47 protein-coding genes (2 of these 47 only partly in view) are annotated in these 57,671 nt (G+C 72.9%); 12 read left to right on the forward strand and 35 right to left on the reverse strand.

The window, feature by feature from the left end; all coding sequences use genetic code 11:
- The 12 genes from JD78_RS06070 to JD78_RS06125 all read right to left on the reverse strand — a co-directional run.
- On the reverse strand, positions 1 to 212 hold the 5' portion of the coding sequence (locus JD78_RS06070) for an ABC transporter permease (RefSeq protein WP_153360929.1). The gene continues 868 nt to the left of window position 1, outside the view; the window shows 212 of its 1,080 coding nt (coding positions 1–212); its start codon is at positions 210 to 212; its stop codon lies beyond the left edge, outside the window.
- Entirely contained in the window at positions 209 to 1,708 is a 1,500-nt protein-coding gene (locus tag JD78_RS06075) for a sugar ABC transporter ATP-binding protein (protein ID WP_166521029.1), read from the reverse strand. The genes JD78_RS06070 and JD78_RS06075 overlap by 4 nt, the downstream gene beginning before the upstream one ends.
- Positions 1,709 to 1,779: 71 nt before the next feature.
- Positions 1,780 to 2,961 carry a sugar ABC transporter substrate-binding protein gene (locus tag JD78_RS06080; RefSeq protein WP_153360931.1) on the reverse strand — a complete coding sequence of 394 codons (1,182 nt, stop codon included), beginning with the start codon at positions 2,959 to 2,961 and terminating at the stop codon, positions 1,780 to 1,782.
- Positions 2,962 to 3,741: 780 nt separating this feature from the next.
- Positions 3,742 to 5,055: an aminomethyltransferase family protein gene (locus tag JD78_RS06085; RefSeq protein ID WP_208103998.1), complete on the reverse strand. Its 1,314-nt coding sequence runs from the start codon at positions 5,053 to 5,055 to the stop codon at positions 3,742 to 3,744.
- 415 nt (positions 5,056 to 5,470) lie between these two features.
- Complete coding sequence (gene folP / locus JD78_RS06090) at positions 5,471 to 6,358, reverse strand: dihydropteroate synthase (protein WP_228395211.1); 888 nt, start codon at positions 6,356 to 6,358, stop codon at positions 5,471 to 5,473.
- Positions 6,355 to 7,698, reverse strand: coding sequence for a bifunctional folylpolyglutamate synthase/dihydrofolate synthase (locus JD78_RS06095; RefSeq protein ID WP_153360933.1), 1,344 nt, complete (start codon positions 7,696 to 7,698; stop codon positions 6,355 to 6,357). The genes folP and JD78_RS06095 overlap by 4 nt, the downstream gene beginning before the upstream one ends.
- 187 nt (positions 7,699 to 7,885) lie before the next feature.
- Positions 7,886 to 8,749, reverse strand: a complete 864-nt coding sequence (gene folD, locus JD78_RS06100; RefSeq protein ID WP_153360934.1) for a bifunctional methylenetetrahydrofolate dehydrogenase/methenyltetrahydrofolate cyclohydrolase FolD — start codon at positions 8,747 to 8,749, stop codon at positions 7,886 to 7,888.
- 10 nt (positions 8,750 to 8,759) lie between these two features.
- Complete coding sequence (gene purU / locus JD78_RS06105; protein WP_153360935.1) at positions 8,760 to 9,686, reverse strand: formyltetrahydrofolate deformylase; 927 nt, start codon at positions 9,684 to 9,686, stop codon at positions 8,760 to 8,762.
- Between the two features lie 108 nt (positions 9,687 to 9,794).
- On the reverse strand, positions 9,795 to 10,658 hold the full coding sequence (locus JD78_RS06110) for a methylenetetrahydrofolate reductase (protein ID WP_153360936.1): 864 nt from the start codon (positions 10,656 to 10,658) through the stop codon (positions 9,795 to 9,797).
- Positions 10,659 to 10,908: 250 nt separating this feature from the next.
- Complete coding sequence (locus JD78_RS06115) at positions 10,909 to 12,297, reverse strand: aminomethyl transferase family protein (protein WP_228395212.1); 1,389 nt, start codon at positions 12,295 to 12,297, stop codon at positions 10,909 to 10,911.
- Positions 12,298 to 12,365: 68 nt separating this feature from the next.
- Positions 12,366 to 13,280: an ABC transporter substrate-binding protein gene (locus tag JD78_RS06120; RefSeq protein WP_153360937.1), complete on the reverse strand. Its 915-nt coding sequence runs from the start codon at positions 13,278 to 13,280 to the stop codon at positions 12,366 to 12,368.
- Positions 13,277 to 14,329, reverse strand: a complete 1,053-nt coding sequence (locus JD78_RS06125) for an amidohydrolase family protein (RefSeq protein WP_208103999.1) — start codon at positions 14,327 to 14,329, stop codon at positions 13,277 to 13,279. Before JD78_RS06125 ends, JD78_RS06120 begins: the two co-directional genes overlap by 4 nt.
- A 322-nt stretch (positions 14,330 to 14,651) precedes the next feature.
- Here JD78_RS06125 and JD78_RS06130 point away from each other — a divergent pair, with 322 nt between their 5' ends.
- The 3 genes from JD78_RS06130 (at position 14,652) to JD78_RS06140 (ending at position 19,109) form a co-directional block, all read left to right on the forward strand.
- Positions 14,652 to 16,286: an FAD-binding oxidoreductase gene (locus JD78_RS06130; RefSeq protein ID WP_166521030.1), complete on the forward strand. Its 1,635-nt coding sequence runs from the start codon at positions 14,652 to 14,654 to the stop codon at positions 16,284 to 16,286.
- Between the two features lie 498 nt (positions 16,287 to 16,784).
- Positions 16,785 to 17,387 carry a TetR/AcrR family transcriptional regulator gene (locus JD78_RS22520; RefSeq protein ID WP_153360940.1) on the forward strand — a complete coding sequence of 201 codons (603 nt, stop codon included), beginning with the start codon at positions 16,785 to 16,787 and terminating at the stop codon, positions 17,385 to 17,387.
- 555 nt (positions 17,388 to 17,942) lie between these two features.
- Positions 17,943 to 19,109, forward strand: coding sequence for an alcohol dehydrogenase catalytic domain-containing protein (locus JD78_RS06140; RefSeq protein ID WP_166521031.1), 1,167 nt, complete (start codon positions 17,943 to 17,945; stop codon positions 19,107 to 19,109).
- 719 nt (positions 19,110 to 19,828) lie between these two features.
- On the opposite strand, the gene JD78_RS06145 is transcribed toward JD78_RS06140, so the two are convergent.
- The 5 genes from JD78_RS06145 to JD78_RS06165 form a co-directional block, all read right to left on the reverse strand.
- Positions 19,829 to 20,296, reverse strand: a complete 468-nt coding sequence (locus tag JD78_RS06145; protein WP_208104000.1) for a cupin domain-containing protein — start codon at positions 20,294 to 20,296, stop codon at positions 19,829 to 19,831.
- Positions 20,297 to 20,381: 85 nt separating this feature from the next.
- A complete protein-coding gene (locus JD78_RS06150; RefSeq protein WP_153360942.1) occupies positions 20,382 to 21,056 on the reverse strand; it encodes a 4-carboxy-4-hydroxy-2-oxoadipate aldolase/oxaloacetate decarboxylase in 675 nt (224 codons plus the stop codon).
- Between the two features lie 267 nt (positions 21,057 to 21,323).
- Positions 21,324 to 22,265 (reverse strand): LysR family transcriptional regulator, encoded by a 942-nt coding sequence (locus JD78_RS06155; RefSeq protein ID WP_153360943.1) that lies wholly within the window; start codon positions 22,263 to 22,265, stop codon positions 21,324 to 21,326.
- 231 nt (positions 22,266 to 22,496) lie between these two features.
- Entirely contained in the window at positions 22,497 to 24,134 is a 1,638-nt protein-coding gene (locus JD78_RS06160; protein ID WP_153360944.1) for a methyl-accepting chemotaxis protein, read from the reverse strand.
- A gap of 543 nt (positions 24,135 to 24,677) precedes the next feature.
- On the reverse strand, positions 24,678 to 25,805 hold the full coding sequence (locus tag JD78_RS06165) for an AI-2E family transporter (RefSeq protein WP_153360945.1): 1,128 nt from the start codon (positions 25,803 to 25,805) through the stop codon (positions 24,678 to 24,680).
- A 559-nt stretch (positions 25,806 to 26,364) separates the two neighbouring features.
- Between JD78_RS06165 and JD78_RS06170 the strand changes: the two genes are divergently transcribed.
- Entirely contained in the window at positions 26,365 to 27,006 is a 642-nt protein-coding gene (locus JD78_RS06170; RefSeq protein WP_153360946.1) for a hypothetical protein, read from the forward strand.
- A 125-nt stretch (positions 27,007 to 27,131) separates the two neighbouring features.
- Here JD78_RS06170 and JD78_RS06175 read toward each other — a convergent pair whose 3' ends face one another.
- The 5 genes from JD78_RS06175 to JD78_RS06195 all read right to left on the reverse strand — a co-directional run bounded on the left by JD78_RS06175 (position 27,132) and on the right by JD78_RS06195 (position 32,153).
- Complete coding sequence (locus JD78_RS06175; protein ID WP_153360947.1) at positions 27,132 to 27,899, reverse strand: YoaK family protein; 768 nt, start codon at positions 27,897 to 27,899, stop codon at positions 27,132 to 27,134.
- Entirely contained in the window at positions 27,896 to 29,413 is a 1,518-nt protein-coding gene (locus JD78_RS06180; protein ID WP_166521032.1) for a gamma-glutamyltransferase family protein, read from the reverse strand. Before JD78_RS06180 ends, JD78_RS06175 begins: the two co-directional genes overlap by 4 nt.
- 109 nt (positions 29,414 to 29,522) lie before the next feature.
- A complete protein-coding gene (locus JD78_RS06185) occupies positions 29,523 to 30,338 on the reverse strand; it encodes an amino acid ABC transporter ATP-binding protein (protein ID WP_438861317.1) in 816 nt (271 codons plus the stop codon).
- Entirely contained in the window at positions 30,331 to 31,248 is a 918-nt protein-coding gene (locus JD78_RS06190) for an amino acid ABC transporter permease (protein WP_153360949.1), read from the reverse strand. Before JD78_RS06190 ends, JD78_RS06185 begins: the two co-directional genes overlap by 8 nt.
- Positions 31,249 to 31,253: 5 nt before the next feature.
- Positions 31,254 to 32,153: an ABC transporter substrate-binding protein gene (locus tag JD78_RS06195; RefSeq protein WP_153360950.1), complete on the reverse strand. Its 900-nt coding sequence runs from the start codon at positions 32,151 to 32,153 to the stop codon at positions 31,254 to 31,256.
- A 262-nt stretch (positions 32,154 to 32,415) separates the two neighbouring features.
- Between JD78_RS06195 and JD78_RS06200 the strand changes: the two genes are divergently transcribed.
- Positions 32,416 to 33,060 carry a FadR/GntR family transcriptional regulator gene (locus JD78_RS06200; protein ID WP_208104001.1) on the forward strand — a complete coding sequence of 215 codons (645 nt, stop codon included), beginning with the start codon at positions 32,416 to 32,418 and terminating at the stop codon, positions 33,058 to 33,060.
- 58 nt (positions 33,061 to 33,118) lie between these two features.
- On the opposite strand, the gene JD78_RS06205 is transcribed toward JD78_RS06200, so the two are convergent.
- Positions 33,119 to 35,017, reverse strand: a complete 1,899-nt coding sequence (locus JD78_RS06205; protein ID WP_153360952.1) for an FAD-binding monooxygenase — start codon at positions 35,015 to 35,017, stop codon at positions 33,119 to 33,121.
- A gap of 219 nt (positions 35,018 to 35,236) precedes the next feature.
- Between JD78_RS06205 and JD78_RS06210 the strand changes: the two genes are divergently transcribed.
- From JD78_RS06210 to JD78_RS06235, 6 genes are all read left to right on the forward strand, one after another.
- Positions 35,237 to 35,929, forward strand: coding sequence for an IclR family transcriptional regulator (locus JD78_RS06210; protein ID WP_153360953.1), 693 nt, complete (start codon positions 35,237 to 35,239; stop codon positions 35,927 to 35,929).
- A 69-nt stretch (positions 35,930 to 35,998) separates the two neighbouring features.
- Positions 35,999 to 36,637: a TetR/AcrR family transcriptional regulator gene (locus JD78_RS06215; protein ID WP_153360954.1), complete on the forward strand. Its 639-nt coding sequence runs from the start codon at positions 35,999 to 36,001 to the stop codon at positions 36,635 to 36,637.
- 156 nt (positions 36,638 to 36,793) lie between these two features.
- A complete protein-coding gene (locus JD78_RS06220; RefSeq protein WP_153360983.1) occupies positions 36,794 to 37,795 on the forward strand; it encodes a phosphotransferase enzyme family protein in 1,002 nt (333 codons plus the stop codon).
- Between the two features lie 61 nt (positions 37,796 to 37,856).
- Positions 37,857 to 39,185, forward strand: a complete 1,329-nt coding sequence (locus JD78_RS06225) for an aspartate aminotransferase family protein (protein ID WP_153360955.1) — start codon at positions 37,857 to 37,859, stop codon at positions 39,183 to 39,185.
- Between the two features lie 158 nt (positions 39,186 to 39,343).
- Positions 39,344 to 40,822, forward strand: coding sequence for an APC family permease (locus JD78_RS06230; protein WP_153360956.1), 1,479 nt, complete (start codon positions 39,344 to 39,346; stop codon positions 40,820 to 40,822).
- Positions 40,823 to 40,931: 109 nt separating this feature from the next.
- Positions 40,932 to 41,702, forward strand: coding sequence for an SDR family NAD(P)-dependent oxidoreductase (locus JD78_RS06235; RefSeq protein ID WP_194290486.1), 771 nt, complete (start codon positions 40,932 to 40,934; stop codon positions 41,700 to 41,702).
- A gap of 103 nt (positions 41,703 to 41,805) precedes the next feature.
- Here the strand turns inward: JD78_RS06235 and JD78_RS06240 are convergent, their stop codons facing one another.
- The 12 genes from JD78_RS06240 to JD78_RS06295 all read right to left on the reverse strand — a co-directional run bounded on the left by JD78_RS06240 (position 41,806) and on the right by JD78_RS06295 (position 57,079).
- Positions 41,806 to 42,930 carry an NDMA-dependent alcohol dehydrogenase gene (locus JD78_RS06240; protein ID WP_153360957.1) on the reverse strand — a complete coding sequence of 375 codons (1,125 nt, stop codon included), beginning with the start codon at positions 42,928 to 42,930 and terminating at the stop codon, positions 41,806 to 41,808.
- A 49-nt stretch (positions 42,931 to 42,979) separates the two neighbouring features.
- Positions 42,980 to 44,428, reverse strand: a complete 1,449-nt coding sequence (locus JD78_RS06245) for an aldehyde dehydrogenase family protein (RefSeq protein WP_153360958.1) — start codon at positions 44,426 to 44,428, stop codon at positions 42,980 to 42,982.
- A 123-nt stretch (positions 44,429 to 44,551) separates the two neighbouring features.
- On the reverse strand, positions 44,552 to 45,625 hold the full coding sequence (locus tag JD78_RS06250; RefSeq protein WP_153360959.1) for an ABC transporter permease: 1,074 nt from the start codon (positions 45,623 to 45,625) through the stop codon (positions 44,552 to 44,554).
- Entirely contained in the window at positions 45,622 to 47,124 is a 1,503-nt protein-coding gene (locus JD78_RS06255) for a sugar ABC transporter ATP-binding protein (protein ID WP_153360960.1), read from the reverse strand. Before JD78_RS06255 ends, JD78_RS06250 begins: the two co-directional genes overlap by 4 nt.
- A gap of 62 nt (positions 47,125 to 47,186) precedes the next feature.
- On the reverse strand, positions 47,187 to 48,194 hold the full coding sequence (locus JD78_RS06260; protein ID WP_153360961.1) for a sugar ABC transporter substrate-binding protein: 1,008 nt from the start codon (positions 48,192 to 48,194) through the stop codon (positions 47,187 to 47,189).
- Positions 48,195 to 48,225: 31 nt separating this feature from the next.
- Complete coding sequence (locus tag JD78_RS06265; protein ID WP_228395213.1) at positions 48,226 to 49,875, reverse strand: amidohydrolase; 1,650 nt, start codon at positions 49,873 to 49,875, stop codon at positions 48,226 to 48,228.
- A 163-nt stretch (positions 49,876 to 50,038) separates the two neighbouring features.
- Complete coding sequence (locus JD78_RS06270; RefSeq protein ID WP_208104003.1) at positions 50,039 to 51,706, reverse strand: amidohydrolase; 1,668 nt, start codon at positions 51,704 to 51,706, stop codon at positions 50,039 to 50,041.
- 175 nt (positions 51,707 to 51,881) lie between these two features.
- Positions 51,882 to 52,889: an AraC-like ligand-binding domain-containing protein gene (locus tag JD78_RS22525; RefSeq protein ID WP_153360964.1), complete on the reverse strand. Its 1,008-nt coding sequence runs from the start codon at positions 52,887 to 52,889 to the stop codon at positions 51,882 to 51,884.
- A 139-nt stretch (positions 52,890 to 53,028) separates the two neighbouring features.
- Positions 53,029 to 54,228, reverse strand: coding sequence for a cytochrome P450 (locus JD78_RS06280; RefSeq protein ID WP_153360965.1), 1,200 nt, complete (start codon positions 54,226 to 54,228; stop codon positions 53,029 to 53,031).
- A 17-nt stretch (positions 54,229 to 54,245) separates the two neighbouring features.
- The gene (locus JD78_RS06285; RefSeq protein ID WP_208104004.1) at positions 54,246 to 55,481 is read right to left on the reverse strand and encodes an NAD(P)/FAD-dependent oxidoreductase; all 1,236 of its coding nucleotides are present in this window, start codon (positions 55,479 to 55,481) and stop codon (positions 54,246 to 54,248) included.
- Positions 55,482 to 55,491: 10 nt separating this feature from the next.
- Positions 55,492 to 55,818, reverse strand: coding sequence for a 2Fe-2S iron-sulfur cluster-binding protein (locus JD78_RS06290; protein WP_153360966.1), 327 nt, complete (start codon positions 55,816 to 55,818; stop codon positions 55,492 to 55,494).
- A gap of 70 nt (positions 55,819 to 55,888) precedes the next feature.
- Positions 55,889 to 57,079 (reverse strand): cytochrome P450, encoded by a 1,191-nt coding sequence (locus tag JD78_RS06295; protein ID WP_153360967.1) that lies wholly within the window; start codon positions 57,077 to 57,079, stop codon positions 55,889 to 55,891.
- Positions 57,080 to 57,191: 112 nt separating this feature from the next.
- On the opposite strand from JD78_RS06295, the gene JD78_RS06300 reads away from it, so the two are divergent.
- Positions 57,192 to 57,671, forward strand: the start of a protein-coding gene (locus tag JD78_RS06300; RefSeq protein ID WP_153360968.1) for a LysR family transcriptional regulator. 483 nt of this gene lie beyond the right edge of the window; 480 of the gene's 963 nt are visible here — the first part of the coding sequence; its start codon is at positions 57,192 to 57,194; its stop codon lies off the right edge, out of view.

A 57,671-nucleotide genomic window follows, 5' to 3' on the forward strand; every position in this document is an offset into this window, starting at 1 on the left:
GTGACCAGCGGGATCATCACCCCGATCGCCGCGATGACGGTGATCGCCTGGGCGTCCAGGAGAGTGCGCCACACCCCCTCCTGCAAGAAGGTCTGCGGCGTCACGAGCGAGAACACCACGAAGATGAACACGAAGATGTAGATCGCGCTGATGTTCCGGAACGACAGCAACCGGAGCCGCTTCTGGTTGGTCGTCACCTCGCTGCTGCTCATGGGTGCTCCCCGTCTCTCATCGCCGGCGGCACGGTCGCCCGCGCCAGTCCGTAGCCCTGGAGCACCAGCTCCGACTCGGTCAACTGCTCGCCCGACAACTCGGCGACGATCTGCCCCTCGCGCATGACCAGCACGCGGTCGCACAGCCGGACCAGTTCCTTGGCGTCCGACGAGCACACCAGCACGGCCGTGCCGCGGGCCGCCGCCTGGTCGATCTCGGCGTACAGGGCCTGCTTGGCACCGATGTCGACGCCCTGCGTCGGTTCCTCCAGCAGCAGCACCCGCGGGTCGTTGCGCAGCCACTTGGCGAACACGATCTTCTGCTGGTTGCCGCCGCTGAACCGGGCGAACGCCTGCTCGGGTCGCGCCGGCCGGACGTCGTACCGATCGACCAGGGCGCGGGCGAGCCGCTGCTCCGCGGCGGAGCGGAGCGCGCCCCCGGGTCCCGTCAGGCTCCCCAGCTCGGGCAGGGTCATGTTCTCGCGCGCGTTCATCGCGCGGATCCCGCCGTAGCGAGCCCGGTCGCCGGCCACGAACGCCAGGCCGCGGCGGACGCTCTCCCGCGGGGTGCGGTCGGGATAGGACGTGCCCGACAGCCAGTAGTGGTCGGCGTCCGCCCTGGTGCCGCCGAACACGAGGGAGGGCAGCAGATCGCGACCCGATCCGAGGACCCCCGCGACACCGACGACCTCGCCCGCGCGCAGCTGGAGGTCGATGCCTCGCACGCCGGGCGCTCGCAGGCCGGCGATGTCGAGCACGATGTCGCCGGCGGGGGATCTGTCGACCGGGCTCTCCTCCTCGTGCGCGGCCGCCCCTGTCACCAGCTCGACGAGTGCGTCGTGGTCCAGCGAGACCGCGGCGACGTCGGAGACCTTGCGGCCGTCTCGGAGCACCACGACGCGGTCGGCGATGCCGAGGACCTCGTCCAGGCGGTGGGAGATGAAGACGACGCCCGCGCCCGCGTCGGCGACCCGGCGCACGGCGTTGACGAGGATCTCGACCTCGGTGGCGTGCAGGGCTTCGGTGGGCTCGTCGAGGATGAGCACGTTCCTCGCGTGCGTCCAGCCGTCCAGGGCGCGCGCGATCGCGATGATCGACCGCTGCGCCGGTGCGAGTCTGCTGATCGGCAGGTCGACGTCGAAGGCTTCCCCGAAGCGGGAGATGAGCTCGCGCGCCCGTTCCCGCTCATGACGCCGGCGCGTGGGCGCCAACCCACCCGGTGCACCGACCCCGAGGTTCTCGACCGCGGTGAACTCCGAGACGAGTCCCAGGTCCTGGTGGATGATGTGGAGTTCGGTCGCTTCGTCTCCTCCGCCGGCGAAGGAGACGGTGCCCTCGTCGGCGGTGTGGACACCGGCGAGGATCTTGACGAGCGTCGACTTCCCGGAGCCGTTGTGGCCGACGATCGCCACGATCTCGCCGCTGCGCACGTCGAGGGAGACGTCGTCGAGTGCGCGCAGTCCCGGGAAGTCCTTGACGATCCCGGTGGCTCGCATCAGCGGGTCCCCGCCCGCCTGGCCGGCGCCCCGGGCGGGCGCCGACGCAGGCGGCGTGGTCTCGACCATTCCTACTTCCCCCAGAGCGCGGCGAAGTCGTCCGCCATGCCGGGGTACGCGACGAACCCGTTCGGGTACTCGTCGGCGGTCGCGGGTGTGATCACCCGCGAGATCGCCTTGACCCAGGGAAGCCAGTCGCCGTACTCCACCTCGAGGCCCTGGTGCCGGCGCAGGCCCTCGTCGAGCATGAACCAGCTGTACTGGTTGTAGTCGACGGCGAGCCCCGCAGCCTGCAGGCCGGAGCCGATCTGTTCGATGTTCGGCGGCAGGGACGACTGACCCATGCCGGGCACGTCGAGGCCGGCCAGGTCCTGCTTGGCCTTCAACCCGATCTGCATCTGATCGGCCGAGGTGATGAAGAAGTCGGTCTCCGGGTGCGCCTGGAGGTCGCTCACGATCGCGTCCCCGGCGGTGGTGTCCATCGTCGCGACGGGGATGTCGACGACGCGGAGGGTGCAGTCGGGGCAGGTGTCCTCCAGGTAGGCCTCGGCGGCTTCGAGCTGCACCTGGGAGAACGAGAACTCGGGCACCCTGTAGAACACGAACTCGGTGCTGGTGCCGCACGTGAAGGTGATCGCTGCGGCGGCGAGCACCTCGCCGTTGACGAGGGAAGCGCCCCTGCCGGAGTGCGAGTCGAGCAGGCCGAACTGCTCAGCGTTGCTGTTGCCCGCGTACACGACGGTGGTGCCGGCCTCCTCGAGCGCTTCCAGGTGGTTCTGGAAGAACGTCGCGTCCACCGCCGGCGAGATGAGGATGTCCGGCGCGCTCTCCACGACCGAGCCGACCGCCGTGTTCACGCTCTGGGCGTCCAGGCCGGCATCGATCCGCTGGAGCTGCACCCCGGCGGTCTCAGCGGCCTGCTCGATGCCCGCGTAGATGATCGACCCGACGGCCGACCCGTTGTCGAGGACGGCCACGGTCGTGGACGGGTCGACCGGCTCGGGAAGCGGTTCCGTCTGCGGCAGCCCGGTCGACGCCTCCTCGAAGTAGGCGATGCGCTCGCTCGCTGTCTCGTAGTCGATGCCCTCGAGCGGCTCAGCGGCGCACTCGCCGTCCGCGTCCCGGTAGACGACATCTCCCGAACTGCCCTCGCTGCCGGCATCCCCGCCGTCCGAGCTGCATCCGGCGACGCCGAGCGTCGCCGCGGTCAGCGCGGCGAGGAGCGTGACGCGCGATCTGGCGTTCGTGCCCATGCGGTATCCCTTCTCATGGCAGCCGCCTGGGAGAAGGCAGGCGACGTTGCCTGGGTGGTGCGGACGGCGGAGCCTGAGGCGTCACTACAGCCTGCTCGGAATCCAGATACCGATTTGACTCCGTGTGCGGAGGAGTATCCTGAGTGGGTTCGGGCGTGTCAAGGGTCACAACCGTGGACGTTGCGCCCGGAACGTGATGGTCTGCATCGATCACTGCGAGGTGGTCCTGCGTACGGCTGGACGAGCCGCACGGGCGCGACGCGTCCTCGATCGCGGCACGGGGGCGCCCGCCACCGGAGTTCGGGGCGACCGCCCACGGCCCGGCCGGGCGGGACGCAGCCGGCGGCATCGTCGACCCGCATGCCGGCGAGGCCGGGCTCCCGGCGGTCGCCACTCCGTTCGGTGCCGACGTCGTCCCGTGGCACATGCCCTGCCCGTGCCGGCTGTGGCGGTCCCTGTCCGGCCCGGTGCGGCGGTTCGCCGCCCTGGTGGACGTCGCGATGCTCGCGCTCCACGCGCGCCAGGCGTCGACCACCCGTCCAGCCGGGAGGCTCTGGCCCGGTCCCTGGCGCCCCTCACCGCAGCGGCTCGAGGTCCGCCGAGCGCCGAGGCCGTCCCGGGTGACGGGACCGGTGCCCAGGGGGCCGCCGAGTTCATCGGGCGGGCCCGGCTCCACCCGTCGTCGACCGGCCGGAGCTCCGGCGGAGCAGTGTTCGCGCGCCTCGGGGCCGAACGGCCGTCCCCCGGCTCGAGCGCCGGGGGACGGCCGCTGGCGTCGGGCTACCGCTGGTCGCGCTTGATCACCTTGTCGAAGTACGGCGCGGGAGCCACGGTGACCCGGATCTCTCGGACCTGGTGGGCGTCGACGGTCCTCCGCTGGCTGTCGGGCTCTCCCCACAGCAGGGTCAGCTCGGTTCCCGGCTCGGCGAGGCTCGTGTCCACCAGCGCCTCGGAGATGACGTGCCCGGCGTTGGCCGAGTAGGCGGACCACTGGGAGACCCCGATGTTCCGGTCACCGTCGAGCACCGCGTCGGACTCGAACGTGGCGTACATCGGGGTGGGCAGGGTCAGGAAGCGGCCGGGCTCGTCGCCGAAGAGCGACGACGTGATGGTGGCGCTCACGTCGTCGTCGTTCCAGACCAGGGTCACCTTCCGGCGGCTCTGGTTGGCGGCCTTCTCCCGCAGGGCGTCGCGGCCGACGAAGTCGCGGTTCCAGTCGACCAGCCCGCCGTAGCCCACCTCGATCGGATCGACGTAGTAGTCGCGGATGTCGTCGGAGACCAGGCTGCCGCCCAGCGACCCGATCGTCTCGAGGAAGTAGGCGTTCAGCCACTCCCGGTAGGCCTTCATCTCGGTGCCGTGGTAGATCGCCGGCAGCGGCATGGGCATCCACCCGGACTCCTGCGCGGTGGTCGAGTACGCCAGGGCCCCGACCTTGCGCAGGCCGTACTGCTCGCCGGCCTTCTCCAGCGCCTCACGCACCGCCTGCTGGTCGTCCCACGGTCCGTAGATCTCGAAGCCCGGGGTGCCGGCCATCCCGTGGCGCAGTGCGCGGACGGTCTTCCCGGCGATGGTCATCTCGCCGACCGAGAAGAACTTGACCTCGGGCACCGAGCCGCCCGCGACCTCGCTGACGAGCGCCAGCGCCTGCGGACCCTGCACCTGGATGCGGAAGACGTCGCGCGGGTGGGGCTGGACCGACCAGTTGTCGTCCTTCTCCGCGGTGACGTCGAAGGGGGTGTCCTGTGCGTTGAACAGCAGCCAGTCGCTGGCGAAGGGTGCGCCCACGACCCGGAAGAACTCCTCGTCCTCGCGGAAGAGGATCGCGTCGGCGATCATGTTGCCGTCGTGGCCGGCCAGGACGATCTGCTTGGCCTTCTTGGCGGGGAAGGGGTCGAACTTGTTGATCGCGAACTGGGAGAGGAAGGGGATCACCTCCCGACCGCGCAGGTGGAGTTCGGTCATGTGGTAGCTCTGCTCGAGCAGTGCGACGCCCTCCTTCCACGCCCGCGCCTCGTCGCGCCAGTTGGTGAACTCCGCCGGGATCCCGGGGAAGACGTACGGGCCCAGGTCGGAGCTGCGGAGCAGCTTCACCGGACCTCCCGCCTGGTCCATGAGGGACTGGAGCGACAGTGGGGTTCCGCCAGTGTGAGTCATGAGAATCCTCCCCGGGCCACGTCGTCGTGGGCCCGATACGTGTGCCAGCCGCTGGAGTCCCGCCTGCCGTGACGGCTGTGACTGAAACCACAGATGCTGAACGGTATTGAAAATCTGATCGGTATGTCAAGGGTCATGGCGACGGCAGCGGGACGCAGTCCGCCCATCCGGTCGCGGCTGCAGTCCCACCCCTGCTGGCACCCCGCAGACGTCTCGCGCAGGTCGGCGCCCCGTCGCCCCTGACAGGCCGGCCGGTAGGGCCAGCACCACCCTCCAGCCCCCGGCGACGCGCGTCGTCGACGCGCTGGAGGAGCCCCACGCCGACAGCAGCGGGGCGGTCGTCGCACGTCGCTCAGTCGTACGGCACGTGGTCCACCTCCTCGCGGTCGCCGACAGCCGCGACGACCCGTACCGCGTCGGCCGAGCCGGCGACCTCGTGCACGCGAACGCCCCAGGCGCCCGCCCGGGCGGCCAGTACCGAGGTGGCCAGCGTGGCGGCGTCGCGACGCTGGGCGGGTGGCGCGACCCCGTCCTGCCCGGCGAGCACGGCGCCGAGGAAGCGCTTGCGGGAGGCCCCGACCAGGATCGGGAGGCCGAGAGCGGTGAGCTGGTCGAGGTTCCGCAGCAGGGTCAGGTCGTGCGGCGGCAGCTTGCCGAAGCCGAGGCCCGGGTCGAGGACGATCTGCTCGTCGGCGACGCCGGCCGACACGGCGTCGTCCACCCGCTGCACCAGCTCCCGCCGGACGTCGGCGACGACGTCGTCATAGCGCGCCGAGGAGTACATGTCCGCGCTGTGCCCCCGCCAGTGCGTGAGGACCCAGCCCACGCCGGTCCCGGCCACGACCGCAGCCATGTCCGGGTCGGCGAGGCCGCCGCTGACGTCGTTGACCAGGACGGCGCCGGCGTCGACGGCCGCGGCCGCGACCCGCGCCCGCGTGGTGTCGACGCTGACCGCGATCCCGGCGCGAGCCAGCTCGGCGATCACGGGGACGACGCGAGCGAGCTCCTCCTCGGCGTCGACGCGCGTCGCGCCGGGCCGGGTGGACTCCCCGCCCACGTCGACGTAGTCCGCCCCGGCTGCGGTCATCCGGTGGCCGTGGGCGATCGCCCGCGCGTGGTCGTCGTAGCGGCCACCGTCGGAGAACGAGTCGGGGGTCACGTTCAGGATGCCCATCACCAGGCACCGGTCCTGCCGAGGCACCGGTGGGGCAGGGGTGGCGGAGACGGTGGTCGACGTCATCGGAGTCCCTCGTCCAGCAGACTGCGTGCTTCTCCGGCCGTGACGACGCTGCCGGTCACCAGCACGGCAGCAGGACCGTCGTGATCGACGGCCCGCTCCCCGGCCCGGGCGAGCGCGCGAGGCAGGGCCCGCTCGACGACCACCCGGTCGGGACCCAGTTCCTCGGCGGCCAGGCGGCCCAGGTCCTCGGCTGCCATCCCGCGTGGGGAGGTGTTCTCGGTGACGATCACCTCCGCGGCTGTTCCGCGGAGGGCGCGCAGCATCCCCCGGACGTCCTTGTCCGCCAGGGCAGCGATCACCACGATCAGGTGCGGCGGGGGAGACAGCTCCCGGACGGCCGCTGCCGTCACCGCCATGCCCGCGGGGTTGTGCGAGGCGTCGACCCACACGTGCGGGGCCGTGCGAACCCGTTCCAGACGCCCCGGCGAGCGGACGGCTGCGAGCGCCGCACGCACGGTTCCGGTGTCCAGCTGCTGACCTCGGGAGGACAGGAACGCCTCAGCTGCGACGAGGGCGACAGCGGTGTTGCCCGCCTGGTGGCGGCCGAGGAGCGGCAGCCGCAGCCCCCGGTGCACGCCCTGCTGGACCCGGACGTCGAGCTCCTGCCCATCGGGGTCGGGGGTGCGCCGCACGACGCGCTCATCGACGCCGGCGTGCACCACGGTGGCGCCGATCGACGCCGCCCGTTCGAGCAGCACGGGCATCGCCGCGGCGGGCTGTTCGGCGAGCACGGCCACCGCCCCGGGTTTGATGATGCCCGCCTTCTCCGCCGCGATCGCGGCCTCGTCGGGCCCCAGGTGCTCGGTGTGGTCGAGCGAGATCGGGGTGACGACGGCGACCCGACCATCTGCGACGTTCGTCGCGTCCCACGCGCCACCCATGCCGACCTCGAGCACCACGACGTCCAGGCCGTCCTCGGCGAAGGCCTGGAAGGCCATGGCGGTGATCGCCTCGAAGAACGACAGCGGCGTGGTGCTGGAGCCGTCCACGTCGCCGAAGGCCGGCTCCAACCGGCGATGGACGTCGACGAACCGGCCGGCGTCGATCGGCCGGCCGGCCAGCACGATCCGCTCGCGGACGGACTGCAGGTGAGGGCTGGTGTAGCGCCCCACGCGCAGTCCACCGGCGCGGAGCAGGTCGTCGATGATCCGCGCAGTGCTCGTCTTGCCGTTCGTCCCGGTCACGTGGATCACCGGCACCTCGTCCTGGGGATCCCCGACAGCGCGCATGACGGCGCGCATCCGCTCCAGCGACGGCTCGAGCCGGCTCTCGGGCCACCGCCGCAGGAGCGCGCGCTCGACGTCGGGTGCGGACTGGGGGCGGGGTGACGGGACGGTCATCGCCTGACCGGCTCTGCGTGTGGACGCACGCCGTGGGGGGCGCGTGGACCGGATGCGCCGAGGAGGGGTGCCGCGCGCCAGCCGCGCTCGTCGAGGTGCCACGCCGTCAGGACGCGGTGGGGTGACGGGAACCGGAGCGCCTCGCCGGTGTCCAGGTCGTCGAAGCGGGCCCACGGTCGGGCGGTGGTCATCGCCGTCCGGTGCTCTGCTGGACCCTGGCGGCGGTGAGGGTGTTGGCCAGCAGCATGGCGATCGTCATCGGGCCGACACCGCCGGGGACGGGGGTGATCGTGCCGGCCACCTCGGCGACGGCGTCGTACTGGACGTCACCGGTGAGGCCGTGCTCGCCGCGGTGGATACCCACGTCGATGACGGTGGCGCCCGGCTTCACCGCGTCGGCGCCCACGAGGGAGGGGATGCCGGCGGCGACCACGAGGACGTCGGCGCGGCGGCACTCGGCGGCCAGGTCGCGGGTGCGGGAGTGGCAGATGGTCACCGTGGCGTTGCGCTCGAGCAGCAGCTGGGCCATCGGCTTGCCGACGAGCACCGAGCGGCCGATCACCACCGCGTGCGCCCCGGACAGCGGCACGCCGTGGCGGTCCAGCAGCTCGATCACCCCGGACGGGGTGCACGGGCGCAGGCCGGGCCGCCCTTGCGCCAGCAGACCGGCGTTGGCGGTGGTGAGCCCGTCGACGTCCTTCTCCGCCGGGATGCGGGTGAGCAGTGCCTCGGCGTCCAGGTGCCCGGGCGTGGGGAGCTGCAGCAGGATCCCGGAGACGGCCGGATCAGCAGCCAGCTCGTCGAGCAGCGCTGCCGCCTCGTGCTGGGGGACGTCCCCGGGCAGGTGCCGGTGCAGATCGACCATGCCGGCGGCGACGCAGGCGCGGCGCTTGCTGCGGACGTAGACCTCGCTGGCGGGGTCGTCGCCGATGAGCACGGTGGCCAGACCGGGGGCGGTGCCGCCGGCGGCGACCAGCTCGGCCACGCCCTTCGCCACCTCCTCGCGGACCTGCTGCGCGACGGCCCTGCCGTCGATGATCTCTGCGGTCACGACGAGCTCCTCAGAAGACGATCGTGGTGTTGCCGTGGACGGCGACGCGGTCCTCCAGGTGCCAGCGCACCGCGCGGGAGAGGACGGCGCGCTCGACGTCGGCACCCATCCGGACCAGGTCGGGGGTGTCCTGCCGGTGGTCCACCCGGACGACGTCCTGCTCGATGATCGGGCCCTCGTCGAGGTCGGCGGTCACGTAGTGGGCGGTGGCGCCGATGAGCTTCACGCCGCGTTCCCTGGCCTTGGCGTAGGGCCCGGCACCGATGAAGGCGGGCAGGAACGAGTGGTGGATGTTGATCAGCGGCGCGCCGACGCCCTCCAGGAAGGTCGGGGTGATGATCTGCATGTAGCGGGCCAGGACCACCAGGTCGACGTTGCCCCGCAGCAGGTCCAGGATCCGGGCCTCGGCCTCGGCCCGGTTGTCCCTGGTGGCCGGCACGTGGAAGAACGGCACGCCGAAGGAGCGGACGTCGGTGGCCAGGTCGGGGTGGTTGCTGATCACCATGACCACGTTCATGTCCAGCTCGCCGCGGCGGTTGCGCCACAGCAGGTCCAGCACGCAGTGGTCGGTCTTGGAGACCATGATCGCCACCCGCTTGGGCTTCCTGGCCTCGGTGAGGGTGAACTGCATGTCGAACTCGTCGGCCACGGTGGCGGCGAAGGAGCGCTCGAGCTCCTCGCGGGTGGCGGTGAGCCCGGGCAGGTGGAACTCGGTCCGCTGGAAGAACGTCCCACCTCCCTCGGCGGTGGAGAACTGGTCGAGGGTGACGATGTTGGCCCCCGCCCCGGCCAGGAACGTGCCGATCGCCGAGACGATCCCGGGCCGGTCAGCGCAGTGGATGAGCAACCGGCCGTGGTCGCCGTCATGGGCGCTGCTGACCGTGCTCGGCAGCGAGGGGGTGGACGGGCCGGCCGTCGTGGGGGGTGCGGTGGTCATGACGTCTCCGTGGGGGACTCCCGGCGAGCGCCGGGCGGGCGAGCGAGGGGCTGGGCCGGCCGGCTCCCGCTGTGTGGGAGCCGGCCGGGCTCCGGGGGCCGGTGAACCTCAGGACAGGTTCTGCAGCGTGCGCGTGCGCCAGGCCTCGGTGGGCTCGAGGTCGTTGAAGGTGAAGACGTGGAAGCCCGCGATGGCGTTGTCCGGCTTGCCGATGTGCGGCGCCAGGCCTCGGATGATCGTGTCCGGGCTGTAGCCACCTGGCACGAAGAAGCGCCAGAACAGGTTCTGCTGCTTCTTCAGGAACTTCGCGGACTCGCCGATGCCCAGGCCGCCGGAGACCCGCAGCAGCTTCTGCCGGGTCACCGCTCCCGGGACGCCGACGTGCACCGGCAGGTCGATGCGCCGCCGCTTGAGCTCCCGGGCCCAGGCGAGGATGACCTTCGGGTCGAAGACGATCTGCGTCTTGATGTGGGTGGCCATCGACGCCTTGTCCTCGAGCGCCTGGAACAGCACGTCCGGCCCGACCTCGGGGTGCCCCTCGGGATGGCCACCGATGCCGATCTCGGTGAACCCGTGGTCCAGCTCGTGCAGCGCGCGCAGCAGGGAGAGCGCGTCCGTGAACTGGGTGGGGGTGTCGGCACGGTCCCCGCCGACGACGAAGACGTCGGTGATGCCGGCTTCGCGGCAGCGCGCCACGACGTCGGCCAGGTGGGCCCGATCGCGTACCTGCTGGGCGGACAGGTGCGGGGCCACGGTGTAGCCGTGGCCGACGAGCGACACGGCCAGCTCGACCGTCGCGTCCTGGCCCTTGGCGGGCGAGGCGGTGACGGTGAGCGGCACCTCCCTCGGCACGTTGGCGAGGACGGACTCCTCGGTCTTCTTGAAGGGGATCACCTCGTACCCCATCGCCTGGAAGACCTGCTTCAGCGAGGCCCGGAACACGGGGTCCCGGACGGAGAGGGCGCGGCTCATCTGGTCGGTGCTCCTTCGAGGGATCGGTGCAGGGCGGCCGCAACGGCGCGGCGGTGGGCTGGGCGGTGGGCTGGGCGGTGGGCGCGGTCGGCCCGGCGGACCGGTGATCAGGGACCCGGGCGGGACGGCGTCCTCGCCCAGCACAGCCAGGCCGTGCGCCGCTGCGGCTGGTCGGCGCGGCACGGGACGGCCGGGACCGTGGCCGTGCGGTGGACGGGGGCTCGTCCCGCCCACCGCGCGGCGGGTGAGCTCAGCCCAGCCCGGCGTTGGAGCGGTACTCCGCGCGGGCCTTCGCGACCAGCGGCGCGGGCTGGACCGTTGCGCGGATCTTGACCTGCACGTGGTCCTCGACCGCGGGCTTGGACGACGGCGTCGGCTCGCCCCACACGACGGTCACCTCGGTGCCCGGCTCCGCGACCGACGCGTCGACCACGGCGACGGACAGGACCGACCGCTCGTTGGCGGAGTAGCCGGTGTGCGTCGAGCGCCCGATCAGGGCGCCGCTGGAGTTCTCGACCCGGTCGTAGTGGTAGGTCGCGAAGTGCGCGATCGGCAGGTTGAAGAACTTCGCGCCCACCCCGTCGTGGAACAGCGAACCGAAGGCCTTCTCGACGTCGTCGCCGTTCCAGACGAGCGTCACCTTCCGGTTGGCCTCGGCGCGACCGCTCGCCACCTGCTGCTCGAGCGCGGAGCGGCCGATGAAGTCGTGGTCGAACTTGGTGATCCGGCCGTAGCCGACGTCGTAGGGGGAGAAGTAGTAGTCCTCGAGCTCCTCCGAGTACAGGCTCCCGCCCAGGGACACCGTCGCATCGATCTCGTCGGCGGCGAGCCACTGGCGGAACCCGGCGGTGCTGGCGCCGGAGTAGAACGCCGGCAGCGGACGGGGCAGCCACCCGGACTCGAGGCTGTTCGTCAGGTAGGCCCGCCCGCCGACCTTGACCATGCCGTGCTTCTCGCCGGCGGCCACGAGGGCGTCGACGACGGCGTCCCGGTCCTCCCACGGGCCGACGAACTCGAAGCCGGGCTCGGCAGCCATGCCGTGCCGGAGGGCGCGCACCGTCTTCCCCGCGATGGTGAAGCGCGCGCCGTGGAAGAACTTGACCGTGGGGGGCTCGTCGCCGAGCGCGTCCCTGATCACGTCGATCGCGCCGGGTCCCTGGACCTCGTAGCGGTAGACCTTGGGGTTGCCCGCGCGGGCGTAGGAAGGGTTGTCCCGCCAGATCTCGACGTCGTAACCGCCGGTCTCCGCGTGGTACTGCAGCCAGTTGATCGAGGGCGGGATGCCGACGGCCTGGAACTCGTCCTCCTCGTTCCGGAAGAGGATGTTGTCCCCGATCAGGTGGCCCTCCTCGGTCGCTGCGACGTACTGCTTCGCGGCGTCCACCGGGAAGTACTCGACGCTGTTGACCGCGGTGTCGCGGATCAGCTTGAGCGCGTCGGGGCCCTTGATGTTCAGGTCGGCCATGTGGTGCGACTGGTCGAACAGCACCGACGTGCGCCGCCAGGCCAGCTGCTCGTCGCGCCAGTTCGTGAACTCCGGGGTCACCGGGGTGCTGACGATCGGCGGTGACTGCGACTCCCAGAGCAGGGTGTGCGCGCTGCCGGCCTCGGTGATGGCGTCTTCCAGATTGCGGGCCATGATCAGGTGCTCCTTCGAACCGTGGGGGTCGTGGGTGGTGGGTCGGTGGGGCGCGGGTCGGGTGGAACTCAGTGGTCGGCGGACCGGCTGAACCGGGTGTCGAGGACGCCGGCCGCGGCATCTCGCCGGTCCTGGGGCAGCAGCCCGGCCTGGACCATCACCTCGACGGTGGAGTCGAAGGCTCGCGGTGACACGCGCAGGCCCTCGGGCCACATGCCGAGCCGGCGGGTGTAGTCCAGGCCGCGGGCGGCGAGCTCCGGCTCGTCGGGGGTGGTGATCCGCTGGTAGATCGGCGAGGTCACGGCGTCGTTCGCCGGGTCGTTGACGAAGGCGTGGCCTTCGGCCAGGGACGTGATCAGCCGGGTCACGGCGTCCTGGTTCTCCTGCAGCCACGGGGCGTTGCCGATGACCGCGGCGAAGATGATCTCCGGCAGCACGTCGGGGATCTCGCCGAGCAGGCCGTAACCCTCCCGCTCGGCGAGGAAGTTCCAGGGCGCCGGCTGGGGTGCGGCGTCGATCTCGCCGTCCTGCAGCGCCTTCCACCGTGCGGTGTGCACGCCGGCGAGGACGAACTCGTAGTCGTCCGGGTACCCCAGTCCGGCCTGCCGGAGCAGCTGCTGGGCGTAGATCGCCGTCCCCTCGGTCAGCGACGAGGTGCCGATCCGCCGGCCACGCAGGGCCGCCAGATCGGGGATCCCGGGCCTGGCGACGAGCGACATGGGCAGCCGCTCGGAGTTGGACCCGATGATCCGCAGGCCGCCGCCGGCCAGGTGGTCGGCGACCGCGCCCTCCGGCGGGGTGATGGCGAGGTCGGCCGTGCCCTCGCGCACTGCCGTGGTCGCCTTGTCGACCGAGCCGAGGCGCTGGTAGTCGATCTCGAGCCCGTTGCGGGCGAAGATGCCCTGCTCCTCTGCCACGAACACGGGGAGCCAGTTGAAGCCCTGCGCCCCCCCGGCGAGACGAACGGTCGTGGGTCCGGTCATGTCTGTGCTCCTCTCCTCGCAGGAGCAACTGCGCGCTCCTGGTCCTGCAGCCGCGCGTCGAGCAGCGGGTAGACCCGACGGGCGTTGCGCTCGAAGACCTGCTGGCGGGCGTCGTCGTCGAGCCCTGCGGCGTCGATGTAGCGCTTGGTGTCGTCGAACGGGTGTCCCGTCCTGGGGTCGTCCGTCTTGACGGCGCCCAGCAGCTCCGAGCCGAACAGGACGTTCTCCGGCCCGACGACGTCCAGGAGCAGGTCGATGCCGGCCTGGTGGTAGACGCAGGTGTCGAAGAAGACGTTGTCGCGGAGCTGGTCGACACGCGAAGGCGTGCCGAGCATGATCGCCAGTCCGCGGTACCGGCCCCAGTGGTAGGGGGCCGCGCCACCGCCGTGCGGGATGATCAGGCGGAGCCCGGGGTGCCGGTCGAACAGGTCGCCGTCCAGCAGCTGCATGAACGCGATCGTGTCGCCGGCGAGGTAGTGCGCTCCGGTCGTGTGCACCCCCGGCCGGGTGGACCCGGACACGTGGATCATCGCCGGGACCCGGGCCCGCTCGAGGGCGCTCCACAGGGGATCCCACCAGCGGTCGGTCAGCGGGGGCGCCGTCCAGGCCCCCCCGGACGGGTCGGGGTTGACGTTGCAGCCGACGAAGCCGGCGTCCACGCAACGCTCCAGCTCGGCCACTGCGGGCCCGAGGTCGCCGTCCACGGTCTGCGGCAGCTGGCAGACCCCGGCGAAGTTCCGCGGGAACATGTCCACGATCCGGCCGATCGTGTCGTTGGACAGGCGGGCCCACGCGTCGGCGACGTCCTGTCCCGGCACGTGGTGACCCATGGCGGAAGCGCGTGGTGAGAGCAGTGTGACGTCGGTGCCGCGCTCCTGCTGCAGCCGCAGCTGGTTGGTCTCGACGGCCGTGTGGAGGTCGGCGTCCGGGATGCCCGCGACGGGCGCAGGGGCGTCGCCGCGACCTTCGGCGAAGGCGACCTGGGCCGCGCGGTGGGCGCGGAACCCGGCGGGCTCGCTCGTGAAGTGACCGTGGCAGTCGATGATCACCGGCGACCTCCTCGTCGAACGGGCGTACTCCGGCGTGCCCGAGCTCGGGAGGGCAACGTCGCCGCGACCACCCCGCACCGGGCTGGCACGGCCAGACTGGCAGCGCGCCAACACCGAGAAAAGCGGATAAAACCGCACCATGTGATCGACTCCACCGAATTGCCGTTAATCGGATTAATCGACGTCACACCTCGACCTTCTCCGCTTTGCACGTGGATGTGAGCCCGGCAGACTCGGTCGGCACAGGTGCCGAACGGTGCGTACCGGCCGTGCGCAGCCGGGACGCCCGGGGGGGCGCCGCCAGGGAGACGAGGAGGTCCCCGTGACCGATGACGGTCCGTCCACACCCATCGGCCGAGCTCCGGACCAGCCGGACGACGCACGCATCCCCACCATCCCGGAACTGGTCGCCCGCGAACTCGCGGAGATCGTCGGGGAGGAGTGGGTCCGCGTCGAGCGCGCGAGCGTGGACGAGTTCAAGGACCCGTTCTGGATCCCCGGTGACGAGACCTACGCGGCCTCAGCCGTCGTGCAACCCGGAACCGTCGAGGAGGTGCAGGAGGTCCTGCGCCTGGCGAACCGCCACGGGGTACCCGTCTCGCCGCACAGCCAGGGCCGGAACCTCGGTCACGGCGGCGCGTCCCCGCGCAAGCGAGGTGCCATCCAGCTCGGTTTCCAGCGGATGAACCGGGTCCTGGAGATCGACGAGGAGCTCGCTCTCGCGGTGGTCGAGCCGGGCGTCACCTGGCAGGACCTCTACGACGAGGTCTCCCAGCGGGGGCTGGACCTGCTGACCCCGGTGCCGGACCTCGGGTGGGGGTCGGTCGTCGGCAACACGATGGACTCCGGGCACACCTACCAGGACTACGGGGCGGACTACCGGCTGGCGGCCGGGTTCGAGGTGGTGCTGCCCGACGGTGAGCTGCTCCGCACCGGGCAGGGCGCCATCCCGGGCGGCAAGGCGGGCCACACGTACCGCCGCAGCCTCGGGCCCTCGCTCGACGAGCTGTTCATCCAGTCCAACCTCGGCATCGTGGTGCGGATGGGCGTGTGGCTCAAGCGCCGTCCCGAGGCCTACGCGCCGCTGGTCCTCGTCGTCGGGGAGGACGAGGACCTCGAGGCGGCGGTCGACACGATCCGGGAGCTGCGGCTCGCCGGTCACCTCGAGGGCGTGCCGGCGCTCTACTCCACGCTCCGCGCCGCGCACATGGTGCTGGACGCCCCCGTCCCCCCTCGGGCGTTGCCCTACTCCGTCGAGGAGCTGCGCCAGCTCGGGACCGAGAAGGACGTCGGCGCCTGGGCACTGCGCGCGGCGGTCTGGGGTGACCGGGAGATCGTGGAGATCAAGCTGCGGCGGGTCCTCGAGGCCTGGGAGCGGATCCCCAGCGGTCGGGTCCACCCCGTGCGGGTGTACGCGCGCACCGAGTACGAGGAGTTCACCCGCTCCGCGGAGAAGATCACCATCGGCATCCCGACCCTGAAGGCGATCGAGTCGACCCCCGACCACGTGGCGCACCTGGACGTCTCGCCGGTCGTGCCGATGCGGGGCAGCGCCATCCGCGAGGTGGTCGAGGAGCTGCGCGGGCACTATGCCGGCGCGGGTCTCAGCTTCGGGGTCGGGATCATGGTGGTGGGGGAGCGGTCGGCCGTGGCCATCGCCGGGATCCGCTACGACCGCACCGACGAGGTGAGCGCGAGGACGGCGGTCGAGACCGGCCGGCGGATGGTCGCGGCTCTGGGTGAGCTCGGCTACGGGGACTGCCGCCCGCACCTGGAGTTCATGGACCTCGCCCAGTCCGCGTACTCCTTCAACGGGCACGCCTACCGCCGCTTCGTCGAGCGGCTGAAGGACGCGGTGGACCCGAACGGGGTCCTTGCGCCCGGACGGCACGGGATCTGGCCGGCGCGGGACCGCGCGGACGGAGCGGTCGACCCCGCGGCCGCCGGGAACGACTAGCGGCGGACCCGGCGGTGGCCTCCTCGCCTGGACGGGCAGGCCGCCGGGAACGACTAGCGGCGGACCCGGCGGTGGCCTCCGCGCCTGGACGGGCAGGCCGACGCCGACGCCGACGTCCTCGTCGTCGGCACCGGCCCGTGGACGCGACCACCGCCGCGGCTCCGGCGACGCGCGGTGTCCGGGTCGTCGCGCACCGGTCCGGCTCGGTCGTGTGCGGGGCTCTGCGCCACCGCGCCCAACGGGCGAGCGGAGCATCGTCGTGAGCTCCCCGCCCGCGGTGCCGTCGACCCCCGGGGGGGCCTGCGGGACGCCGCGGCCCCGGCCGCCGAGCCGTCACCGTGGGCAGGGCATCGGCGGGGCGTCGAGGCACGTCCACCGGCCCGGTGGTCGGTTGGAGGAGACAACAGGGACGGGACGCCGCCCGAACTCCTTCCGGATATCGTGCACTCGCTGACGGCGCCCAGATCGGTGGTCGGTTGGGCTGAACGTGAGGATGAGATGGCACGGTTGACACGCGAGCAGAGCCAGGCCCTCACGCGTGAACGCATCTTGAAGGCTGCTGGCGACGTGGTGGCGCGAGATGGTTACGACGGGGCCTCGGTGGACCGCATCGCTGAGGCGGCCGGGTACTCCAAGGGAGCCTTCTACTCGAACTTCTCGTCGAAGGAGGACGCGCTCAACCAGTTGCTCGAGAGCCACGCCGGTCGGGACGTCACGGACCTCAGCTCGATGCTCGACGGGCTCGACGACGTCGAGGCGATCCTCGACGCGGTGGCGCGGTGGAGCGATGCCCGGGCCGCAGAGCTCAAGTGGGGTCTGATCGCCATCGAGTTCCTGCGGCGGGCTCGCCGTGATGGTTCGCTGACCGATCGCGAGCGTCAGCCGTTCATCGCCCAGTGGCGCGACATGGGGGACCTGCTCCTGGAGAAGCTCTTCCCCGGGGCCGCGCCGCCCATCGATCCGGTCGACCTCGGCGGCATCGTCCTGGACCTCACGTACGGGGGCATCTCGGTCTTCCTCGAGGCGAACACCGCCGGGCAGATGGTCCGCCAGATACTGAGCGCCTTCGTGGCAGCTCACACCGAGGAGCCGGCGGTCTGATCCCGGCTCTGGTCGGTGGGGCCTCGGTGGGCTCGCCGACGGGGACGAGCGCGGTCGAGTCGCACGCGCTCCCGCCGCACCTCGCTCGACTGATCACCTCGGCTGGGCCGGGGTGCGCCGGTCCGGTCACGCTGGACCAGGCGAGACAGCTCGCGGGATCTCTCGTCGCTGGATGAGGCCCTTGACACACCCGGACGGACAGATACCCTTAGGTATCTGAGACCTACCGAGTATCTGAAGCCGGTCTCACGCCCTGGTGACACAGGGACCCTGACCGGCCGGGACGGTCGGACATGTCTGCGATGGAGGAGATGTGTCGGCGCTGTTGCTGTGCTCTGTGCATCCGCGCCGTCATGGCGGAGGGCGCGATGCGTCGCTCGCCACCTCCGGCAGGGTTCGGGTCACCGAACAGCCGTGCTGCGCTCCTCGCGCACCGGCGTCGACCCCAGATGACCGTTCCTGGGGCTCCACCCATGTGGCAGACCTTCGCGGGCCCGTCTGTCGGCCAGCTGCGCCGACGGCGGCCCTTCGCTGCGATCACAACGGAGAACTGACATGACCACAGGTCTTTCTGCAGTGCGTGAGCACGACGACCAGGGCGCCGATGCCGGCGCCCGGACACTCATGCGCGCTGCGCGGCTGCACAACGTGGGCGACTCGATGGTGGTCGAGCAGGTGGAGAAGCCACGCGCGAGCGGGACGGACGTGATCGTCGAGGTGCGCGCCTGCGGGATGGTCCCCAACCTCGCCAACGTGCTCGCGAACTGGGAGACCTGGTACCCGCACGAGCCTCTCCCGCCGCGGCCGGCGATCTTCGGGCTCGATCCCGTCGGCGTGGTGCACGAGGTCGGCGAGCAGGTCGTCGCCTTCTCGCCGGGGGATCGGGTGTACGTCAACCCCAGTCGCTCGTGCGGCGGTTGCCACGCCTGCTCGGCCGGCACGCCCCAGAAGTGCGACTACTGGACCTTCGCGGGCTACTTCGGCTTCAACGAGAACAGTCTGGAGATGTACGCCCGGTACCCGCATGGTGGCTTCTGCGAGTTCATGAAGGCGCCGCAGAGCTCGCTGGTCCCGCTCCCGGACGACCTCGACTTCCGGCACGCCACCCGGCTGGGCTACCTCGGCACCGCCTACTCCGCGGTGCGACAGTTGGGGCCCCTGGCCGGGAAGACGCTCATCGTCAACGGCGGCACCGGGACGCTCGGCGTCGGCGTGACGCTCATCGCCCTGGCGATGGGCGTCTCCCGGGTGTTCGCCGTCGCACGCGGGGTCCCGCTGCTGGCGCGGTTGCGTGAGCTGGCCCCCGACCGGATCGAGATCCACTCGAACCTCGAGGGGAGCGCCGCGGCGTGGGTGAAGGCCCGGACTCGTGGACTCGGGGCGAACTTCATGATCGACACCCTGGGTGCCGTCGCGTCGCTGGACTCGATGAAGGACGCGATGGGCGGGGTGCGCCGGGGCGGGCGTGTCGTCAACATCGGGGGAACCGCGGGTGAGCTCGGACTCGACGTGAAGTGGTGGATGGACAACTCCATCGAGCTCGTCGGGTCAGCCTGGTTCACGACGGCCGAGGGGATGGAGCTGGTCGACATGATCGAGTTCGGAGCCCTCGACATCTCGGCGCTCCAGCCGAAGGCGTGGCCCTTCGAGAAGATCAACGATGCGATCAACGGCGTCACCAGCGGCGACGGGGGTTTCACCAGCTATCTCGTCGAACTCTGAGGGCGAACTGCTCGACGTGGGGGAGCGCGAGCGCGTCAGTTCACGCGCCCCCTGGCCGACTCCCTGACCGGCAGGGGCCGTCATGAGTGACCTCTCCGGTACGGGATGGTCGCCGCCGTTGCCGGAAGGCGCGCAGCAGCGGTCATCGGCCTCCGTGGGCCGTCCCCTCCCAGGATGAGTCCCCTCGGCGACGGATCCTGCGCGAGAGGTGAGGTCCGATGGCGGAGGTCACCTCGACGGGTGGCCCGAGCGCAGTGGGACCACCGACCACCCGGAGGTTGGTCGGTGGTCCCGCCGGCGAGAGGCCCCATCGATCCTGCTGGACGAACACGGCCACGGCTGGAACGCCGCGGGTCCAGCACCCGGAGCCGATGCGATCCACCGGCTCCGGGTGCTCCCGGGTGTCGATGAGGTCGGCATCGAGCCCATCGGTGCGTGAGCACGAGCGCGGGTACCGGTCTCGCGGCGGGTGCCCGGTCTCCCGGATGCCCAGCACGTCGGCGGGGTCGGCACGCTGTTGACCTCGTCGACGACGTCGGTCCCGGCGGCCCCGAGGCGCCGGCGGCGCCGCACCTCCGCGACGCCCCAGGTCCCCGCCGCACCGGCCTGACGCGCGGCGACCGTCAAGGGACGGGGCCGTCATCGGTGTCCTCGTGACGGCCCTGCTGCTGTCCCGGCCAGGCCGGTGGTGTGCATGACGTGGGGCGCGTGCTGGAGAACTAGCCGCGGGAAGCGCCGATCAGCACGAAGGCCATCGTCGCGGGCCTGCTGCCCTGGTTCCGCCACGCGTGGCGGGTGCCGTTCTGCACGACGACATCGCCGGTCCGCAGGTGGACGGTCTCGTCGTCGAGCTCCAGCCAGACCTCGCCGTCGAGCACGATGTCGTAGTCGATGCTGTCGGTGGTGTGCACGCCGGGGGCATCCGCTTCGAACCGGGACGCGAAGTCAGGTGCGAAGTCGTACGTCTCCTGACCGGCGGCCGCCCCGTCGAAGTGCGGACTCGCGTAGACGCTGTCCGGCGGGAACTGGACGATCAGCAGGGTCGTCTCGCCGGGCCCGGGGAGCAACGGGCCACGAGGCGGGGCGGTCTCCTCCTCGACGGCGGGGAGAGCGGGCGACGAAGCCGTGCGGTAGACGACCGAGCTGACCATCCCGGGCACCGCCTGGTGGTGCAGCGCGTTCGGCACGGGCCCGTCGCTGGACACCACCGACCGGCCCGACCTCGTCGCCGTGATGACACGCCTCGGCCGGCGGGGGCTCGAGAACAGTCCCTCACTCATAGACCAGTCCCTTCTCTGCGAGTCCGCGCCGGAGCGCGGGGTTGAGGTCGAGGCTCGAGTGCCCCGCCGCGTACTGGGTGCGCTTGGCCTCTTCCGCCGTGGCCCGCGTGCGCGCCGCGGTCAACACGTCGGCGGCGTCCTCCCTGCGGACGACGCAGACGCCGTCGTCGTCGGCGACGACCACGTCTCCCGGGTGGACCAGGCGGTTGCCGCAGACCAACGGGACCTGCACGTCGGCGAGCGTCTCCTTGACCGTGCCCTGTGCGTGCACCGTCTTGCTCCAGACGGGGAATCCCATCGCGCGCAACGTCTGGACGTCGCGCACGCCCGCGTCGATGACGATGCCCTGCACGCCACGTGCCATGGCAGAGGTCGCCAGCAGGTCCCCGAAGTAGCCGTCATCGCAGGGAGAGGTCGGTGAGACGACGAGGATGTCGCCCGGCTGTGCTTGCTCGAGGGCGACGTGCAGCATCCAGTTGTCCCCCGGGGGGACCTCGCAGGTCAGGGCAGTGCCGGACACCGCTGTACCGGTTTGACGCGGCACGAGGCGCGAGTGGAGCAGACCGGTACGTCCCTGCGCCTCGTGGGTGGTGGCCACGCCCAGGGCCGCGAAGGCATCGGCGACGTCCCGGGGGGTCCGGGACGTGCGGGTCACGACGCGAGCCACGGCTGTCTCCCGACCGGGAGGGGAGTGGGGGACCGTTCCGGGTCGTCGCTCCTGGTGCTCGTCATGACTCTTCCTCGTCGTCGAGGTGGGGGCCGCCGGCGGTCGCCGATCGGCTGGTGACCGCGCGCCCGCCGCCGGCTGCTGGCGCTGAGCTCGAGTATCGAGCGGGGCACACTCCTGGACAACCGGCCTTTGTCGTTGCCCAACCTCGGAAAAGGCGAATTAGCCCTGCGCCGACACCTGGACGCTCGGCTGGCGTCCCCCGTGTCAGGTCTCGGGCACCGCTGGGATCTCCGGCCAGGCCACCGCGCGGGCGAAGGCGACGACGGCCTCCGTGCGCGATGTGAGGGGGAGCTCGGTGGACCACGCGAGGTCCACCGCCAGCGGCGGCACGGCCGGCACGATGTCCTTCATGACGACCGGGAAGCCCGTTGCGCCCGAGTAGTCGAAGAGCCGCTGGATCAACATCCCGTAGCCCAGGCCGCGCCCCACCAGGGTGCGTACGACGTCCGGGTTCTGGGTGCGGTGCCGGACTCGGGGGGTGATCCCACGGGCGTCGAAGATCGAGCGCATGTGGGTGCTCGACGGTGGGGAGTCGATCATGATGAAGTCCTCGTCCGCCAGCTGCTCGAGACGGACGAAGGGCTCGCGGGCGAGCGGGTGGGACCCGGCCAGCAGGATGTGCGGCGGGAGTTCGAAGAGCTTGGTGCGGTGCACCCGTGCCGGCAGCTGCACGTCGTAGACGAAGGCGACGTCGATGCGACCGGAGTCGAGCAGCTCGACGAGCAGGTCCTGGGTCGCCTCGGTGACGGTGATGTCCAGCTGGGGGTGGGCGGTGCTGAAGGCGCTGAGCAGGGGAGGCAGGACCGTCGGTGCGAGAGTGGGGTAGCAGCCGATCGCCAGTGGCCCGACGAGTTCCCCCGCCGTCGTCCCCAGGGCGAACTGCAGCTCCTGAGCATCCCGGAGCAGTCTCCGGGCGTCGGCGACCGCCCGATCGCCGGCGCTGGTCAGCGTGAGCCCCTGGGACTTGCGGCGAACGCACAGCCGGGTTCCGAGGAGGCGCTCGAGCTCGGTGATGGCGTCGGACATGGTGGAGGGTGAGACGTGCATCCGCTCGGCTGCCTGGGCGATCGTCCCCGCCTCCGCAGCGGCGACCAGGTACGCCAACTGCCTGAGCGTGAAGGAGGGCGGGATCCAGCTCGACGTCATGGCACCCACTATCAGCGGCCCGTCAACGACCGACCGGACACCGCCTCGAGTGCCGTCGGTGGCCGACGGGGCTCCCGGCGGCGATGTCCACGACACCTGGTCACCTGCCCTCTCCCGGTCGATCCCGCTGAACGCCTGAGTCCATCGCCACACCTGGGTCGACCGACGGCACGCCACGGGCCAGCTCGGTGGGCGCCGTCACGCCTCGCGACGTGACGGCACCCGGACCGGTCAGACGGTGAACTGGGCCAGTGCCGTGTGCAGCTCGTCGCTCATCCGGTGCAGTTCGCTGGCTGCGGCCTGGGCGTCGGCGACGCGCATGCTGGTCTCCTGGGTGCCGCTGGCGAGACCGGTGATCGCCGATGCGATGTCACGGCTGCTGTCCGCCGCCTCGGCGACGTTCCGGTTCATCTCGTTGGTGGTGGCAGTCTGTTCCTCGACGGCGGCAGCGATGGTGGCCTGGAAGTCGTTGATCTCAGCGATCACCGCGCTGATGCGACCGATGGCGTCCACTGCGCCCGTGGTGTCGGCCTGGATCGCCTGGACGCGGGTCGAGATGTCCTCCGTGGCCCGCGCCGTCTCCTGCGCCAGTTCCTTGACCTCGCTGGCGACGACCGCGAAGCCCTTGCCCGACTCGCCGGCGCGTGCGGCCTCGATGGTGGCGTTGAGGGCCAGGAGGTTGGTCTGCTCGGCGATCCCGTTGATGAGCTTCACCACCTCGGCGATCTCTTGCGACGACGTGCCGAGCTTGCCGACGGTCCGCGTCGTCGCCTCGGCCTCCCGGACGGCTTGGTCAGCCACCCGGGCCGCTTCGGCGGCGTTGTGGGCGATCTCGCGGATCGCGGTCTCCATCTGCGCCGAGCCCGTGGCGACCGTGTCGACGCTCGATGCCACATCGCGGGCCGACCTCTCGACCCGCTCGGACTGGTCGGCCGCGTCACTCGAGAACTGCGCGAGACCACCCGCCACACCCGTCAGCTGGGTGGACGCCGCGGACAGACGAGTCGACGAGGTACCGACGACTGCCAACAACCCACCGAGGGTGTCGAGGGTGCGATCGAGCGATGAGGCGACGTGCTGCAGTTCGGCGCCGCCCGTGTGGCCTGCCCGTTCTCGGAGGTCGCCGCCGGCCACCTTGTCCAGCACCTCGCGGATCCGCTGCACGGGCGCGGTGATGCTGCGGGCGACCAGCAGGGCCAGCGCGATGGAGATCACCAGGCCGAGCAGGATGATCGCGATCGTCACGGTACGAGCCGTCCGGTAGGCGTCGTGCGCCGCCTCGGACGTGGCCTCGGCCGACCGCGCCCCAGCCGTCGTCGCGGTGGAGATCGCCTCGTTCGCGTCGGCCCCTGCTGCCGCGATGACGGGGCTGAGGCGTGCCCACGTCTCGGAGTCTCCGGCCGCCGCGGCAGCGTTGATCTGCTCCAGGACGGTCATGAACTGCTGCGCTGCGGCCGTGTAGCTGTCGAACGCCGCCCTCGCATCGGGTGCGAGCGGGGCGGACTGCAGTGCCGCCATCTGCGTCCGGAGCGAGTCCATGGTCGAGGTGATGTCCTCGGCGTTCTGCTCGGTGGCGGCTGCGGGGCGGCCCGGGATCGATGCCAGTGCCTGGAAGGTGCGGTACTGCCACCAGGTGGTCTCCAGCGTCTTCAACTGCGCGAGGGGCACTGTCCCTTCGGTGTAGACGTCGGAGGCGCGGTCGCTGAGCGAGGACATCCGGTGCACGCCGACGATGCCGACGGCGACCGTCGTCAGGGCCACGAGCAGGATGGCTGCCAGCAGGCGGCCGCGCAGGCCGACCCGGGTGATGCGCTGTCGGAAGCCTGCTGCGGGCGATTCGCCTCGGACGTCGACGGACGGATTGGCCATGGTCGCCTTCACTCCTCAGGTGTGCCGCCTCCACAGCGGACAGTGCGACCTTCGGCACTTCACATACCCGAGTGAACTCGGATCATGGTCCGAATCCGAACTGGATCGCGAGGGTGGCAGGGCAGGGACCCGCCGGCCGCGCAGGCTGGGTGGCGGCGCCAACGTGACCTGCGCAAACGGGAGATCGGCGGGTGACCACGTACGGCTGCTCGCAGCTGGGGGTCGAGGGGGCGCAGGTTCACACCCTGTCAGCCCGACAGAGAAGTGGCACGTGAGAGGCGGGTCGTCCGGATCGGGCGGCCCGCCTCCTGCGTTCGCCACGGGGACGCGGTGGTGGCCGAGGCTCGCTCGACCGCACGGCCGTCGCAGGCCAGGCGGTCGTGCTCGCGCCCACACCGACCCGGACGCCGCCCACGAGGTGACCGTCGTGGGCACGGACACCGGCACGGCCGGTCGGCGCTTCCCGGCCGTGCGCCGGCCGTGCGCCGGCCGAGCCGCCGGGGTCCGGGTCCCGCGCTGCCGGACCGCCGACGGTTCGGCCGGTCAGGCGCCGGCCGCGTGCGCGGACCGCGGCGCCGGAGCGTCGTCGACGGGCAGGACGGTGCGTTCCCCGAGGGGCGGTGGCTCCGGCTCAGCAGGTCCTGGCTCGGCGCGTTCCGGCTCGGCGCGTTCGGGCTCAGCAGGGTGCAGCCGCAGGTGTTCCAGGACCCGGTAGGACACGGCCACGAACGGGACGGCCAGCAGCGCCCCCGCCACCCCCAGCAGGAGGCCGCCGGCGGTGACCGCGATCAGGATCGCGGCGGGGTGGAGGTTCAGGGCGTGGCCCATGATCAGGGGCTGCAGCACGTTGCCCTCGATCTGCTGCACCACCAGGACCACCGCCAGGATGATGATCGCGTCGGTGGTGCCGTTCGTCACCAGGGTGACCAGCACCGCCACCGCACCGCTGACGGTGGCCCCCACGATCGGGACGAACGCGCCCACGAAGGTGAGCAGGGTCAGCGAGATCCACAGCGGGACGCCGAGGACCAGCAACCCGATGCCGATGCCGACGGCGTCGATGAGGGCGACGAGCACGGTGCCCCGCACGTAGCTGGCCAGCGTGGTCCACGCTGCCCGGCCGGCGCCGTCGACCTGGTCCCGCCGCCGGGCCGGGACGCGGTCGAGCAGCCAGGCCCACATGGTGGCGCCGTCCTTGAGCAGGAAGAAGACGAGGAAGGCGATGAGGATGATGGCGCCCAGGACGTAGACCACCATCCGGGCACCGGCCGCGGGGTCGGGGGCGAACTGGTAGAGCCGGTTGACCACCTGGTTGCGGAGGTCGGACACCTGCTGGGCGTCCAGGCCCAGGGGCCCCTCGATCAGCCACACGCGGATCCGGTCGATCCCGGCGGCCAGCGGCCGGGTCAGGCCCTGGATCGTGCTGGTGGCCCGGAAGCCGACGAGGAAGCCGATGCCGAGGAGGACGGCGAGCAGGGCCAGGACGGCGCCCAGCGCGGCGAGCCCCGCCGGCAGCCCGGCGCGCCGCAGGCCGCGCGAGACGGGCGCCGTGAGCGCGGCCACGAGCAGGGCCAGTGCCACGGCGAAGGAGACCAGCGGCAGTCGGAGCAGGATCCAGAACAGCAGCCAGCCGAGCGCGGCGAGCGCCAGGATGCCCCCAGCGATGGCCATCGCCCGCACGGTCCAGGCGGGCACGGTGGGCAGGGCCGGCCGGGACGGCGCCGGCGCGCCACGCTGCGGGGCCGACGAGTTCACGCCGTCCTGCCGATCGGTCGTCGCCGGCCCGGGCGGCGGTGGACGTCCAGCTCCGGCGTCCTCGGGGATGCTCGTCCTGCGGTCGTGCACGGGTCCCACCTCCAGTTCGCCGGCCCGCGGGTCCGGACCGTGCGGCGTCGAGCCGACCGTCCTGCCTCGGCCGCCGGGTCGCCTGCGGCCCGGCTGGACCCTCGCGGTCTCGTGGGTCATGCCCCCGCGCTGCCCGGCCATCCTCGTGCCGGACCAGAACGTCAGCCAATCGTCATCCGGGCTCGCCTCCGTCGGCGCTCGGCTGCTCCGGCGCGGCGACCTCCGCGGGGTCCCGGCCCGGCCACCGGCGCGGTCGGGTCGGGAGTGGGTGGGTTACGACTTGATGTCGGAGCGCGGTGCTCCGGGTGGTGGCCGTCGCTGCGGGCACCGACCAGGGGCCGGGCCGGTGGCCCGGACCCAGAACCGTCCCCACGCGGAGGAACACATGCGCAGTACTCGGGAGGGCGCCGTCCGGGCACGGAGACGCTGGACGCCGGTGGCGGCCGCGGTGCTGGCACTGGCGGGCGCAACCGCGTGCAGCGGGCCGTCCGTCGACGACTCCCCGGCCGCGGCCACGGCGGACCTGCAGGACGTCCGGGACGAGGTCGCCGATCTGCGCGACCGGGTCGCCACCCTGGAGGACCGGGTCGCCGGGCTGCAGTCCCCACCGGTCGAGGACGGGACCGAGGAGCCGGCGGACGGGACCGGGGACGCCGACGACGCGGCCGCCGTGGGCGGTTTCTTCGCCGATCCCCGGTCCGCCGTCGGTGAGCGGGTCACCGTGCGCGGCCAGGTCACCGAGGTCCTCGCCACCACGGACGTCGCGAGTGCGTTCCGCATCGCCGGCGATGTCGGTGACGCCGTCGCGGTCGTCTCCGCGACCCCGTCGCCGGACCTGACGGCGGGCGACGAGGTCGAGGTGACGGGCGGCGTGGTCGAGGTGGACGCCGGGACGTTCGAGACCGACTTCGGCATCGCGGTCGACCAGGTCTTCGCGGACCCGCAGGCGTGGCTGACCGACGCGGAGGGGGAGGTGGCCCTCGCGGCCATCGGGATCGAGCTGCTGCCGGCGCCGGCCGGCGGCTGACCTGCACCAGCAGCTCCGTGCTCGCCGGCCGCGGGGTCAGCGGGTGCCGCGGACACGCCGGGCGACGACCGAGCAGGCGGCAGGTGGGCCGCTCGACCGTCCCCGGCGCGGACCGACCCGTCCGGTCAGGACGTCGGAGCGGTGCTGCGCGCGTCGGTCGGCTGCCCGCCCGGCACCGCTGCCGCAGCCGAGCCGCCGGCCGCTGCCCGGCGCGCCGCCAGGTGGCCCCGGGTCATCAGCGCGAGGGCGGTGAGCACGACGACGGCGGCGCCGGACAGGGCCACGCCGTCGCCCAGGAGCAGGAGGGCGCCTCCCGCGGCGGCGCCGGACGCCATGAGCACGACGGCGCCGCCCCGGCGGAACGAGTGCGCACCGGTGCCGCCGCCGAGGCGGGACTCGCTCACCCAGCTGGTCAGCGTCATGGTCAGCACGACGGTGGACACGTCGGGCACCCCGAAGCGCTTGGCCACCACCGCCTGCATGCCCATGCCGGCGCTCAACGCGGCGGTGATGCCGACCAGCAGACCGTGCGGGGCCTCCGGGACGACGAGGAAGACCACCGCGGAGGCGGCGGTGAGGACGGCGAGGGCCCCGATGAGCACCAGCGAGCGCAGCGGTACCTGCAGGCCGGTCGGCTGGCGCTGCAGGAAGCGCGCGGCGACCAGCGCCCCGGCGGCGAAACCGGCCAGCGCGATCGCCGCCAGCCGGACGGGGATGTCCTGGTCGGTCGTCAGGCCCATGCCCAGCAGGACGATGTTGCCGGTCATGTTGGCGGTGAACACCCGGTCCAGGCCCAGGTAGCTGATCGCGTCGAACATGCCGGTGCCGAAGGTGAGCAGGAAGGCCGCGGCCTGCAGGGGGTGGCGGGGAGCCCGGCGTTCCCGGCGGTTCACCGTGCCGGCACCGGGACGACGGTCGCCCGCCCGTCGGATCTCGGGTCGCTGGCGGCGGTGAACCCGCCGGCGTCGACCGCGATCACCTGGGCGTGGCCGAGCATCTCGCTGTGCGGTGCGTACTCCTGCAGCGTGTAGCCGCGATCGACGAGGGCGGCCCGCACGACGGCCGGCACGTCGGACTCGACCAGCACCAGGTCCTCGGGCTCGCCGGCGCCGAGACCGCCGACCACCCAGCGCGGGGTGCTCACGGCCTGCTCGGGGGAGTCGCCGGAGAACAGGGCGCGCAGCACCTGCGCGTGGATCTGCGGCTGGGCCTTGCCGCCCATCGTGCCGACGACCCACGCGAGCTCCTCGCCCCGGGTCACCATCACCGGCATCAGCGTGTGCCCGGGTCGCTTGCCCGGCGCGAGGCAGTTGGCGCTGGCCGGGTCGAGGGAGAAGTAGGCCCCCCGGTTGTGCAGGACGACCCCCGTGGTCGGCTCCAGCAGCCCGGAGCCGAAGGGGTGGAACACGCTGAGGATCAGGCACGCCGCGTGGCCGTCGCTGTCGGTGGCCACCACGGCCACGGTGTCCCCGCGGGGCTGGACGAAGGCGGTCGGGCCGTCGGTGGCACCGGCGGTGACGGCTTCCTCCGCCGCCCGGGCGAGCGCTCCGTCGGCGAGGAGGTCGTCCACGTCCACGTCCGCGTGCCGGGGGTCGGCCAGCAACCGCGCCCGGTCCCGGTTCGCCCGCGACCACAGCGCGGCCAGCGGGCCCGCACCGGCGCCGTCCACGTCGACGTCCCCGGGCAGGTGCGACAGCGCGCCGAGCACCTGGAGGAGCTGGTAGCCCTGGGTGTTGAGCGGGCTGGTCCAGACGGTGTGGCCGTCGTGGTCACGGTGCAGCGGCGGCACCGTCTCGGGGGCGAAGGAGCGGAGGTCCTCCGCGGTGAGCCGGCTGCCCAGCCGGGACAGCCCGGTGAGGAGCTCCACCGCGACCGGGCCGTCGTAGAAGGCGGCCGCGCCGCCCGCCGCCACCTGGGCGAGGGTCCGGGCGAGGGCCGGCTGCCGCAGGAGCGCACCGGCGGTGAGCGGTGCGCCGTCGGGGGCGAAGACCCCGCGCAGCCCGGGGTCGGCCAGCACCTCGTCCCGGTAGGTGACCAGGGCCCGGCCGAGGCTGGACGACACCTCGGCCCCGGTGTCCGCCAGGTCGACGGCGGCGGCCCAGACCTCGGCCCACGGCAGCCGGCCACCGAGGGCGTGCGCGGCGGCCAGCCCACCGACCACACCCGGCACGGTGACGGTGTCGATGCCGACGGTGGGCATGGTGCCGCCGTTGCGGGAGGCCACGTCGGCCACGGAGGTCGCGGCCGCCGCCGGCCCGCTGGCGTTGATGCAGGAGATGCGCCCGTCCGGCGTCCGGACGAGGCCGATGAGGTCACCCCCGAGGCTCGTCTGGTGGGGGTACAGCACGGTGAGGGCGGCGGCGGCGGCGATCGCGGCGTCGACCGCGGTGCCGCCCCGGGCGGCCACGTCGCTGCCGGCAGCGGTGGCCTGCGCGTGGGGGACGCGACGGCGCAGCGGCGGGCCGGGGCAGGGTCGGCAGAGGTCATGGTGCGGCTCCTGGGCGGGAGAGGGGGCGTCAGAGCACGCGGCGCAGGAAGGCGCGGGTGCGGTCGTGACTCGGGGCGTTGAGGACCTGGGCGGGGTCGCCGGACTCCACGACGACACCGCCGTCCATGAAGAAGACCGTGTCGGCGACGTCCCGCGCGAAGGCGATCTCGTGGGTGACCACGAGCATCGTGAGGCCCTCCCGGGCGAGGTCGGTCATGACCGAGAGCACCTCGTCCACCAGCTCCGGGTCGAGCGCCGAGGTGGGCTCGTCGAACAACAGCACCCGCGGCCGGACGGCGAGTGCCCGGGCGATGGCGACGCGCTGCTGCTGCCCACCGGACAGCTGGGCGGGGTAGTGCTCGGCGTACGGGCTCAGCCCCACCCGGTCCAGCAGCGCCAGGCCCTCCTCGCGGGCGCGGTCGCGGGGGACGCCGTGCACGTGCACCGGTGCCTCCATCACGTTGGCGAGCGCCGTCTGGTGGGCCAGCAGGTTGAACCGCTGGAAGACCATGGCGGTGGCACGGCGCTGGCGGGCGATCTGCCGCGGGGACAGGGCGTGCCGGCGGCCGCCCTGCACGCGGTAGCCGACCAGTTCACCGTCGATGTGGATGGCGCCGTCGGTGGCGGTCTCCAGCTGGTTCACGCACCGCAGCAGGGTCGACTTCCCCGAGCCGGACGGCCCGAGGATGCAGGCCACCTGCCCGGGGGCCACGGTGAGATCGATGCCCTTGAGGACCCGGTGCTCACCGAAGGTCTTGCACAGCCCGGCGATCTCCACCATGGGTCGCGTCGAGCCGGGCGCCGTCTGCTGGTCGGTCGCCGTGGCGACGGGGGTCTCAGGCATCGGTCTTCTCCTCCATCGCCTTCATCCGCTCACGGGCCGCCCTGGGCAGGCCCGTGGACAGCCGCTTCTCGAGCTGGCTCTGGACGACGGTGAGCACGACCACCACCAGGCCGTACCAGAACGTCGCCACCAGCAGCAGCGGGATCTGCTGGAAGTTGCGCGAGTAGATCGCCTGCACCGAGTACATGAGGTCGGCGAGGCCGATGAGGATCACCACGGAGGAGTACTTCAGGACCGAGATGACCTGGTTCATCGTCGGGGGGACGGAGATGCGGGCCGCCTGCGGGAAGACCACCCGGCGGAAGACCGCCAGCGGGGTCATGCCCATCGCCGTCGCGGCCTCCACCTGACCCCGGTCCACGCTCATCACGCCGGACCGCATGATCTCCGCCATGTAGCCGGCCACGAACAGGCTCAGCGCGATGATCGCCGCACCCAGCTGGTTGATCACCGCGTTGGTCTCGAAGGACACGAACTCCGGACCGAAGGGGATGCCGAAGCTGATCCGGGGCAGCACGGAGGCGAGGAAGAACCAGAAGAGCAGCTGGACCAGCAACGGGATGGTGCGCGAGATGTAGATGGCGGTGAAGGAGACCGCTCGCAGCGTCGGGCTGGACGACAGCCGCATGGCCGTGAGCACCAGCCCGAGCACGGTCCCGCCCACCATGCCCGCGACCGTCAGGATCACGGTGATCCGCAACCCGTCGAGGACCAGCGGGTGGAACAGGTACTCCCAGAAGACGGGGAGGTTGAGCCGGTCGTTGGTGACGACGAAGTTGGCCAGCATCGCCAGCAGCACCACGACGACGGCGAGGTAGACGAACTCCGGCCAGCGGACCCGCGGGGCGATCGGCTCGAGACCGGACGGCCGGGAGCCGGTGTCCGCCGGCGCCCCCGTCCGGCTGGCCACGGCGCTCACTCCTCGGTCGCCGCGTTGATGGGAGCGCCCTCCAGGAGGCTCTCCGAGACGCCGAACTCCTCGCCGAGCTCGGTGAACGTCCCGTCCTCCTGGAGCTCCAGCAGCGCGGCGACGAAGGCGTCGCGCAGCTCGGTGTCGTCCTTGCGGAACAGGGCGCCGCCGGGGATCTCGTTGAAGAAGTCGCCTGCCTGCTCGAACTGGCCCCCCGACTGGCTCACCGCGTAGCCGACGGCGGGGCTCACGTTGAGCGCGGCGGGCGCCCGACCCGCGCTCATCGCGGTCTGCAGGTCGTCGGGGCCCTGGACCACGAGCTTGTCCACGGGCTCCTGCCCGGCTGCCACGCACTCCTCGCTCAGCGCGTCGGCGGTCCGCTCACCCTGGCTGGCAGCACCCACGACCGTGGTCACCCCGCAGAGGTCCGACGGTTCCTCGATGCCCTCGGGGTTGCCCTGCGGGACGAGGATGCCGGCACCCACCTGCATGTAGTCGACGAAGTCGGCCGACTCCTGGCGTTCGGCGGTGTCGACGACGAAGGACATCACCGTGTCGTAGCGCTCGGCCTGCAGCCCGGCGATCAGGCCGCTGAAGTCGCCGGGCCGGAACTCGGCCTCCAGCCCCATCACCCCGGCGACGGCGCGGGCGAGCTCGATCTCGAAGCCGGTGAGCGAGCCGTCGTCCGCCGACAGGACCATCGGCGCCGTCCCGGGGTCCACGCCGATGGTGAGGACGCCGGCGTCCGCGATGTCGTCGGGCACCAGCGCGGCGATCTCGTCGTCCTGCTCGACCGAGGGGACCGCCGCGGCCTCGGTCTCCTCGTCGGACGACCCGCCGCAGGCCGTCAGGGTCACGGTCGCGCCCAGCGCGATGGTCAGGGACAGAGCTCGGAGCGGACGCACAGTCGGCCTCCAGTGGTCGGGAGAATTGGTCGGACCAAGTCACCCGGTCGAGGGATGGTGCCGGTGAGTCTGGGCTCACACTGAACGCGCTGTAAAGACTTCTGACGGCAGTTTCATGATTGAGACGCGGGCGTAACCTCGCGGGGTCGGCTGTCACCCGGTGTCATGTCGCCGGTGACGGGCGGACGATCATTGGTCCGACCAAGGAGTCCTCGTGCACGCTGGCGCCGCACCGTCCGGGCAGCCCTCGCGGGCGGATGCCGTGTCGGCTCGCCTCGAGCGGCTCATCCTGGACGGGACGCTCGGTCCGGGAGACCGGCTGCCCCCCGAACGGGAGCTCGCCGGGTCGCTCGGCGTCTCCCGCGGCTCGGTCCGGGACGCGCTGCGCGACCTGGAGGTCCGCGGGCTCGTCGACCGCACCCGGGGCAGGGGGACGACCGTGCTGCGTCCGGGCGGGACGCTCACCGGGCTGGCGCTGGCCGGCGGGCTGGACGCCGACCGGATCGAACTGGCGCAGGTGATGGACGTGCGCGCCTGCATCGAGCCGTCGGTCGCGGGCCGGGCCGCACGGCACGCCACCGCCCAGGCGGTCGCCCAGCTGGATGCGCTGCTCCTGGAGATGGAGTCGGAGAGCCGGCCGGCCGACTTCGCCCGGCTGGACCGGACCTTCCACCGGGCGATCGCCCAGTACAGCAACAACCCGCTGCTGGTCCGCCTGCACGACCGCGTGCAGGAGCTCGCCGAACCCAGTCGCCGTGAGCACCTGCTCACCGCCGACCGGATCCGCTCCTCCCGCCGGGAGCACCAGCGGATCGTCGACGCCATCCGGGCGGGCGACGAGGCAGGTGCGGTCGCGGCGGCCGCCGCGCACGTCGCCAGCGTGCAGCGCCGGGTCGCGGGCGGCTGACGCGCGGGGTCGGTGACCCGGGGCAGCCGCGGCCGGCCGGCCGCGGCCGGCCGGCGGGTCAGCTGCCGGTGGGCGGCGGCGCGACGAACACCGAGCGGAAGAACGCGGCCAGCCGGTCGGTCGCGGTGAGCGGCAGCACGTCGGCGACGTACTGGTCCGGCCGGACGACGACGACGGCGCCGCGCCGGTCGATGCCCCGTTCCTCGAACACGTCCTGCCCCGGCTCCACCGCGTAGACCTTCTCGTGGTCGACGAGGCCGAAGGGGCCCTTGCGGGGGAGGAAGACCCGGGGCACCCGGCGGAGGTCGACGTCCTCGAAGGGCTGCTGGTACACGACCTTGACGTCGAACCAGGCGTCCTCGTCCGGACCGTCCGGGGTGTGGGTCAGGACCGGCGACCCGGGGGAGTGGGCGAGCCACTCCCCGAGGTCGGCCAGCGCCGACGGCCGGCCGGCGGGAGGGGCGTCGGCGAAGACGTAGATGCGCCACCGGCCGTCGGCGCGCGCCGTGTGACCCAGGTGTGCAGGCGTCGCGTCGCAGACCCGGACGACCGGTGCCGAGCGGAAGCGCTTGCCGATCGGGTACCCGGTGGCGCAGGCCTGGTGGTCGGGCTCGGCGACGATCTGCGAGGGCTGGTACTGGGTCATGAAGCCGGCCGGGAACTCGAAGGTCTTGACGTAGAAGTCCTCGAGCTCGGACGGGTCGGCCAGGTCCTCCGGCCTGGTGGCCATCAGCGTCGACCACTGCTTGTCGAAGTCGATGAGGTCCTTGGCGACCACCCGGCGTTCCGCGGCGTAGGTGGTCAGCAGCGACTCGGGGCTGCGGCCGTCGAGCACGTGGCCGAGCTTCCAGGCGATGTTGAAGCCGTCCTGCATGGACACGTTCATGCCCTGGCCGGCCTTCGCGCTGTGCGTGTGGCAGGCGTCGCCGGTGATGAACACCCGGGGCGGCCGCGCGGTGGCCTCGTCGGCGTCGTCGAACCGGTCGGCGAGGCGGTGTCCCACCTCGTAGACGCTGTGCCAGGCGACGTGCTTCACGTCCACCGTGTACGGGTGCAGGATCTGGTTCGCCCGGGCGATGATCTGCTCGATCGTCGTCCGGCGGACGGCACCGTGGTCGTCCTGGGAGACCTCGCCGAGGTCGACGTAGAAGCGGTCGAGGTAGCCGCCCTCGCGCGGGATGAGCAGGATGCTGCCGCCGTCCCGGGACTGGATGGCGCACTTGGTGCGGATGTCGGGGAAGTCGGTGACGGTGAGGACGTCCATGACGCCCCAGGCGTGCAGTGCCTGGTCGCCGGCGAGCGTGCCCCCGATGGCCTGGCGCACCCCGCTGCGCGCGCCGTCGCAGCCCACCACGTACTTCGCGCGGACGGTGCGCGTCTGCCCCTCCCGCGGGCCGCTGGTGTGCCGGAGCGTGACGGTGACCGGGTGGTCGTCGGCGTCGTCGCGTTCCAGCCCGACGAACTCCAGCCCGAAGTCGGGCTCCGACCTCGCCGGTGAGTTGGCCATGAACTCCGCGAAGTGGTCCTGGACCCGCGCCTGGTTGACGATCAGGTGCGGGAACTCGCTCACGCCGGCGGGGTCGTCCGGGGTGCGCTTGGCGCGCACGATGGTGGCCGGATCGGCGGGGTCCGGCTTCCAGAACGACATGGTGGTGATCCGGTAGGCCTCGTCGATGATCCGCCGCGCGAAGCCGAACGCCTGGAAGGTCTCCACGCTGCGCGCCTGGATGCCGTCGGCCTGGCCGACGGCGAGCCGGCCGCTGCGGCGTTCCACGACGCGCGTGACCACCCCCGGGAACTGGGACAGCTGCGCGGCGGTGATCATGCCCGCGGGGCCGGTCCCGACGACGAGGACGTCGACCTCGCCGGGGAGCTCCTCGGGGCGGTCGATGCCGACGCCGGCGGCCGGTTCGACCGCTGGGTCACCGGAGACGTATCCGTGGTGGTGGAACTGCACTGGTCCTCCTCGCGCCATCGCGAGCACGGCGGGTGACGCCGTCAGGCGTTGTTCGATAACCGGGTAGACGGCTCGATATTGTGACGCGATGGTAGGGGCGCTGTGTCCGGCGGCACAAGCACCGGTCCCGGGAGGACGACGTCGCGTCGTCCGCGGCGGGGAGGCCGGCCGGCGGGCACCTCGTAGGGTGTGCCGGGCGGCATCCACGAGGGGGCGACGATGACGGCAGGGCAGGCGGGCACCCCGCCGCAGTCGCAGACGCTGGACCGTGGGCTGCGCATCCTCGAGCACCTGGCGGCGGCCGGCCGGCCGTTGCAGGCCGCCGAGATCGGCACCGCGGTGGGGCTCCACCGGTCGATCACGTACCGGCTGCTGCGGACCCTGGAGGGTCACCAACTGGTCGACCGTCTGCCCGCCGGCCAGTACACGCTCGGACTGGGTCTGACCGCGCTCGCCCGCGGCGTGCGCTCGGGGCTGCAGGGTGCGGCCGGCCCCTGGCTGCACCAGTTGGTGGAGGAGCTGGGCATGACCGCCTTCCTGGTGGTCCGCTCCGGTGGCGATGCGGTCACGGTGCTGAGCGTCGAGCCGCAGGACACCGCGGCCCACGTCGTGTACCGACCGGGCAGCCGCCATCCGACCGACCGGGGGGCACCGGGGCTGGCCCTGCTGATGCCGGCCGCGCCGGCGCCCGACGACCGGCCCGAGCTGCAGGAGGCGCGGCGCGCCGGCTGGGCGGTCTCGCGCGGCGAGGTCGTGGCCGGGCTCCGGTCGGTCGCCGCCCCCGTCGTGGGCGCGGACGGCGGGGTGCCCGGTGCGATCGCCGTGGTCTACGTGGACGAGAACGCCGACGTGTCGGCCATCGGGCAGGCCGTCGTCGCCGCGGCGCGGAAGACCGCCGCCGCGCTCGGCTGAGCGCGGGCATCTCGTAGCCTGGGCGCGCCCGCGCACGGCGGGCTCACCACGTACGGAGGAGCCGCCGGGATGACGGATGCGCAGCCGGTGACCGCCCCCCTCTCCCTGCGCGAGCGCAATCGCCTGCGCACCCGGCGGGAGCTGCTCGACGCGGCCCTGCGGGTGTTCGCCGACAAGGGGTTCGGGGGTGCCACCGTCGAGGCGATCGCCACCGAGGCCGGGGCGTCGAAGGTGACCCTCTACGCCTACTTCCCGGCGGGCCGGGACGACCTCTTCCGCGAGCTCTACGACGAGGTCAACCGGGAGTACCTGGAGCTGGCGACGGCTGCGCGGGACGCCGCCGCCGGCTTCGTCGACCGGGTGGTGGCCCTCGCGGCACCGCTGCTGGAGATCGGCGGCCGGCCGCTCGTCGGCAGGTTCTACGCCAACAGCGACCCGACGGCCGAGCCGGTGCTCGTGCCGGTCCGGGGGCACGCGTCCCGGCTCTCGGTCACGTTGATCGCCGAGGACGTCGTCGCGGCCCGGACGTCCGGCCTCATGGCCCCGGGCGTCGACCCGGAGGTCCTGGCGGCACTGCTCGTCGGGGCGCTGCGCGCCGCCCTCGCCGAGGTCGCCGTCGACGGCACGAGGGCCGGTCACCTGCTGGCCGGCATCGCCGACCTGGCCCGGGGGCTGCTCGTCCCCGCGGAGCGTGGCAGCGATAGGTGAACGGTGTGTAAGGACTCTTGACCTGCCGTTCAGGCAGTGCGAGCCTCTCGGTGAGCCCGGACACTCGACCGGGTGCCATCGGCCCTCGGCGCGGAGGCAGCTGAACGCCGGAGCTGCCCCGCGAGGTGAGCCGCGACCAGGAGGTCCCACGTGGCCATGGACGAGCAGGCGGCGCGGCGCATCGCGCGGGCCGCGTTGGTGCGGTACGGCCTCGACGAGGTGGACCTGCACTTCGTCAAGTTCCGCGAGAACTGGGTCTTCCGGGCCGAGTGCGGGGGCGAGTCCTTCGCGCTCCGGCTGCACCGCCCGGGGCTGCACTCCGTGGTGGAGATCCAGTCGGAGCTCAGCTACCTCGAGGCACTCCAGCAGCGGGGGTTCCCGGTGCCGGAACCGGTGCAGACCCGGGACGGCCAGCTGATCTGCGCGATCGACGCCGGCGACGGCGGCACGGTGCTGGTCGACGTCCTGCGGTGGGTCGAGGGGGCCGCCCCGCTCGGCGACGCCGGCGCTGCCTTCGACGGGACCAGCCCGCTCACACCCCAGGACTTCCACCGGGTCGGGGCCCTCGCCGGCACCCTGCACAACCACCTGGCGGAGCTCGGCCGGCTCCCGGGGTTCAGCCGTGCCGCCTGGGACGGCGAGGGCCTGGTGGGGGAGCGGGCGCTCTGGGGCGACCCGCTGGCGCTGCCCGTCCTGTCGGCCGCCGACCGGGAGCTCCTGGCCGGTGCCATCGCCCGGCTGGCCACCGACCTCACCGCGCTGGGGGACGGGCCGGACGTCTACGGCGTCATCCACGCCGACCTCACGCCGGAGAACATCCTGGTCCGCGGCGACGAGCTCGTCCTCATCGACTTCGACGACTTCGGTGAGGGCTGGCACCTCTTCGAGCTGGCGACCATCCTCTTCTTCTACCGCCCGCACCCGAGGTTCCCCGACTTCGTCGACGCCGTCATCGCCGGGTACCGGACCCAGCGTCCGCTCGACGACCGGCAGGTGCGCCTCTGGCCCGGGATGCTCCTGGCCCGTGGCCTGACCTACCTGGGCTGGGCGGCCGAACGCCCCGGGGAGGAGACCTCCGTGTGGCTCGGCGAGCACGTGGTCCCGGTGGTGCTGAACCTGGCCCGGGACTACCTCTCGGAGCACCGCGAGCTCGTCTGAGCTGCCACCCCGCCGGCGCTCTCCGGCGCGTCGCGCGGACCACCGACAGAACGGAACAGCCATGACCCACCCCGCAGCTCCTCCACCCAGCGACCGTCGACGTGCGCTGCTGGCACGTCGGCGCGCGACCATCGGCAGTCGGTCCCCGCTGTTCTACGAGACCCCGCTGGAGTTCGTCCGGGGCTCCGGCGTCTGGCTGGAGGAGGCGTCCGGCCGCCGGTTCCTCGACGCCTACAACAACGTGCCGCACGTCGGGCACTGCCACCCCCGCGTGGTCGAGGCCCTGGGCGCCCAGGCCGCCACGCTCAACGTGCACACGCGGTACCTCAACGAGCGGGTGCTGCAGTACGCCGAGGAGCTGCTGGAGACCTTCGGTGGCGGTCTGGACCGGGTCTTCTTCACCAACAGCGGGTCCGAGGCCAACGAGCTGGCCCTGCGGCTCGCCCGACAGCGGACCGGCGCCACCGGTGTGCTCGTGACCGACTCCAGCTACCACGGCAACACCATCACGCTGGCCGAGCTCACCACCGGCCTGACCGTCGCCGAACCGCTGGGCGCCCACGTCCGGGCGCTGCACCTCCCGGACCTGGACCGGCCGGGGACGGACGACGGCACCGACGAGGACCAGGCGCTGCGCGACGGGCTGGCCGCGGTCGACCACGCCATCGCCTCGCTCCAGGAGGCCGGCCACGGGGTCTCGGCGCTCCTGTTCGACCCGCTGTTCAGCTCCGAGGGCCTGCCCCGGCTCCCCGCCGGCTACGTCGAGGGCCTCTGCCGGCGGGTCCAGGCCGCCGGGGGACTGGTCATCAGCGACGAGGTGCAGTCCGGCTTCGGCCGCTGCGGCACGGTCATGTGGGGGCACCAGCTGTTCGACATCACGCCCGACCTGGTCACCCTGGGCAAGCCCATGGGCAACGGCCACCCGATGGGCGGGGTGGTGACGCGGGAGGAGCTGCTCGAGGACTTCGGCCGGCGGAACATGTACTTCAACACCTTCGCCGGCAACCCGGTCAGCTCCGCCGTCGGCCTCGCCGTCCTGCACGTCATGCGGGACGAGGACCTGATGGGCCGCGCCAAGCGGGTGGGTGCTGCACTCCGCGAGGAGTTCCTCCGGCTGGCGGCGGAGAGCGCGGTGACCGGCGCGGTGAAGGGGCAGGGCCTCTACCTCGGGCTCTCCTTCGTCGAGCCCGACGATCCCGCCCGGGCGAACGCACCGGCGGCGAAGGCCGTCGTCGAGGGCATGGTGGCGTCGGACGTGCTGATCAGCCGCATCGGGCCGGACGACGACGTGCTCAAGATCCGGCCGCCGCTGGCCTTCGACGACGAGCACGCCGACCTGCTGGTCGCCCGGCTGGCGCCCGTCCTGCGCGCTGCCGGCCAGCGGGGCTGACCCCGGACGCCGGGCTCGGCAGTGAGCGCGCGACGTCAAGAACTGTGCGCTCAGATCCTGGTCGTCGCCTGTGACGGGCAGCACCCTCACCAGCAACTCCGCCGGGGCCGGCGGTGGATCTCCAGCTGGCCTCCGGACCCACCCCGAAGGGAAGTGCCATGACCGCGTCCAACGCCGAACCCGCGTCCCGGCTCGCTGCCAACCAGCTCGGCGTGCCCGGGGTCGTGTTCCTCGTCCTCGCCGCCGTCGCCCCCCTCACCGGCGCCATCGTCGTCATGTCGCTGGCGATCGCGCTCGGCAACGGCAGCGGCGTCGTCTTCGCGGTCCTGGCGGTGGCCGCCATCCTGCTGCTGTTCGCCGTCGGGTACGCGCAGATGTCCCGCGAGCTGGTCAACGCCGGCGGGTTCTACGCCTTCGTCGTCCGGGGCCTGGGCCGGCCGGCCGGGCTCGTCGCGGGCTTCATCGCCACGATGGGCTACAACTTCTTCGTCGCCGGCGCGATCGGCACGTCCGGGTTCTTCACCTCGATCATCGTCACCGACCTGGTCGGCATCGACGTCCCCTGGTACCTGGCGGGCCTGGCGATGATGATCGCCTCGTTCCTCCTGGCCCGGGGCGGGATCGACATCAGCGCCAAGGTGCTGGGCGTCGCGCTGGTGCTGGAGACCCTCGTCCTCGCGGTGTTCTGCGTCGCGGTGCTCGTGCAGACCGGCTTCAGCCTCTCCGTCTTCGGCACCGACGTGATGTTCGGCGGGTCCATCGGCATCTCCCTGCTCTTCGCCGCCACCGCCTTCCTGGGCTTCGAGGCGACCGCGCTCTTCGGCGAGGAGTCCCGCGACCCGCACCGCACCATCCCCCGCGCGACGTACGCCGCCATCACGATCATCGCCGGGATCCACGCCCTGACCGTGTGGGCGCTGGTGAGCGCGGCCGGGGTCGACGACGCGCAGCAGGTGGCCGTGGACCGGCTGGCCACCGGCGACTTCGTCTTCGTGCTGATGGAGGAGTACCTCGGCTCGGTGCTGCTGGACCTGGCGCAGGTCCTGCTCATGGTGAGCCTGTTCGCCGCGCTGCTGGCCTTCCACAACATGGCCGCCCGCTACCTGTACGCGCTGGGCCGGGTGCGGATCCTGCCGCACGGGCTCGCCACCACCCGGGGCAACGGTGCGCCGCAGACGGCGCTGCTCACCAACTTCGTCTTCGCCGTCGCGGTCGCGACGCTCTTCGCCGTCCTGGACCTCGACCCGATCATGACCCTGGTGCCGGTCATGATCGGCTTCGGCACGCTGTGCGTCCTCGTGCTGCAGCTGCTGGCCGCCCTCTCGGTCGTCACGCACTTCCGCCGGGCGCGCGACACGCGGTGGTGGTCGACCTTCGTGGCTCCTGGGCTGGGCCTGCTGGGGCTGCTGGCGATCTGCGTCATGGCCATCGACAACTTCGCGCTGGTGGCCGGGTCCGACGCGCTCTACGTGCGGCTCATGCCGTGGCTGCTGGTCGTCGCGCTGATCGGTGGCCTGGGGTACGCCGCGCTGCTGCGCAGCAGCCGCCCCCGCGTCTACGAGGCGCTGGGCACCGACCTCGAGCGGTTCGACCCGTCGGCGCCCCCGGTGGACGCGGGCCTGCCGGCCCAGCAGTAGTCCCCGGCGGCAGCCCCACCCGGACCCCGGGGCTCCCTGGCCACGCCGGCCGGCGGAGTCCCGGGGTCCCTGCCCGCTCACCCACGGTCCCGTTCAGGAGGCGCACGACATGGTGGATCTCGGTCTGGCCGGCAGCAGGGTCCTGGTGACGGGCGGCACGTCCGGCATCGGCCTCGCCGTGGCTGCCGCCTTCCTGGCGGAGGGCGCGGCGGTCGGCGTCGTCGGGCGGAGCCCCGAGCGGATGGCGGCGGCCCTGGCCGAGCTCGAGGCCGGCCACCCCGGTGCGGACGTCGTCGGGGTCGTCGGCGACGTGGGGGAGGAGGAGTCGCTGCGGGCGGCGGTGGACACCATCGCCGGGCGGTTGGGCGGCCTGGACCACGTGGTCGGCAGCGCCGGGATCGCCGGCGAGCTCGGCGCCGCGGTCGACGCGGTGCCGGCCGCCGGGTTCCTGGAGGTGCAGCGGGTCAACGTGGCCGGGCCCTTCCTGCTGGTCAAGACGGCGCTGCGCCACCTGCGGGCGGGCAGCGCCCCGACCTGCACGCTGATCGGGAGCGACTCCGGCTTCGTCGCGGTGCCGGGGATGCTGGCCTACAACGCGTCGAAGGGCGCCCTGGTGCAGCTGACCAGGGCGCTGTCGGTGGAGCTGCACGAGCCGTTCGGCATCCGGGTCAACAGCGTCTGCCCGTCGATCGTGGACACGCCCATGGCGCGCGAGGGCCTGGGTCGCGACTCGTGGGAGGGCGTCGGCTACCCGGTCAGCACCCCGGAGGACATCGCCTGGCTGGTGCTGAGCATCGCCTCACCGCGGTCGCGCGCGGTCAACGGCGTCTCCCTGCTCGCCGACCACGGCTACCACGCGCGGTCCGCGTTCCCCGCCTGACGACCCGGCCGGACGCGCCGGGACCGTGCCCGGCACGCGGTACGCGACGGCCCCGGCCGCGGCCCCGGGGGAGGGCCGCGGCCGGGGCCGGGAACGACCGTGGTCAGTCGAAGACGACGAGACCGCGGATGTTGCGGCCGGCGTGCATGTCCTCGTAGGCCTCGGCGACCTGGTCGAGTGAGTACTCCTTGGTGACCAGCTCGTCGAGCTTGAGCTGCCCCCTCGTGTACATGCGCAGCAGGTTCGGGATGTCCCGCCGCGGGTTGGACTCGCCGAACAGCGAGCCCTGCAGCCGCTTCTGCATCAGGGTCAGGTCGCCCAGCGCGATCGGCGCCCCGGCGGCGGTGATGTCCCCGAGCGCCGTCAGCACCACCGTGCCGGCCTTCCGGACCGCGGCCAGCGCCTGCGCCACGTGCTCGCCCTGCACCACGCCGACGGTCACGATGGCGGAGTCGGCCCCCTGGCCGTTGGTGAGCGAGCGGGCGTGGTCGGCGGCCTCCTCCATCGTCGCGAAGGAGTGCGTGGCGCCGAAGGTCGCCGCCCACTCCCGCTTGGCGGCGACCGGGTCGACGGCGATGATCGTGCCCGCCCCGGCGTGCGCGGCGCCCTGCAGCGCGTTGGCGCCGATCCCGCCGATGCCCATGACGATGACGACGTGCCCGGGCCGGACGCCGGCGGAGTTGACCGCCGAGCCGAACCCGGTGGGCACCGCGCAGCCCATCAGCGCCGCGGTCTTCAGCGGGATGTCCTTCTCGATCTTGATCACCGAGTCGACCGAGGCGGTGGTGTGCTCGCTGAAGGTGGAGATGCCGCACTGCTGACCCACCGGCTGCCCGTCGAGGTGCATCCGGAAGCTGGTCGGGTCCTCCGCCCGGGCGCCGGTGAGCAGCGAGGCGCCCAGGTCGCACAGGTTGCTCCTGCCCTGGGCGCAGTACTCGCACGTCCCGCACGCGGGCAGGAACGAGAAGACGACGTGGTCACCGACCTCGAAGCCGGGGGTGTCCGGCCCGACGGCGGTGACCACGCCGGCGCCCTCGTGCCCCCCGGCGTAGGGGTAGACGCCGACCGGCACGTCGCCGGTGGCGGCGTGGTCGTCGGAGTGGCAGAGCCCGGACGCGGCCAGCTTGACCGTGACCTCCCCCTGGCGCGGGTCGTCGAGCTCGACCTCGACGGTCTCGTAGCTGCCGGGGGCCTGGCGGATGACGGACGTACGGGTGGTGATCGGCATGGTCGCTCCTCGACGTCGAGTGCGGGTGGGGTGTCGGCGGGAGGAACCGTCAGTAGCTGATGACCTGGGGAACGGCGACGGCCTTGAGGCCCTCCACCCCGAACTCCAGACCGTAGCCGGACTTCTTGTGCCCGCCGAAGGGGATCATCGGGTGGACGCCGCCGTGCTTGTTGATCCAGACGGTGCCGGCCTCCAGCCGGGCGGCCAGCGCCAGGGCCGCCTCGCGGTCGCTGCTCCAGACGGAGGCGCCCAGCCCGACGTCGAGCCGGTTGGCCATGGCCACGGCCTGGTCGACGTCGTCGTAGCGGACGATCGGCAGCGCGGGACCGAACTGCTCCTCCGCGACGAGCGGGTTCTCGTCGTCGATGTCGGCGACCAGCGTGGTGGGGTAGAAGTTGCCCGGGGCCGAGGGGTCCGGGTCGCCACCGAGCAGGATCTTCCCGCCGCCGTCCCGGGCGGCCTCCACCAGCCGGGCCACGATGTCGTACTGCGCGCGGTTCTGCAGCGGGCCGAGCACGTTCTGCTCGTCCAGGCCGCGACCCATCGGCATGGCCTGGGCCACCTCCACGAGGGCGGCGCAGACGTCGTCGTAGACGTCGGCGTGCACGTAGAGGCGCTTGAGGGCGGCGCAGGTCTGCCCGGTGTTGATGAAGGCACCCCAGAACAGGCCCTCGGCGACGGCCTTCGGGTCGACGTCGGGCAGCACGATGCCCGCGTCGTTGCCCCCGAGTTCCAGGGTCAGCCGCTTCACCGTGTCGGCCGAGCTCTTGATGATGGCCTGGCCGGTGGCGGTGGAGCCGGTGAACATCAGCTTGTCCACGTCGGGGTGGGCCGACAGCCGCGCGCCGACGTCGCCGCTGCCGGCGACGGCGGTGAGCACGTCGGCGGGGAGCACGTCGTTGAGCACCTGCACCAGGGCCAGCACGCTGAGCGGGGTGTACTCCGAGGGCTTGACCACCACGGTGTTGCCCATCCGCAGGGCGGGGGCGATCTGCCAGATGGTGATCATCATCGGCCAGTTCCACGGGCCGATCGCCCCGACCACCCCGACGGGGCGGTAGTGCAGCTCGGCGTGGGTCTCGCCGTCGTCGACCACGGTCTCCACCGGCAGCTCGGTGGCCGCGGTGGCCCGCAGCCAGGCGGCGCAGGCGCCGACCTCGAAGCGGGCGTTGGGGCCGTTGAGCGGCTTGCCCTGCTCGCGGGAGAGCAGCTCGGCCAGCGCCTCGGCGGACGCCTCGACCGCGTCGGCGGCGCGCTGCAGCAGCTCGATCCGGTCGGCGTCGGCCCGGGCGGCCCAGGCCGGCTGCGCGGCGCGCACCCGCTCGACGGCGCGGTCGACGTCCTCGGCCGACCCGAAGGCGACCCGGCCCACGACCTCACCGGTCGCGGGGTCCAGGACCTCCCGGCCGGCGGGGTCGGTGATGCCCGCCAGCAGCTGCTGGACGGTGGGGGTCTGCTGCGTGGTGTCCACGGGGGTGGTCACGTCGGGGGTGGTCATCGTCGGCCTCCGGGGTCGGGTGGGTGGGTGTGCGGTGGGTGGGTGTGCGGTGGGTGGGTGTGCGGTGGGTGGGTGTGCGGTGGGTGGGTGGTGTGGACGCACCGGCGTCCGGGGTGAGGGGGTTCAGCCGGTCGCCGGTGCGTCGTCCAGCCGGCGCGCTTCCCGGGCCTGCAGCTTCCCGCGGGCCAGGTGGGTGGCCGCCGCGATGCCGACCGCGGCCACCAGGGCGAGGCCGCTGGCGACGTTCTGCCAGAAGGTGGGGACACCCAGCAGGGTGAGCCCGTTGCGGAGCAGGCCCAGGAAGAGCACCCCGACGAGCACGCCGACCATGCTGCCCTCGCCGCCGGTCAGGGCGATGCCGCCGAGCAGCACGGCGGTGAGCACCGAGAGCTCGAAGCCGAGGCCCAGCTGGCTGGCCGGTGCGCTGTTCAGCCGGGCCACTGTGATCGCCCCGGCCAGGCCGGCGGCCGCCCCGGTGGCGACGAAGAGCAGGAAGGGGATCCGCCGCACGTCGACCCCGGACAGGAAGGCCGCCTCCCGGTTGACGCCGATGGCGTAGACGTGCCGGCCGGCCGGCGTCCGGGTGAGGAAGACCCCGGCGACCACCAGCACGACGACGGCGATGAGCGCCGCCAGCGGGATGCCGGCGATGTTGCCGATGCCCAGGAAGCCGAACGCGTCGCCGAAGTTGCTCAACGGCAGCGGGGTGACCAGCTGGGCGAGCCCGCGGACGGCGGTCAGCATGCCGAGCGTCACGATGAACGAGGAGAGCCCGAACACCGTGGTCAGCACCGCGTTGACGACGCCGACGGCGGCGCCCGCGGCCACGGCGGCGAGCACGGCCACCCCCGGGCTCGCGCCGGACTGGACGACCTTGCCGGCCACCACGCCGCCCAGCGCCAGGGTCGAGCCGACCGACAGGTCGATGTAGCCGGAGATGACCAGCATCCCGACCGGGGCGGCGACGATCGCGATCACCGCGGCGTCCAGGAAGACCCCGCGGAGGTTCCCCCAGCTCAGCTGGCTGCCGGTGGCGAGCTGGATGCCCACCACCATCACGACGAGCAGGACCACGAGCGGGTTCTTGACCAGCCAGGCCACGGCGGCGCCGACCGGGGAGGGCGCTGCCGCCGCGGGGGCCGCGGAGGCGGTGCGCCCCTCGGTGCCGTCGACGGCGGGCGGGGATGCGGTGCTCATCGGGTGTGCTCCAGGTCGCGGTGGATGAGGTCGAGCAGCGTCTCTTCGTCGGTGTCGCGCATGTCCAGCTCGTCGACGACCCGGCCCTTGCGCATGATCAGGCAGCGGTGCGCCAGCGCGACGACCTCGTCGGGGTCGTTGCTGGCGAACAGCACGCCGAGGCCCCGCTCGGCGGCCACCTGCCGCACCACCCGGTAGATCTCCGACCGGGCCCCGACGTCGACACCCTGGGTGGGGTCGTCGAGCAGCAGCACCCGGGTCCCGGCCCGGTCGTTGACCCAGCGGGCGATCAGCACCTTCTGCTGGTTGCCGCCGGAGAGCCGGGACACCACCACGGACGGGTCGGCGGGGCGCAGCCCGAAGGCCTCGGCGGCGGACCGGAAGAGCTGTCGCTCCGCACCGCGACGGCGCCAGCCGGCCCGGGCGGTGAGCGACATGACCCGCATGACGGTGTTCTCCGCCGAGGACAGCGAGCCGAACAGCCCCTGCTGCAGCCGGTCCCCGGGCACCAGCGCCAGGCCGGCGCGGATCGCGTCGTCCGGCCCGCCGACCTCGACCGGCTGCCCGTCGACGTGCACCGTGCCGCCGGTCGACCGGCGCCGGCCGAAGAGCGTCTCCAGGAGCCGGGACCGGCCGGCCCCGACCAGCCCGTACAGGCCGACGATCTCCCCGGGACGCACCGTGAGGGAGATCCCGGGCAGGCCGGGCGCACGGAGCCCGTCGACGGACAGCACCGGCGCGGCGTCGGCGGCCACCGGGGCCGGGGCCACGGCGGCTCCGTGCGCCCGCCCGCTGACCGCGGTGACCAGGTCGTCCTTGGTCACCCCGGCCATCGGCGAGGACCAGACGACGCGTCCGTCCCGCATGACGGTCGTGCGGTCGGCCAGCTCGACCACCTCGTTGAGCAGGTGGGTCACGTAGAGGACGGCGATCCCCTCGCCCTTGAGCTGGCGGACGAGCCCGGCCAGCCGGCGGGACTCCACCGGGGACAGCGCGGCGCTGGGTTCGTCGAGGACGAGCAGACGCGCGTCCCGGCTCAGCGCCTTGGCGATCTCCACGAGCTGACGCTGACCGATGGTCAGCTCGCGCACGGGCGTGTCCGGCGGGACGGTGAGGCCCACCCGGGCGAGCAGCTGCACCGCCCGGGCGCGCTGCTCGCCGCGACGCACGAAGACCTTCGCCGTCGTCGTCTCCTGCCCGAGGAAGAGGTTCTCGGTGACGCTGAGCCGGTCGATGAGGCTCAGGTGCTGGTAGATCACCGCGATGCCGGCGGCGATCGAGGACCGGGGATCGAGGGCGCGGTGCTCGGTGCCGTCGATCTCGATGGTCCCCGCGCTGGGGGAGGTGCCGCCGCCCAGGCACTTGATCACGGTGGACTTGCCCGCCCCGTTGTGCCCGAGCAGCGCGTGCACCTCACCGGCGGCGAGGTCCAGGTCGACGTCGTCGAGGGCGAGGGTGGCCCCGTAGCGCTTGGTGAGGCCACGGATGGAGACGGTCATGGGGGGTCCTGTCGTCCGGGAGGGCGGGGAGCGGCGGCCCCGGGGCCGCCGCTCCCCGGCGGTCAGCCGCCGAAGGCGGTGATGTACTCCTGCAGGTCCGGGCTGTCCGGGGTGACCAGGTACACCGGGACGTCGGTCTCCGGCTCCTCCCCGCGGCCCAGGGCCAGCGGGATGTCGATGGTGGCCTTCACGATGTCCTCGGACTTCACCGTGACCACGCCGCGGACCATGTTGCCCTTCTGCATCTCCTGGAACAGCGACAGGTTGCCGTCCAGCCCGCCCACGTAGGTCTCCGGGTCGTCCGCGGCCCGGCCCGTGGACAGCAGCGCCTGGTAGGCGCCCTGCGCGGCGTCGCCCACGGCGGCCAGCACGATGTCGACGTCCGGGTTGGCGGCCAGCACCGAGTTGGTCACCGTCAACGCGTCCTGCGGCGTCACCGCCTGCTGCTGGGCGACGATCTCGGCGTCCGGCGCGGCCTCGGCCAGGCCCTCCACGATCCCCCGGGTGCGCTCCTGCCCGATCTGGGTCAGCTGGTCCTCCAGCACGAGCACCTTCGGGGCGCCGTCGAGGTTCTCCGCCGCCCACTGCGCGGCGTCCTCGGCGAGCATCCGCCCGGACTCCTCGAAGCTGAACTGCAGCGTGCTGGACTGGTTGTCCATGTCCCCGGCGTAGGTGACCCAGTACTTGCCGGCGTCCATGTACTGCTGGGCGAGGGACTCGACGCTCGCCGGGTCCATCGGGAAGGACACCACCGCGTCCACGTCGCTGTTGAGGTACGTGGTCAGGTTCGACACCTGCGTGGAGAGGTCGCTGTTGTCGTTGGTGAACTCCACGGTCACCCCCTGCTCCGCGGCGTAGTCCGCGAGCTGCCCGCTGAGCACGGAGTAGATGGGCAGCGAGGTGAAGGGGAAGTCGAAGAGGATCGTGTCCACCTCGGTCGTGCCGCCGTCGGAGGACGAGGGGGCGGCACCCGTGCCGGTCTCGGTGGTGGTGCTGCACCCGGCGAGCGTCAGGGTGAGCGTCAGGGGGACAACCGCGGCGACGGTGGCGCGACGACCTGTTGTGGACATGCGGGGCCTCGATCTCTGGGGAGGGGCGGGATCAGGAACGGCGGTAGACCTGCTGGCCGGCGAACCAGGTCTGCAGGGTGGTGACCGAGCCGAGTTCCTCGGCCGGGACGGCGAACGGGTCGCGGTCGAGGACGACGAAGTCGGCCGACAGCCCCGGGGTCAGCGAGCCGGTGACGTCGGCCAGCCCCATCGCCCGGGCCGCGGACGTCGTGTAGGCGGCGACCGCCTCGGCGACGGTGATCGCCTGCTCGGGCCAGACCGTGCCGGGGAACTGCCCGGTGGGGTCGGCGCGGGTGACCAGGCCGGCGATGCCCAGCCACGGGTCCGGGGACTCCGACACCGGCCAGTCCGAGCCGCCGGCGACCACGGCGCCGGTGTCGAGCAGGTCGCGGTTGGGCTGCAGCCGGCTGGCCTGCGGTTCGGCGCGCACGGTGCGCAGCGCCTCGACGATGACGCCGGGGAACCACAGCGCGGGGGAGATGTCGGCGACCACGTCGAGCTCACCGAAGCGGGCGATGTCGTCCGGGTGCAGGTACTGCCCGTGCGCGATCTGCACCGGCACGGTCAGCCCCTCGGCCCGGCCCGCGGCGACCACGTCGAGCACCATCCGCGCCGCGGCGTCGCCGGTGCAGTGGATCTTCAGCCCGATGCGCAGGTCGGCGGCGCGGCGCAGCCAGCCGGCGAGCTCCTCGATCGGCATGGTGGTGTGCCCGGTGACGCAGGCGCCGTGCTCGTCGGGGAGGTAGGGCTCCAGGAAGGCACCGGTACGCGAGGTGGGCACGCCGTCCAGGAAGATCTTGGCGAAGTCCGGCCGGTGGTGCCGGGTGCGGAACCGCTCGCCCTGGGAGAGCAGCCCCTCGCCGACCAGCTCGGTACCGAAGATGAAGTCGTTGACCAGCATCGAGGTGACCACCCAGGCCTGCAGCCGGCCTTCGGCGTCGAGCTTCTGCAACCCGGCCATGGTGTCCAGGGAGGCGGCGGCGTCCTGGAAGGCGGTGACGCCGTGGGCGTGCAGCATCTCGATGCCGCGCTCGGAGTTGCGCGCGGCGTACTCGGTGTCGCGCTCGACGGTGGCCGCCCAGGCGCGCTGCACCAGCCCGCCGGCCGCCTCGAACAGCACCCCGGTGGGGGCGCCGGTGCCATCCCGGACGACGCGGCCGCCGGCCGGGTCGGCGGTCAGCTCGAAGATGCCGCCGGCGGTCATCGCCGCGGTGTTGGCCCACTTGTTGTGGTGGCTGTCGTCGGTGAGCAGCACCGGGTGCCCGGCGGAGGCGGCGTCGAGCGCGGCCAGCGCCTCGGCCGTGGACAGCTGGTCGATCAGCCCCGAGCCCCAGGACTCGCCGACCACCCAGGCGCCCGGCTCGAGACCGGCGGCGTACCGCCGGACCGCGTCCAGCAGCTCGTCCAGGCCGGCGGTGGCCGGCACCAGCAGCTGGTGCAGGTCGGCCTCCCCGGCCACGCCGTGGTGGTTGTGCACGTCCATCAGCCCGGGCAGCACGACCTGCCCGCCGAGGTCGACGACGGTGGTCCCCGGCCCGGCGAGACCGGCGAGCTCCGCGCCCGAGCCGACCGCGACCACCTGCCCGTCGCGGACGGCGAACGCCTCGGCGCGCGGCCGGGCGGGATCGAGCGTGTGCACGACAGCTCCGGTGATCAGCAGGTCGACGGCGCTGTCGGCCACGTGGTCCTCCATCGGGAGTTCGCTCGGTGTTCCCCGCCGTGTCGCGGGGCGTCCGCCGTCCTGTGGCGGGCATCACGCACTCTGGGCCGCGCGGCCGGTGGCCGGTGACCATCTCGTGCACCCGGGTTCGCCGTTTCGCGCACCCGCGCCGTGACCGGGCGGGTCAGCCGGCCGGCTCGGCCGTGTACACCACCCGGCCGGCGAAGTACGTGCGCAGCACCCGCGTGCGGTGCACCTGCTCCGGTTCGACCGCGAACAGGTCGCGGTCCACGACGACGAAGTCCGCGGCCCGGCCCGGGGTGAGCCTGCCGGTGACGTCGCCCAGGCCCAAGGCCTCCGCCGGGTGCGCGGTGAAGGCGGTGACGGCCTCCTGCACGGTGAGCGCCTGCGCGGGGTTGAGCGCGCCGGGCACGGCCGGATCGGGGTTGCGCCGGGTGACCATCGCCTCGAGCCCGGTCCACGGGTCGGGGGTGGGCGCGGCGCACGGCCAGTCCGACCCGGCGGCGACCAGGGCGCCGGAGTCGACGAGGTCGCGGAACGGCCACGAGGCGGCGACGACGTCCTCGGGCACGTGGACGGCGATGCTGTCCTGGATCACCCCGGGGAACCACAGGTGGGGTGAGGCGTCGGCGACCACGCCGAGGGCGGCGAAGCGGGGGAGGTCGTCGGGGTGCACGTACTCCGTGTGCGCGATCTGGAACCGCGGCCCGTCACCCCGTCGACTGCGCACCTGCTCGACGGCGTCGAGCACCAGCCGCACCGAGGCGTCCCCGGTGGCGTGGAACTTCGCCCCCAGCCCGAGGTCGTGGCACCGCTCGACCTCGGCGACCAGGTCGGCGAGCGTGAAGTACAGCTCGCCGGTGGTGGCGGGCTCGCCGTGCCGGCACAGGTAGGGCTCCAGCAGCGCCGTCGTCCGGGTCATCGGCACCCCGTCCAGCACGATCTTGACGAAGTCCGGCCGGACCAGGTCGCTGCGCTGCGTCCGTGCGTCGTCGATGAGCTCCGCACCGACCGGGCCCTCCTCCAGGAACGGCCGCACCGGCAGGGAGGCCACCACGCGCAGGGTCAGCTCGCCCCGCGCCTCGAGGTCGCGCAGCGCGGCGAGCGGCGCGCCCATCGTCGCGGCCTCCTGGGCGCTGGTGATCCCGTAGGAGTTCAGCACCCGCACCGCGGTGGCGACCGCCTCGCGGATGCGGGCCGTCGGGTCGGCGATGGACGCGGCGAAGGCCGACTCCGCCCGCGCCGAGGCGAGCTCGTGCAGCACGCCGGTGAGCCGGCCCCCGGCATCGCGGACGAAACGGCCCCCCTCCTCGTCCGGGGTGTCGTGACCGACCCCCATCAGCTCCAGCGCCCGCGAGCTGACCCAGCGGTTGTGCATGGTGTCGTCCCGGATCAGCACCGGGCGGCCGCCGCTGGCCTCGTCCAGGGCCAGCCGGTGCTGCTCGTCGGTCAGCTCGCCGAGCACGGTGCTGCCGAGGATGCCGCCCACGACCCAGGCGTCCGGCGGCAGCTCCCGGGCCCAGGCGCGCACCTTGGCCAGCACCTCGTCCAGCGTGTCGGTCGGCAGCAGGGGCAGCTCGAAGGCCGCCTGCGCGCCGGCCAGGTTGAGGTGCACGTGCCCGTCGACCAGGCCGGGGAGCACCAGCGCGCCCGCCAGGTCGTGCACCTCCGTGCCCGGGCCGGCGTGTCGGGTGACCTCGTCGGCGGGGCCGACCGCCACGAGGACGCCGTCCCGCACGGCGAGCGCCTCCGCCCACGGCCGCTCCGGGTCGAGGGTCCAGATGCGGGCCCCGGTGACGACCAGGTCAGGGGTGGGCGGGGTGGGGGGCACGGGCGCCTCCGGGATCGGCGTGGGCGGCCGCGGAGAGCGGCGCCGGGTGTCCGCACAGTCCACGGCAGGGCGCACCCGGCCCCCCGCCATCCCGCGCACGGTCGACCGCCAATTCGTGCACCGGCGGCCCCGGCCGGCGTGCCCTCGAGCGGCGTGCCCTCGAGCGGCGGGGGGCTCAGGCGGCGCGGGTGTGCTGGCGGCGCAGCTCCGCCGGGGACTCCCCGAAGGCGGCGCGGAACTGGCGCGCCAGGTGGGTGGTGTCCAGGATGCCCCAGCGGGCGGCGATGGCCGGCGTGGTGCGCCCGGCCAGCGCCGGGTCCAGCAGGTCCCGGCGGATCCGCTCCAGGCGGCGACGGCGGATCCAGGCTGCCGCGGAGAACCCCTCCTGCGCGCACATCTTGTGCACCTGGCGCACCGAGACCCCGAGGGCCGCGGCGATGGAGTCGACGCTCAGGCCGGGGTCGCCCAGGTGGGCCAGCGCGTGGGCGCGGACCCGGTCGGCCAGGTTGATCCGTCCTGCCCCGGCGATCTGCGGCAACCCGTTGTAGACAGCCAGCAGCATCGACACGAGTGCGTCACCGAGGTGGATGGCGGCGGCGGAGTCGCCCAGTCCGGCGTCGTCGCACCGGGCCAGCTCGTCGACCATGAGGGCGAGCGCCCGGGCGGGGCCGCTCGTCGCCGGCACCGGCACCGCGGTGCGCTCGCTGAGCTGCCGCAGGTGCGGTTCCAGCCGGTCGCGCGGGACGGCGACGACGACGGCCTCCCAGCGCGGGCTGACGGTGTGCAGCTGGTAGGGCCGGATGGTCTCGTAGACGACCAGGCTGCCCGCCCGGATCTCGCACTCCCGCCCGTCCTGCGTCAGCCGCACGACCCCGTGGCGGGGCCAGGTCAGCTTGACGAACTCGGGGTCGGTGGAGCTGAGCAGGCGCCCGGTGCGGGAGACCGAGTTCGCCCCGGTGGTCAGCGAGGCGACGAGCAGCCCGTCGGCCCGGGCGCTGCGCACCTGGCCCTGGAAGGAGGCGCCCTGGGCCGGTCGGATCCGGACGGGGGCACAGGCGGAGGAGACCGCGGTCTGGAAGGTGTCGAGGGCGTGCTCCTCGATCGCGGAGGCCTCGGCTGCCGTCGGACGGGGTCCGTCGGCGTCGCCCGGCCCGGTCGAGGACGGCGGGTCTGCGAGAAGCACGCTCACTCCTTGACCAACTCGGAATACGAGCAGTGAGCCCGAAATGCACACGCTAGATGCCCGGAGGCCCCGGACATAGGGGTCTGCCCGTGCCTGTGCACAGTCGTGACCTGCGGCCCCGGTCCGGGTCCCGCGGACGTCACTCCGGCCCCCAGGTGACCGGCAGGGAGGACAGCCCCCGGAAGACCCAGCCGGCCCACTGCTCCGCACGCCGTGGATCGCTCCGCAGACCGGGGAGGGCCTCGTGGACGAGCGGGACCGCGATCTCCCCGATGGAGATGCGGGCCGCCCAGTGCCCGGCGCACAGGTGGACGCCGCTGCCGAAGCCCAGGTGCGACCGTCTGGGGCGTGCGCTGTCGAACTCCGCTGCGCCGTCGAACTCCGCCGGGTCGCGGTTCGCCGCCGCGACGACCACGCCGATCGGCGCCCGCTCCGGGAGACGGGTGCCGGCCAGCACGGTGGCCCGGGTGGTCTCCCGGGGGTACATGCCGATGGGGGAGACCCACCGGACCGTCTCGTCGAAGACGGCCGGCCACAGTGCCGGGTCGGCGAGCACCCGCCGGCGCTGGTCCGGGTGGCGGCTGAGCGCCCAGACGACGGCGGTCACCATGTGCTGGGGCTCGTTCATGCCGCCGGAGATGGTCAGCTTCACGTTGGCCGCCACGGCCTCGTGCGGCAGCCCGCCGTTCACGAAGGCCGAGGTCATCGACCCGTCCGGGTGCCGGCGGTACCACGGGACGAGCTCCTCCAGCAGGGCGTCGACCTCCTCGCGTGCGGCATCGCAGCGGCGCCAGGTGTCCGCGTCGTCGTGCAGGTTGCCGGTGCCGGCGATGAAGGCGTGCGACCACCGCTGCATGTCCGCCGCGCTCGCCCCCCGGAGCCCGAGGAGGTCGACGAGGTTCTGTGCGGCGACCGGCCCGGCGTAGTCGCGGTTGAGGTCGGCGTCGTCCGGGCCCTGCTCGCGCAGGACCGCCAGCTGGGTCCGGGCGTTGCGCTCGAAGACCGGTGCCCAGGTCTGCCGGATGTTCTTCGGCCGCAGCGTCGGGTTGACGGTCTGGCGCTCGACCGCGTGGTCCGGGTCGTCCTTGCGGAGCATCGGTTGCGCACCGAGCGCACGGGCGAGGGTCGCGCTCCCGCCGGTGACCGAGGCCGAGTACGTCTCCTGGTCGGCCTCGACGTCGCGGCACCCCGCGAAGGAGGTGACGAGGTACTTGCCCACCGCCGGCACCCGCACCACCGGGCCCAGCTCGCGCAGTCGGGTGTAGGTGTCGTAGGGGTCGCGCGCCAGGACCGTGGGGTCGACCCAGTCGGCGGTCGGGGCGTCGATCGGTGCGGACATGGTCTCTCCGGATCGGGTCATGGCACGGGCGCCGACTGCTTGGCGAAGTCCTTCAGGCTGAACGCCGGGTCGGCCGCCTGTTCCGGCGTCGGGGTCACCGCCCCGGACAGCACCCGCCGCGCGGCGACGTGGTCGGCTGCCCGGTTGAGCGACTCCACGGCGACCAGCGCCCCGTCGCGGAACGCCAGGACCGAGAAGCGACCCCCCGGGCGGTCCCCGCACACCACCGTGGTGTCCCCGGGCTGCGCCAGCCCGGCGATCTGCAGGCGCAGGCTGCCCTGGTTGCTCCAGAACCAGGGCAGCTCGCCGTACCCGGCCGGTGCGCCCAGGATCTGCTGGGCGACGTGCCGCCCCTGGTCGGTGGCGTTCTGCACCGACTCCAGGCGGCGCCGGCCGCCCAGGCCCGGGATCGGGAAGCTCGCGCAGTCGCCGATGGCGTAGACGTCGGGGTCGGACGTGCGCAGGTGGGCGTCCACGACGATCCCGTCGTCGACGACGAGACCGGCCGCCGTCGCCAGCTCGTCCCGGGGGCGGACCCCCACGCCGATCAGCACGACGTCGGCGGCGTACTCGGCACCGGCACCGCTGACCAGCCCGGTGACCCGTCCGTCCCGGCCGCGGATCCCGGCCAGGCCCTCGCCGAGCCGGAGATCGCTGCCCATCGCCCGGTGCGCGTCGGCGAGGTGGGTGGACATGTCGGCGGTCAGGGCACGGCCCATCGGCCGGTCGGTGGTCTCGAGGACGGTGACCGCGAGGCCGCGCGCCCGCGCCGCGGCGGCGAACTCCAGGCCGATGAAACCGGCGCCGACCACCGCGGCGGACCGGGCCTGCTCCAGGTCGGCCCGCAGTCGCTCGGCGTCGGCCAGCGTGCGCAGGTCGTGCACGCCGGCCAGGTCGCTGCCGGTCACGGCGAGGGTCCGGTTGGCCGCTCCGGTGGCCAGCACGAGGGCGCTGTAGTGCAGCTCGTCGCCGTCGTCGAGGACGACGGTCCGGCGCCGACGGTCCAGGACCGTCGCGGTCACGCCGGTGCGCAGGTCGATCCCGTTCTCCGCGTAGAACCGGGCGCCACGCAGGGGCAGCGGTTCGGCCGTGTCGCCGGGGGCGAGGAAGTCCTTGGACAGCGGAGGGCGCTGGTACGGGAGGGCGTCCTCGTCCCCGACGAGGGTCACCCTCCCGTCGTGGCCGCCGGTGCGCAGGGACTCGGCGACCTGGACCCCCGCGTGCCCCGCCCCGATGACCACCACGTGCTGCACGGGGCGGCCCTCAGACCTGACTGGCCGGGACGTCGACCTCGATCTCGTCGAGGTCCGGACCGACGACGACCTGACAGCCGAGCCGGCTGCGGTCGGCGTCCCGCGGGGCGGTGGTGCAGTCCAGCATCTCCTCCTCGTCCTCGCTGATGTCCGGCAGCGCGCCGAGGTAGGGGTCGCGGACGTACACGTGGCAGGTGGCGCACATGGCCTGGCCGCCGCACTCGCCGACGATCCCGCGGACGCCGTTGCGGACGGCGGCGCGCATCAGGCTGGTGCCCGGCTCGACGTCGAGGACGTCGGCCGTGCCGCCGTCGTGGTGGTAGGTCACCGTGGGCATGTCGAACTCCTCGAGTTCTCAGGGCGTCTGGGGTTCTCAGGTCGTCTGGGGTTCTCGGGGCGTCCGGGTCTCAGGACCACAGGACCGGGAGGTGGGTCACGCCGCGGAAGACCCAGCCCTGGATCGTCGCGGGGGCGGCGGGGTCGAGGCGCAGCTCGGGCAGTTCCGCGAACAGCTGGGGCAGTGCGACACCGACCACCGACGCGCGGGCGACCCAGGCCCCGGCGCAGAAGTGGCTGCCACCGCCGAAGGCCAGGTGCGGCACCTTGGGCCGGTCGACGTCGTAGCTCTCCGGGTCGGCGAAGACCGCCGGGTCGCGGTTGGCCGCACCCACGTGCACGCCCAGCCGCGCGCCTGCGGGGATCTGCAGGCCGTCGAGCACCGTGTCCCGGGTGGCCTGCCGGGGGTACATCCCGATGGGCGCCACCCACCGGATCGACTCCTCGAACGCATCCGCCCACCGCGACCCCGCGAGCACCCGCTCCCGCTGCCCGGGGTGCGAGAGCAGCGCCCACAGCGTGGTGGCGATCGCGTCGCGCGGCTCGTTCAGCCCGCCGCCGATGGTCATCTTGAGGTTGGCGCGCAGCGCCTCCAGGGACATGGGCATGTCCGCCAACCCGGAGAGCAGCGTGTGGTCCGGCTCGTCCCGGAAGTGGGCGAGCATCTCGTCGATCGCGGTGTCGACCTCGGCGGACGAGCGCTCCGCCGCAGCCCACACGTCGGGGTCGTCGGCGTAGTTGCCGGTGCCGTCGATGAGGGTCTGCGACCACCGCTGCAGGTCGTCGGCGGTGGCGTTGTGGAAGCCCAGGACCAGTCGCAGGTTCTCGGCCGCGTACGGCGCCGCGAAGTGGGAGACGACGTCCGCGCCCGGTCCGGCTGCCTTCAGCTGGTCCAGGTGGACCCGGGCGTTGGCCTCGAAGACGGCGTTCCAGTGCGCCTTGATCGCCCGCGGCCGCAGGACGCCGCCGTAGGCCTGCCGCTCTGCCGCGTGCTCGGGGTCGTCCTTGCGGAGCATGCTGTGGCCCATCGACCGCTTCATCAGCGAGCCGGCCTCGTCGGCGGTGAAGCGCTCCGCGTCCTGCTCCACGTCGTGCGCGGCCTCGTAGCCGACGATCAGGTAGCGGTCCACCGCCGGCACCCAGTGGACGGGCGCCTCCGCCCGCAGCCGCTGGAAGATCGGGTACGGGTCGTCGAACAGGTCCGGGATGGTCACCCACTCGGCGGTGGGGACGGGCCGGACGTCGTTGGCCTGCGTGGTCATCCTGAGGAGGCCCTTCGTCGGTACGGGCGGTCCGATCACTGTGGCGCCGATCACCAGTCCAGGTAAAGTTCGAAGTCCTTGACAACAACCGAAGCTGAGGTGGGGTTCGCCGATGGCCGAGTACACGCTCCGCCAGCTCCACTGCTTCGTCGCCGTGGCGGATGCGGGTTCCCTCTCCGGTGCGGCCGCGACGCTGCGGGTCACCCCCACCGCGGTCGCCTCCGCGCTCACCGAGCTCGAGCGGATCCTGCGCACCCAGCTCGTGGTGCGCCGCAAGGCCCACGGCGTCTCCCTCACGCCCACCGGCGTCTACCTGCGGAAGCGGGCGGCGGTGCTCCTGCGCGACGCGGAGGAGCTGCGGCTGATGACGGCCAGCGGTGGCACCGAGCTCGCCGGTCCGCTGACCCTCGGGTGCTACGTGACGGTCTCGCCCACGATCCTGCCGCTGCTGCTGCGGTGGACCGCGGAGCACCACCCGAAGGTGCAGCTGGACGTCGTGGCCCGCAGCCAGCAGGAGATCACGGCGCTGCTCTTCGCCGGCGCCCTCGACCTGGCCATCGTCTACGACATGGGCCTGCCCGACGGCCTGGAA

This window comes from Modestobacter roseus, assembly GCF_007994135.1.
GTDB lineage: Bacteria > Actinomycetota > Actinomycetes > Mycobacteriales > Geodermatophilaceae > Modestobacter > Modestobacter roseus.

Excerpts from the sequence above, each read along its gene's own strand:
- JD78_RS06230 (WP_153360956.1), top strand. The coding sequence starts at position 39,344 with ATGACCGCGTCCAACGCCGAACCCGCGTCCCGGCTCGCTGCCAACCAG.
- JD78_RS06120 (WP_153360937.1), bottom strand. The coding sequence starts at position 13,280 with ATGACCGGACCCACGACCGTTCGTCTCGCCGGGGGGGCGCAGGGCTTC.
- JD78_RS06290 (WP_153360966.1), bottom strand. The coding sequence starts at position 55,818 with ATGCCCACGGTGACCTACCACCACGACGGCGGCACGGCCGACGTCCTC.
- JD78_RS06245 (WP_153360958.1), bottom strand. The coding sequence starts at position 44,428 with ATGACCACCCCCGACGTGACCACCCCCGTGGACACCACGCAGCAGACC.
- folP (WP_228395211.1), bottom strand. The coding sequence starts at position 6,358 with ATGACGTCGACCACCGTCTCCGCCACCCCTGCCCCACCGGTGCCTCGG.
- JD78_RS06165 (WP_153360945.1), bottom strand. The coding sequence starts at position 25,805 with ATGGCCATCGCTGGGGGCATCCTGGCGCTCGCCGCGCTCGGCTGGCTG.
- JD78_RS06140 (WP_166521031.1), top strand. The coding sequence starts at position 17,943 with ATGACCACAGGTCTTTCTGCAGTGCGTGAGCACGACGACCAGGGCGCC.
- JD78_RS06255 (WP_153360960.1), bottom strand. The coding sequence starts at position 47,124 with ATGACCGTCTCCATCCGTGGCCTCACCAAGCGCTACGGGGCCACCCTC.
- JD78_RS22520 (WP_153360940.1), top strand. The coding sequence starts at position 16,785 with ATGGCACGGTTGACACGCGAGCAGAGCCAGGCCCTCACGCGTGAACGC.
- JD78_RS06115 (WP_228395212.1), bottom strand. The coding sequence starts at position 12,297 with ATGGCCCGCAATCTGGAAGACGCCATCACCGAGGCCGGCAGCGCGCAC.
- JD78_RS06080 (WP_153360931.1), bottom strand. The coding sequence starts at position 2,961 with ATGGGCACGAACGCCAGATCGCGCGTCACGCTCCTCGCCGCGCTGACC.
- JD78_RS06110 (WP_153360936.1), bottom strand. The coding sequence starts at position 10,658 with ATGAGCCGCGCCCTCTCCGTCCGGGACCCCGTGTTCCGGGCCTCGCTG.
- JD78_RS06235 (WP_194290486.1), top strand. The coding sequence starts at position 40,932 with ATGGTGGATCTCGGTCTGGCCGGCAGCAGGGTCCTGGTGACGGGCGGC.
- JD78_RS06215 (WP_153360954.1), top strand. The coding sequence starts at position 35,999 with ATGACGGATGCGCAGCCGGTGACCGCCCCCCTCTCCCTGCGCGAGCGC.
- JD78_RS06095 (WP_153360933.1), bottom strand. The coding sequence starts at position 7,698 with ATGACCGTCCCGTCACCCCGCCCCCAGTCCGCACCCGACGTCGAGCGC.
- JD78_RS06170 (WP_153360946.1), top strand. The coding sequence starts at position 26,365 with ATGCGCAGTACTCGGGAGGGCGCCGTCCGGGCACGGAGACGCTGGACG.
- JD78_RS06260 (WP_153360961.1), bottom strand. The coding sequence starts at position 48,194 with ATGTCCACAACAGGTCGTCGCGCCACCGTCGCCGCGGTTGTCCCCCTG.
- JD78_RS06240 (WP_153360957.1), bottom strand. The coding sequence starts at position 42,930 with ATGCCGATCACCACCCGTACGTCCGTCATCCGCCAGGCCCCCGGCAGC.
- JD78_RS06225 (WP_153360955.1), top strand. The coding sequence starts at position 37,857 with ATGACCCACCCCGCAGCTCCTCCACCCAGCGACCGTCGACGTGCGCTG.
- JD78_RS06210 (WP_153360953.1), top strand. The coding sequence starts at position 35,237 with ATGACGGCAGGGCAGGCGGGCACCCCGCCGCAGTCGCAGACGCTGGAC.
- JD78_RS06160 (WP_153360944.1), bottom strand. The coding sequence starts at position 24,134 with ATGGCCAATCCGTCCGTCGACGTCCGAGGCGAATCGCCCGCAGCAGGC.
- JD78_RS06185 (WP_438861317.1), bottom strand. The coding sequence starts at position 30,338 with ATGCCTGAGACCCCCGTCGCCACGGCGACCGACCAGCAGACGGCGCCC.
- JD78_RS06280 (WP_153360965.1), bottom strand. The coding sequence starts at position 54,228 with ATGTCCGCACCGATCGACGCCCCGACCGCCGACTGGGTCGACCCCACG.
- JD78_RS06250 (WP_153360959.1), bottom strand. The coding sequence starts at position 45,625 with ATGAGCACCGCATCCCCGCCCGCCGTCGACGGCACCGAGGGGCGCACC.
- JD78_RS06220 (WP_153360983.1), top strand. The coding sequence starts at position 36,794 with ATGGACGAGCAGGCGGCGCGGCGCATCGCGCGGGCCGCGTTGGTGCGG.
- JD78_RS06075 (WP_166521029.1), bottom strand. The coding sequence starts at position 1,708 with ATGCGAGCCACCGGGATCGTCAAGGACTTCCCGGGACTGCGCGCACTC.
- JD78_RS06295 (WP_153360967.1), bottom strand. The coding sequence starts at position 57,079 with ATGACCACGCAGGCCAACGACGTCCGGCCCGTCCCCACCGCCGAGTGG.
- purU (WP_153360935.1), bottom strand. The coding sequence starts at position 9,686 with ATGACCACCGCACCCCCCACGACGGCCGGCCCGTCCACCCCCTCGCTG.
- JD78_RS06155 (WP_153360943.1), bottom strand. The coding sequence starts at position 22,265 with ATGACGTCGAGCTGGATCCCGCCCTCCTTCACGCTCAGGCAGTTGGCG.